Origin of the sequence: Streptomyces lincolnensis, assembly GCF_021173675.1 — a bacterium.
Classification (GTDB): domain Bacteria; phylum Actinomycetota; class Actinomycetes; order Streptomycetales; family Streptomycetaceae; genus Streptomyces; species Streptomyces lincolnensis_B.
This window is the reverse complement of record NZ_JAIHON010000008.1, coordinates 392,635-448,974: the sequence shown is the minus strand read 5'-3', so window position 1 is coordinate 448,974 and position 56,340 is coordinate 392,635. Positions and strand designations below refer to the sequence as shown.

At 71.1% G+C, this 56,340-nt stretch carries 52 protein-coding genes and 1 tRNA gene (1 of these 53 only partly in view); 25 read left to right on the top strand and 28 right to left on the bottom strand.

The genetic code is table 11. From position 1 onward, the window contains the following. Positions 1–439 precede the first annotated feature (439 nt). The 3 genes from K4B79_RS25845 to K4B79_RS25835 form a co-directional block, all read right to left on the bottom strand. A complete protein-coding gene (locus K4B79_RS25845) occupies positions 440–1,336 on the bottom strand; it encodes a cellulose-binding protein (protein WP_232029292.1) in 897 nt (298 codons plus the stop codon). A 227-nt stretch (positions 1,337–1,563) separates the two neighbouring features. Further along, positions 1,564–4,488 carry an SUKH-4 family immunity protein gene (locus K4B79_RS25840; protein ID WP_232029291.1) on the bottom strand — a complete coding sequence of 975 codons (2,925 nt, stop codon included), beginning with the start codon at positions 4,486–4,488 and terminating at the stop codon, positions 1,564–1,566. Positions 4,489–4,495: 7 nt separating this feature from the next. Next, on the bottom strand, positions 4,496–5,527 hold the full coding sequence (locus tag K4B79_RS25835) for an SMI1/KNR4 family protein (protein WP_232029290.1): 1,032 nt from the start codon (positions 5,525–5,527) through the stop codon (positions 4,496–4,498). A 297-nt stretch (positions 5,528–5,824) separates the two neighbouring features. On the opposite strand from K4B79_RS25835, the gene K4B79_RS25830 reads away from it, so the two are divergent. Then, positions 5,825–6,406: a YwqJ-related putative deaminase gene (locus K4B79_RS25830; protein WP_232029289.1), complete on the top strand. Its 582-nt coding sequence runs from the start codon at positions 5,825–5,827 to the stop codon at positions 6,404–6,406. A gap of 112 nt (positions 6,407–6,518) precedes the next feature. Further along, positions 6,519–7,013, top strand: a complete 495-nt coding sequence (locus tag K4B79_RS25825; RefSeq protein ID WP_232029426.1) for an SUKH-3 domain-containing protein — start codon at positions 6,519–6,521, stop codon at positions 7,011–7,013. A 363-nt stretch (positions 7,014–7,376) separates the two neighbouring features. On the opposite strand, the gene K4B79_RS25820 is transcribed toward K4B79_RS25825, so the two are convergent. Next, positions 7,377–8,690 carry a sensor histidine kinase gene (locus tag K4B79_RS25820; protein ID WP_232029288.1) on the bottom strand — a complete coding sequence of 438 codons (1,314 nt, stop codon included), beginning with the start codon at positions 8,688–8,690 and terminating at the stop codon, positions 7,377–7,379. Between the two features lie 167 nt (positions 8,691–8,857). Between K4B79_RS25820 and K4B79_RS25815 the strand changes: the two genes are divergently transcribed. From K4B79_RS25815 to K4B79_RS25780, 8 genes are all read left to right on the top strand, one after another. Beyond that, a complete protein-coding gene (locus tag K4B79_RS25815) occupies positions 8,858–9,730 on the top strand; it encodes a hypothetical protein (protein WP_232029287.1) in 873 nt (290 codons plus the stop codon). 11 nt (positions 9,731–9,741) lie between these two features. Beyond that, a tRNA-Gln gene (locus tag K4B79_RS25810) sits at positions 9,742–9,812 on the top strand. Between the two features lie 115 nt (positions 9,813–9,927). Then, positions 9,928–11,376 (top strand): bifunctional UDP-N-acetylglucosamine diphosphorylase/glucosamine-1-phosphate N-acetyltransferase GlmU, encoded by a 1,449-nt coding sequence (gene glmU / locus K4B79_RS25805; RefSeq protein ID WP_232029286.1) that lies wholly within the window; start codon positions 9,928–9,930, stop codon positions 11,374–11,376. Positions 11,377–11,509: 133 nt separating this feature from the next. Then, positions 11,510–12,490 carry a ribose-phosphate diphosphokinase gene (locus tag K4B79_RS25800; protein ID WP_232029285.1) on the top strand — a complete coding sequence of 327 codons (981 nt, stop codon included), beginning with the start codon at positions 11,510–11,512 and terminating at the stop codon, positions 12,488–12,490. Positions 12,491–12,667: 177 nt separating this feature from the next. After that, the gene (locus K4B79_RS25795; RefSeq protein WP_232029284.1) at positions 12,668–13,258 is read left to right on the top strand and encodes a 50S ribosomal protein L25/general stress protein Ctc; all 591 of its coding nucleotides are present in this window, start codon (positions 12,668–12,670) and stop codon (positions 13,256–13,258) included. Between the two features lie 114 nt (positions 13,259–13,372). Next, positions 13,373–13,969 carry an aminoacyl-tRNA hydrolase gene (pth, locus tag K4B79_RS25790; protein WP_232029283.1) on the top strand — a complete coding sequence of 199 codons (597 nt, stop codon included), beginning with the start codon at positions 13,373–13,375 and terminating at the stop codon, positions 13,967–13,969. A gap of 42 nt (positions 13,970–14,011) precedes the next feature. Next, positions 14,012–14,560 (top strand): hypothetical protein, encoded by a 549-nt coding sequence (locus K4B79_RS25785; protein WP_232029282.1) that lies wholly within the window; start codon positions 14,012–14,014, stop codon positions 14,558–14,560. A 138-nt stretch (positions 14,561–14,698) separates the two neighbouring features. Further along, positions 14,699–15,391 carry an LPXTG cell wall anchor domain-containing protein gene (locus K4B79_RS25780; RefSeq protein ID WP_232029281.1) on the top strand — a complete coding sequence of 231 codons (693 nt, stop codon included), beginning with the start codon at positions 14,699–14,701 and terminating at the stop codon, positions 15,389–15,391. A gap of 67 nt (positions 15,392–15,458) precedes the next feature. Here the strand turns inward: K4B79_RS25780 and ppc are convergent, their stop codons facing one another. Then, the gene (gene ppc / locus K4B79_RS25775; RefSeq protein WP_232029280.1) at positions 15,459–18,200 is read right to left on the bottom strand and encodes a phosphoenolpyruvate carboxylase; all 2,742 of its coding nucleotides are present in this window, start codon (positions 18,198–18,200) and stop codon (positions 15,459–15,461) included. A gap of 237 nt (positions 18,201–18,437) precedes the next feature. Here ppc and K4B79_RS25770 point away from each other — a divergent pair, with 237 nt between their 5' ends. From K4B79_RS25770 to K4B79_RS25760, 3 genes are all read left to right on the top strand, one after another. Next, complete coding sequence (locus K4B79_RS25770) at positions 18,438–19,451, top strand: acyl-CoA desaturase (protein ID WP_232029279.1); 1,014 nt, start codon at positions 18,438–18,440, stop codon at positions 19,449–19,451. Further along, entirely contained in the window at positions 19,448–20,125 is a 678-nt protein-coding gene (locus K4B79_RS25765; protein WP_232029278.1) for a TetR/AcrR family transcriptional regulator, read from the top strand. The genes K4B79_RS25770 and K4B79_RS25765 overlap by 4 nt, the downstream gene beginning before the upstream one ends. A gap of 85 nt (positions 20,126–20,210) precedes the next feature. Continuing rightward, entirely contained in the window at positions 20,211–20,813 is a 603-nt protein-coding gene (locus tag K4B79_RS25760; RefSeq protein ID WP_232029425.1) for a Uma2 family endonuclease, read from the top strand. On the opposite strand, the gene K4B79_RS25755 is transcribed toward K4B79_RS25760, so the two are convergent. Continuing rightward, the gene (locus tag K4B79_RS25755) at positions 20,800–21,168 is read right to left on the bottom strand and encodes a VOC family protein (RefSeq protein ID WP_232029277.1); all 369 of its coding nucleotides are present in this window, start codon (positions 21,166–21,168) and stop codon (positions 20,800–20,802) included. The two genes, K4B79_RS25760 and K4B79_RS25755, sit on opposite strands and share 14 nt — an antisense overlap. Further along, positions 21,168–21,980 carry a trans-aconitate 2-methyltransferase gene (locus tag K4B79_RS25750; protein ID WP_232029276.1) on the bottom strand — a complete coding sequence of 271 codons (813 nt, stop codon included), beginning with the start codon at positions 21,978–21,980 and terminating at the stop codon, positions 21,168–21,170. Before K4B79_RS25750 ends, K4B79_RS25755 begins: the two co-directional genes overlap by 1 nt. A 104-nt stretch (positions 21,981–22,084) precedes the next feature. On the opposite strand from K4B79_RS25750, the gene tamR reads away from it, so the two are divergent. Beyond that, entirely contained in the window at positions 22,085–22,582 is a 498-nt protein-coding gene (gene tamR / locus K4B79_RS25745) for a MarR family transcriptional regulator TamR (protein ID WP_067434126.1), read from the top strand. Here tamR and K4B79_RS25740 read toward each other — a convergent pair. Continuing rightward, complete coding sequence (locus K4B79_RS25740; protein WP_232029275.1) at positions 22,541–23,308, bottom strand: LuxR C-terminal-related transcriptional regulator; 768 nt, start codon at positions 23,306–23,308, stop codon at positions 22,541–22,543. The two genes, tamR and K4B79_RS25740, sit on opposite strands and share 42 nt — an antisense overlap. Positions 23,309–23,567: 259 nt before the next feature. On the opposite strand from K4B79_RS25740, the gene K4B79_RS25735 reads away from it, so the two are divergent. Beyond that, entirely contained in the window at positions 23,568–24,023 is a 456-nt protein-coding gene (locus K4B79_RS25735; protein WP_232029424.1) for a GNAT family N-acetyltransferase, read from the top strand. 37 nt (positions 24,024–24,060) lie between these two features. Here the strand turns inward: K4B79_RS25735 and K4B79_RS25730 are convergent, their stop codons facing one another. The 8 genes from K4B79_RS25730 to galT form a co-directional block, all read right to left on the bottom strand. Continuing rightward, positions 24,061–25,365 carry a cytochrome P450 gene (locus K4B79_RS25730; RefSeq protein ID WP_232029423.1) on the bottom strand — a complete coding sequence of 435 codons (1,305 nt, stop codon included), beginning with the start codon at positions 25,363–25,365 and terminating at the stop codon, positions 24,061–24,063. A gap of 130 nt (positions 25,366–25,495) precedes the next feature. Continuing rightward, positions 25,496–26,101 (bottom strand): GTP-binding protein, encoded by a 606-nt coding sequence (locus K4B79_RS25725; protein WP_067434134.1) that lies wholly within the window; start codon positions 26,099–26,101, stop codon positions 25,496–25,498. Next, positions 26,076–26,450, bottom strand: coding sequence for a DUF742 domain-containing protein (locus K4B79_RS25720; RefSeq protein ID WP_232029274.1), 375 nt, complete (start codon positions 26,448–26,450; stop codon positions 26,076–26,078). The genes K4B79_RS25725 and K4B79_RS25720 overlap by 26 nt, the downstream gene beginning before the upstream one ends. Then, the gene (locus tag K4B79_RS25715; protein ID WP_232029273.1) at positions 26,447–26,845 is read right to left on the bottom strand and encodes a roadblock/LC7 domain-containing protein; all 399 of its coding nucleotides are present in this window, start codon (positions 26,843–26,845) and stop codon (positions 26,447–26,449) included. Before K4B79_RS25715 ends, K4B79_RS25720 begins: the two co-directional genes overlap by 4 nt. Then, a complete protein-coding gene (locus tag K4B79_RS25710; RefSeq protein ID WP_232029272.1) occupies positions 26,842–28,053 on the bottom strand; it encodes an ATP-binding protein in 1,212 nt (403 codons plus the stop codon). Before K4B79_RS25710 ends, K4B79_RS25715 begins: the two co-directional genes overlap by 4 nt. Before the next feature lie 293 nt (positions 28,054–28,346). Then, complete coding sequence (galK, locus tag K4B79_RS25705; protein ID WP_232029271.1) at positions 28,347–29,504, bottom strand: galactokinase; 1,158 nt, start codon at positions 29,502–29,504, stop codon at positions 28,347–28,349. Further along, entirely contained in the window at positions 29,505–30,476 is a 972-nt protein-coding gene (gene galE, locus K4B79_RS25700) for a UDP-glucose 4-epimerase GalE (RefSeq protein ID WP_232029270.1), read from the bottom strand. It lies immediately after the preceding gene. Further along, positions 30,473–31,558 (bottom strand): galactose-1-phosphate uridylyltransferase, encoded by a 1,086-nt coding sequence (gene galT, locus K4B79_RS25695; protein ID WP_232029269.1) that lies wholly within the window; start codon positions 31,556–31,558, stop codon positions 30,473–30,475. The genes galE and galT overlap by 4 nt, the downstream gene beginning before the upstream one ends. A 181-nt stretch (positions 31,559–31,739) precedes the next feature. On the opposite strand from galT, the gene K4B79_RS25690 reads away from it, so the two are divergent. Next, positions 31,740–33,419, top strand: coding sequence for a sodium:solute symporter family protein (locus tag K4B79_RS25690; protein ID WP_232029268.1), 1,680 nt, complete (start codon positions 31,740–31,742; stop codon positions 33,417–33,419). A gap of 21 nt (positions 33,420–33,440) precedes the next feature. Beyond that, positions 33,441–33,761, top strand: coding sequence for a hypothetical protein (locus tag K4B79_RS25685; RefSeq protein ID WP_232029267.1), 321 nt, complete (start codon positions 33,441–33,443; stop codon positions 33,759–33,761). Positions 33,762–34,244: 483 nt separating this feature from the next. Here the strand turns inward: K4B79_RS25685 and K4B79_RS25680 are convergent, their stop codons facing one another. The 10 genes from K4B79_RS25680 to rsmI all read right to left on the bottom strand — a co-directional run bounded on the left by K4B79_RS25680 (position 34,245) and on the right by rsmI (position 46,831). Further along, positions 34,245–34,937 (bottom strand): helix-turn-helix transcriptional regulator, encoded by a 693-nt coding sequence (locus K4B79_RS25680; RefSeq protein ID WP_232029266.1) that lies wholly within the window; start codon positions 34,935–34,937, stop codon positions 34,245–34,247. 283 nt (positions 34,938–35,220) lie between these two features. Next, positions 35,221–37,092, bottom strand: a complete 1,872-nt coding sequence (locus tag K4B79_RS25675) for an outer membrane protein assembly factor BamB family protein (protein ID WP_232029265.1) — start codon at positions 37,090–37,092, stop codon at positions 35,221–35,223. A gap of 61 nt (positions 37,093–37,153) precedes the next feature. Beyond that, positions 37,154–39,001: an outer membrane protein assembly factor BamB family protein gene (locus tag K4B79_RS25670; protein ID WP_232029264.1), complete on the bottom strand. Its 1,848-nt coding sequence runs from the start codon at positions 38,999–39,001 to the stop codon at positions 37,154–37,156. Between the two features lie 193 nt (positions 39,002–39,194). Next, positions 39,195–40,997: an ABC-F family ATP-binding cassette domain-containing protein gene (locus tag K4B79_RS25665; protein WP_232029263.1), complete on the bottom strand. Its 1,803-nt coding sequence runs from the start codon at positions 40,995–40,997 to the stop codon at positions 39,195–39,197. A 93-nt stretch (positions 40,998–41,090) separates the two neighbouring features. Beyond that, positions 41,091–41,996: a 4-(cytidine 5'-diphospho)-2-C-methyl-D-erythritol kinase gene (locus K4B79_RS25660; protein WP_232029262.1), complete on the bottom strand. Its 906-nt coding sequence runs from the start codon at positions 41,994–41,996 to the stop codon at positions 41,091–41,093. Further along, complete coding sequence (gene rsmA / locus K4B79_RS25655) at positions 41,993–42,883, bottom strand: 16S rRNA (adenine(1518)-N(6)/adenine(1519)-N(6))-dimethyltransferase RsmA (protein WP_232029261.1); 891 nt, start codon at positions 42,881–42,883, stop codon at positions 41,993–41,995. The genes K4B79_RS25660 and rsmA overlap by 4 nt, the downstream gene beginning before the upstream one ends. A gap of 35 nt (positions 42,884–42,918) precedes the next feature. Continuing rightward, positions 42,919–44,313, bottom strand: a complete 1,395-nt coding sequence (locus K4B79_RS25650; RefSeq protein ID WP_232029260.1) for a resuscitation-promoting factor — start codon at positions 44,311–44,313, stop codon at positions 42,919–42,921. 99 nt (positions 44,314–44,412) lie between these two features. After that, a complete protein-coding gene (locus tag K4B79_RS25645) occupies positions 44,413–45,297 on the bottom strand; it encodes a TatD family hydrolase (protein WP_232029259.1) in 885 nt (294 codons plus the stop codon). A gap of 44 nt (positions 45,298–45,341) precedes the next feature. Continuing rightward, positions 45,342–45,725, bottom strand: a complete 384-nt coding sequence (locus K4B79_RS25640) for a hypothetical protein (protein WP_232029258.1) — start codon at positions 45,723–45,725, stop codon at positions 45,342–45,344. Positions 45,726–45,970: 245 nt separating this feature from the next. Further along, a complete protein-coding gene (gene rsmI / locus K4B79_RS25635; protein ID WP_374208510.1) occupies positions 45,971–46,831 on the bottom strand; it encodes a 16S rRNA (cytidine(1402)-2'-O)-methyltransferase in 861 nt (286 codons plus the stop codon). 97 nt (positions 46,832–46,928) lie between these two features. Between rsmI and K4B79_RS25630 the strand changes: the two genes are divergently transcribed. Next, the gene (locus K4B79_RS25630) at positions 46,929–48,671 is read left to right on the top strand and encodes a dolichyl-phosphate-mannose--protein mannosyltransferase (RefSeq protein WP_232029256.1); all 1,743 of its coding nucleotides are present in this window, start codon (positions 46,929–46,931) and stop codon (positions 48,669–48,671) included. On the opposite strand, the gene K4B79_RS25625 is transcribed toward K4B79_RS25630, so the two are convergent. After that, complete coding sequence (locus K4B79_RS25625; protein ID WP_232029255.1) at positions 48,668–48,973, bottom strand: SCO0607 family lipoprotein; 306 nt, start codon at positions 48,971–48,973, stop codon at positions 48,668–48,670. The genes K4B79_RS25630 and K4B79_RS25625 overlap by 4 nt on opposite strands. Positions 48,974–49,214: 241 nt before the next feature. On the opposite strand from K4B79_RS25625, the gene K4B79_RS25620 reads away from it, so the two are divergent. Together K4B79_RS25620 and K4B79_RS25615 are read left to right on the top strand one after the other, a co-directional pair. Further along, entirely contained in the window at positions 49,215–50,846 is a 1,632-nt protein-coding gene (locus K4B79_RS25620) for a penicillin-binding transpeptidase domain-containing protein (protein WP_232029254.1), read from the top strand. 96 nt (positions 50,847–50,942) lie between these two features. Further along, positions 50,943–52,625: a penicillin-binding transpeptidase domain-containing protein gene (locus K4B79_RS25615; RefSeq protein ID WP_232029253.1), complete on the top strand. Its 1,683-nt coding sequence runs from the start codon at positions 50,943–50,945 to the stop codon at positions 52,623–52,625. On the opposite strand, the gene K4B79_RS25610 is transcribed toward K4B79_RS25615, so the two are convergent. Continuing rightward, positions 52,602–52,973, bottom strand: coding sequence for an SsgA family sporulation/cell division regulator (locus tag K4B79_RS25610; RefSeq protein ID WP_232029252.1), 372 nt, complete (start codon positions 52,971–52,973; stop codon positions 52,602–52,604). The genes K4B79_RS25615 and K4B79_RS25610 overlap by 24 nt on opposite strands. Positions 52,974–53,173: 200 nt before the next feature. On the opposite strand from K4B79_RS25610, the gene K4B79_RS25605 reads away from it, so the two are divergent. The 5 genes from K4B79_RS25605 to K4B79_RS25585 form a co-directional block, all read left to right on the top strand. After that, positions 53,174–54,223: an energy-coupling factor ABC transporter permease gene (locus tag K4B79_RS25605; protein ID WP_232029251.1), complete on the top strand. Its 1,050-nt coding sequence runs from the start codon at positions 53,174–53,176 to the stop codon at positions 54,221–54,223. Between the two features lies 1 nt (position 54,224). Beyond that, the gene (cbiQ, locus tag K4B79_RS25600) at positions 54,225–54,986 is read left to right on the top strand and encodes a cobalt ECF transporter T component CbiQ (RefSeq protein WP_232029250.1); all 762 of its coding nucleotides are present in this window, start codon (positions 54,225–54,227) and stop codon (positions 54,984–54,986) included. Then, positions 54,974–55,732, top strand: a complete 759-nt coding sequence (locus K4B79_RS25595) for an energy-coupling factor ABC transporter ATP-binding protein (protein WP_232029249.1) — start codon at positions 54,974–54,976, stop codon at positions 55,730–55,732. Before cbiQ ends, K4B79_RS25595 begins: the two co-directional genes overlap by 13 nt. Continuing rightward, the gene (locus tag K4B79_RS25590; RefSeq protein ID WP_232029248.1) at positions 55,729–56,187 is read left to right on the top strand and encodes a MarR family winged helix-turn-helix transcriptional regulator; all 459 of its coding nucleotides are present in this window, start codon (positions 55,729–55,731) and stop codon (positions 56,185–56,187) included. Before K4B79_RS25595 ends, K4B79_RS25590 begins: the two co-directional genes overlap by 4 nt. Before the next feature lie 100 nt (positions 56,188–56,287). Continuing rightward, positions 56,288–56,340, top strand: partial view of an organic hydroperoxide resistance protein gene (locus tag K4B79_RS25585; RefSeq protein WP_232029247.1) — the 5' portion only. The gene runs 394 nt beyond the window's last position; 53 of the gene's 447 nt are visible here — the first part of the coding sequence; the start codon lies at positions 56,288–56,290; its stop codon lies beyond the right edge, outside the window.

The window sequence follows — 56,340 nt, the reverse complement described above, 5'->3', positions numbered from 1 at the left end:
CACCCCGCACCCGGTGGCCTCCCGCCGGGCGGTGCGGAGATCCGGACCGCGCCCGCCCGGACAACCCTCGGCCGACCGACACCGCTGAACACCCCCGGCCACCGCGCGAGGCTGGGGTCAGGCACGCATACGCCGCCCGGCACCCGGACCGGCCACGGCCGCGACCTGCGAGGCAACGCGGCCGGACCGGCTACAGGCTGTCCGCACGGTCGCGGGCCTGCATGCCGCCGGGCACCGGGCACCCCGCACCCGGTGGCCTCCCGCCGGGCGGTGCGGAGATCCGGACCGCGCCCGCCCGGACAACCCTCGGCCGACCGACACCGCTGAACACCCCCGGCCACCGCGCGAGGCTGGGGTCAGGCACGCCTACGCCGCCCGGCACCCGGGCCGGCCACGGCCCGCGAGGCAACGCAGTCGGAGACCCCGCACACGGCGGGCGTCACTCCGTCGCCGCTCGCCCCGTGAGCGCGGACAGGCTGTTGCGTACGTGTTCCATCTGCGCCTGCATGTCGTCCCACATGACGCCGTGCTCGCGCAGCACGCGCTCGGTCTCCCGGGCGATGCGCTCCTCGCGTGCCCGGGCCTCGGCGACGATCTCGGCGGCCCGCACCCGGGCCTCCTCCTGCCGCTGCTGCCCGGAGAGTTCCGCCTCGGCGAGTGACTGTTCGGCCTCCGACAGCGCGGCCTCGGCGTGAGCCACCCGCTCGGCGACGCGGGTGTCGGCCGCGGCGGCCCGCTCCTCCGCGGTGCGCTCCAGCTCGGCCAAGCGCTCGGTGTGTTCCCCGGCCTGTTCGGAGAGCATCGCGGTGGTGCGCTGCCGTACCTCGCGCAACGCGGCGAGCGCCTCCCCGCGCCCCTCCTTCACCGCACGCCGGGCGGAGATCCGGATCTCGTCGGCCTCGGCACGCGCCGCGAGCAGCCGCCGCTCGGCGCGTTCGTCGGCGTCGGCACGCAGGGCGTCGGCCTCCGCCCGGGCGGCCTCCCGCACGCCGTCCGCGTGCTCCCGCGCCTCCTCCACGACCCGCCGCGCCTCCTGCCGGGCGCGTTCCCGCACGGCCTCGGCCTCCTCCCGCCCGAGCGCGAAGAGCCGCCGCGCGCCTTCTCCGAGCGACTCGTACGTCTGCGGGGCGAGCGCGGCCACGGCCTCCCGCATCCGTACGGCCTCCGCCTCCATCTCCCTCGCGAGGACGGTCAGCCGGGCGGCGCGTTCCCAGGCGGCGTCGCGGTCCCGGGACAGCGCACGGGCGTACGTGTCGACCTGGTCGGGGCGGTAGCCACGCCCCCGTCCGGCCACGAACCCCACGAATCCATGGGCCGACGCCGCTGCGCTGCTCATCCTGGAACACCTCTCCGCCGAACGGACGCGACACGATGATGTGCGCCACATCTTGATATATCGGACGGAAGTGTTCATAACGCGACACTCCGCGCACAGGTTACGGCCACGCTCGCGCAGATCACGGTCACGCCCGCACGTGAAAGGGGCCGGACCCGGTCACACGACCAGGTCCGGCCCCCTTCTTACGCACGCGTACGAAGCAAGCGGTGTTCAGGCGCGGGGCGTCACAGCAGCCCGTCCCACATCTGCTCCAGCAGCACCGACCACCAGCTCTCCGGCGAACCGAGCGCCGCCGGGTCCAGCGCGGCCAGCTGGGCCTGGAAGTCGACGGTCCAACGGCCCGCCTGCTCCTGGTTCAAGCCGAAGCGCAGCCGCCACATCCGGCCCAGCAGCGCCAGGCACCGCTGGAGCTCCGGCAGCCCCGTGTTCACGAACTGCGGCGGCACGGACGCACCGCCCGGCCCCGCCTCCACCGGCACCGCCACGATGTTCGCCGTGCCGTACTGCACACAGATCGCCCGGCCGAAGTCGCTGCCCATGACGAGGTACGAGCCCGCGTCCGGGGCCGGCTGCACCCCTCGCTCGGCCGCCAGCTCCGCCAGCGTCGGCACCGGCCGCCCCGGCTGGGCCTGCGCCCAGAAGAACGGCCCCATGTCCATCGGCAGCCCCGCCGCCACCAGCGAGTGCGCCACCACCGGCGGCACACCCTGCCGGGACACCGCGGCCTGCTCGAACCGGAAGATCCCCGGCCCGAACGCACCCGCCAGCTCCTGCGCGATCGCCTCCGGCGGAACCGGCGGCACCGACTGCACCTGCGGCAGCGGCGCCCGCACCGGGGCCGGACGGGCGGGCCCGTCGGCGACCTGGTGCAACTCGCCCTGGTGGGCGAGCAGTTGCCGCATGCCCTGCTGCCGGCTCGCGTGATCCGTGCCGTAGGGCGCGATCGACGTGATCCGCGCCTGCGGCCACTGCTCCCGGATCATCCGCGCGCAGTACGCGCCCGGCAGCTCGCACGACTCCAACTCGGTGTGCAGCTCCAGCACCTGGTCCGGCGGCACGTTCATCGCGCGCAGCTCGTGGAAGATCTGCCACTCCGGGTGCGGCGTCCCCGGCGCGGAACGCCGGATCAGCTGCTGCTCCGACCCGTCCTGCGCGCGGTAGCGCAGCACGGCCTGATAGCCGGGGCCGACCGTCGGCTGCCCCTGCGGCGGATAGCCGTACGACGGCTGCTGCCCGGGTCCCGGCGGCGGAGGCGGCGGCATCGCCCCCGGCGGCACGGCACCCGGCGGGGGCATCGAGCCGAGCGGCGGCGGAGGCATCGCCCCGGGCGGCGCGGCGGGGACGCCGGGAGCCATACCGGGTGCGCCGGGTGCACCGGGAACCCCGGGAGCCTGCGGCGGCGGAGGCACACCGGGACCGCCCACCGGGGGCGCGGACAACATGGTCTCCGCGTGATGTACGGCCCCCCGCGGACCCCCGGCGGAGCCCTGCGCACCAGGGGTGCCGGGGGCACCCGGAGGCTGGGGAGCACCGGGCGTACCCGGAGCGCCGGGAGGGTGCGGGGCGCCGGGAGGGTGCGGGGCGCCGGGAGGCTGCTGAGCGCCCGGCGCGCCAGGGGCACCCGGAGCGCCGGGAGGTCCCGGCGGCTGCGGCGCACCCCCGCCCGGGCCCATCCGCCCGGGGTCGGCCAGCATCGTCGCGGCATGGTGAACCCCACCCGGCGGCGTACCACCGGGCACTCCCGGGGCACCGGGAGGATGCGGGGCACCAGGAGGCTGCGGGGCACCGGGCGGGTTGGGAGCACCGGGGGGCTGCTGCCCACCCGGAGCCGCGGGAGCCCCCGGCCCACCCGGCCCACCGGGGCCACCCGGCCCCGCGGGTCCGTCGGGACCGAGCGACGAGACGAGCTGGGTCGGCACGTACCCACCCGCCGGCGCACCCGGCACCCCGGGCCCGGGCGGTGCGGGCGTGCCCGTCTGCCCCGCGCCCGGCACCCCGGGGGCACCCGGCGGAGGCGGCGGGTTCGCGCCCGCACGACGCGGCGGAGGCGCCGCCTTGCTGGTCGCGGCATCGGCGATGTCCGCGGCGTTCGGGGCACCCCCCGGAACACCGGCACCGGCACCGGCACCGGCACCGGGGATCGGAGGCGGCGGCGCACCCGCGCCCCCACCGGGAGCCTGCGGATAGCCGTAGGAGGACCCACCCGGTCCGGACGGCGAAGGCGGAGGCGGCGTCCCCGCACCTGCCCCGGGGGCCTGCGGGAAGCCGTACGACGACGCGGGCGGCGCCGGCGGGGGCGGCGGTGTCCCCGGAGCAGCACCGGGACCCGCGCCCTGCGGATAGCCGTAGGAAGAGGCACTCGGCCCGGACGGCGGAGGCGGCGTCGCGCCCTGCGTGTTCGGCGCGTTCGGGTCGTCGACCGCCGGGGCCACCGCTGTCGGCGGGAGCTGGCTGCCGCCGGACATCAGGGCCGTCTGGGCGTCCGGCGTGGCCGCGGGCGGCCGGTCCTCGGCCTCGTCACCGCTCAACGGCGGCGAGAACACGGTCGCGGGCAGCGGCACGGAACGGTCGTCCTCGATACCGGCGTTGGTGTCCGTCCCGGCCCACGGAGTGGCCCCGGGCGGCACACCGGGCGAGGCGGGCGAAGCGGCGGCGGGACCCCCGACCCCAGCACCCGCACCCGCACCCGGCATGCCGCCCTGCGTCTCCGGCAGCGCGTTCCCCCCGGCCCCGCCGGAGGCACCCGCACCCGCACCGGAACTCCGCCGGTCCGGAATCCCCAGCTTGTCCGCCGCCTCCTGCAACCACTCCGGCGGACTCAACAGGAACGACGTCTGGTTGAGGTCGACCCGGGCCGCCGGAGCCGGTGCCGCGTCGGCGGCCTCGTCGTCGCGGCCGTACTCCTCCTCGTACCGGCGAATCACCTCGCCCACCGGCAGGGACGGCCACAGCGTGGCCTCGCCGCTGTCCCGGGCGATCACCAGCCGCTGCGCGCCACCGTCCGAGCGCGGCCCCTCGGCGCGGTCCTCGGCCCACACCACGAACCCGAGCCCGAACTCCCGCACCCGCACCTCACGGTGCTGGTACGCCGGCACATCCCCGTTGATCCACTCCTCGGCGCGCTCCTGCGCCTGCGCGAAGGTCACCATCGTCAGCTCACTCCCCCACCGAAGACGCCGAAGACGCCGAAGCTCCCGCGGACGCGGCGGACGCCCCCGCCGGCACCGACCGCGCGAACCCGCCGTCCACCATCAGGTTCGCCACCGTCTCCAGCTCCGGCGGATTGCCCGCCAGCCGGGACAGGAACCCGTCGAAGTCCTCACCGCACGGCAGCAGCAGCCGCTCCACGCGTTCCGCCGGGGCCATGGAAGGGTCCACGTCCCGCGCGTCGTCGTAGGCGCAGAACCACACCGAACCGACCCGGTCGCCCTTGACCTTCACGGCCAGCAGACCGCCCTGCACGAAACCGACCCCCAGGTAGTCCTTGGTCAGATGGTCGCGCAGGCACTTGTTGACGTACACCAGGTCGTTGACCGCGGCCTCGTCCCGCACCGTGAAGAACGGCTGGTCGACCAGCAGCCCCAACTCCGCGTCCAGGGCGGCCCCCACGGGCGCGCACCCGCCGGCCGCCTTCAGGAACGACCGGTAGGCGCCCGGCAGCCGGTACCCGAGGTCCTCCTCGACGCCCAGCACCTGCGACTCGGTCACCGCCACACCCGACTTCGGCAGCCCGAAATGCGCCGGACGCGTCTCCTGCAACGGCCGCGTGCCCCGCTTGTTCTGGTCCACCGCCGCCGTCGCGATCCCGCCGTGGTGCCGCAGCAGCGCCTTCACCTCGACCGGGACCAGTTCGAGGCGCCGCGAGCCCACCACGTGGTGCCACGTCCAGCCGTGCGGGGTCGCCACCGCGGGCACCGTGTCCCACAGCTCGTGCCCGGTCGCGGCCAGCGCCGCGTTCGCCGAGACGTAGTCCGTCAGCCTGAGCTCGTCGACGCCGAAACCCTCCGGCGGATCGGCGATCTCCACCGCCGCACGCGCGTACGCGGAGAAGTCGGGGTAGCCGCGCTCGTCCACCCGCACCCCTCTCGGGTGACGGGCCGCCCGGACCGGGTCCGGGAAATGCACGACCTGCCCGGCGTAGGCCGCGTTCGGCGGCGCGGCTTGCTGCCCGAGCCGACCTGTCGTCATGGCGGTTGCCCCCTGCGGCACTCTGGTACGACCCGCAGCGACCCTCATCGGCCACTACGCCCCGTATGGACTGACTCCTCCGGCTCCACACGTCAACCGCGTGGATCGCGGTGCCGACAGCCTATGCGGTACGACGACACCGGTCACCGGGCACCGGTCAGCGCCCCTCCGCTTCCGTGACCAGCCGTCACCCCCTCGTGACGGACCGCCCAAACCCGGGCGTGTCGCAGCGCCCCAGCTTCCGCACCAGCCACGCCATTTGGCAGTCTGTGGCATCCGGGGGATGCTCGGGAGGGGATGATGATCATGAATGCGACGCAGACGGGACCACACCCGGGACCGCGGCCCGGCACATCCGGCGACCCCAGGAACGCCGGCCGCGCGGCCCACCACCACGGCGCCTCGGGCGACCCCCGCGTCGGCTGGAGCAGCGCCGAGACGCCCCACGCGCCCACTCTCCGCCACCGCCGCGACGGCATACTCCCCACCATCGCCGCCGCCCTGTCCGTCCGCGGCGCCACCCTCACCGGCACCGCCGCCCGTGGCGACCAGCCCCCCGCCCTGCACCCGCTGGTCCAGGACTTCCTCGACACCCTCCCCAGCGACCGGCGCGACCGCTTCACCGGACGCTGCGCGGAGACCATGCTCATCTCCCGCCACATCGCCGCCGTCGACGCCACCCGCAGCAAACGCGCCGCCCGCAGACCGATGACCAACGGCGAGGCCCGCAAGGCCCTCAAGCAGGCCAAGCTCACCGCCCGACGCATCCGCGAGGACGGCGACCCCCTCCACGGCAGCTTCGCCGCGCCCTGCCGCGCCTGCACGGCCCTCAGCGACCACTTCGGCGTCTACATCGTCGACCCCACGACGGAGCGCTGACCCCACCCCCCGCACGACGACGCACAGCACCGCACGGGAACGCGGAGCGAGCCGCACGGCGGCCCCACCGGCGCCGCGCCGCGAACCCATGACCTCGACGAACGAAGGGCAGATGCACACCGACCGCACCTCGACCACCCGCTTCGCCGTACCCGTCGACGCCGCCCTGCGCGCCGCCGGCTGGCACCCCGGCCGCTGGGACATAAAACAGGCCGAGATCTGGGCCGACACCCTCCGCGACCACGCCTCGCCCGCCGGACACCGGCACGCCGTCTTCCCCGCCGCCGTCGAGGCGTGGGCCGAATTCGGCGGACTGCACGTCACCCCCGCGGGCCCCGGCCGCCAGGTCGCCCCCGTCGCCCTCCACTTCGACCCCCTGCACGGCCTCCACATGGCCCGCACCCTCGGCGACCTCGGCCGCGCCCTCGACACCGAGGTCTGTCCCCTCGGCACCGAGACCGACACCCAGGCCCTCCTCGCCATGGACACCGAAGGCCGGGTCTACGCCCTCGACCACACCGGCGACTGGTATCTCGGCCCCGACCTCGACCAGGCCCTCGCCTGTCTCGTCTCGGGCACCACCCCCGCCCGCCTCACCGCGGGCTGACGACGGGTCTCGGAAGGCGGCCGCACAAGGCCCGCACCCCCCGCCGAGAACCCGGGAACAACACGGCCTACGCCGCCGGAATCACCGCCGGAACGCGGAACCCGGAAGAACCCGGAACCGGGAAAGGCAGGCCGCACCGGGCACCCGGAGAAGACGGCCCGAGCCGGCGCGATCACCGCCCACTCCCGGAAGCCCCCGCCAACGCCGCCGCGATCACCGCCCGCTCCCGGAAGCCCCCACCTACACCGCCGGAATCACCGCCCGCTCCCGGAAGCCCCCACCTACACCGCCGGAATCACCGCCCGCTCCCGGAAGCCCCCACCTACACCGCCGGAATCACCGCCCGCTCCCGGAAGCCCCCGCCTACGCCGCCGGAATCACCGCCGACACCCGGAAGCCCCCCGCCTCCGTCGGCCCCGACACGAACACCCCGCCCAGGGCGACGACCCGCTCCTTCATCCCCACCAGGCCGTTGCCCCCCGACGGCAACCGCGCCGCCGACGGCGACACCTCGCCCGGCGGCTCGTTCTCCACCTGCATCGCGATCTCCGAGCCGCGGTGCGCCAGCCGCACCCGCGTCTTCGCCCCCGCCGCGTGCTTGTGGACGTTCGTCAACGCCTCCTGCACCACCCGGTACGCCGTCTGCTCGACCTCCGCCGCGTACGACCGCGTCTCCCCCTCCACCGACAGCTCCACGACCATCCCCGCAGCCGCCGACTGCCCCACCAGCACATCCAGGTCCGACAGACACGGCCCGTCCGCCGCGCCCTCGTCACCGACCGCCCGCGAGGCCGCCGCCGCGGCCGCCGCCCCCACCGCCGCCAAGGGCACGCTCCGGCCCCGCACCGGGCCGCTCTCGCTGCCGCTGCGCAGCACCCCGAGCATCTCCCGCAACTCGGTCAACGCCTGCCGGCCCATGTCACCCACCAGCGCCGCGTTCTTCACGGCCTTCTCGGGATCCTTCCGGGCGACCGCCTGGAGCGCCGCCGCGTGCACGACCATCAGGCTCACCCGGTGCGCCACCACGTCGTGCATCTCCCGCGCGATGCGCGTGCGCTCCTCGCCGCGCGCCCACTCGGCCCGCTCCTCGGCCCGCTCCGCCAGCAGCTGCAACTCCCGCTCAAGGCTGTCCGCCCGCTCCCGCAGGCTCTCCATCAACCGCCGCCGCGCCCCCACGTACATCCCGAGCAGCAACGGCGGCGCCGTCATCCCGATCGCCGTCGTGATCGAGATGAACGGAACGAACCAGTCCCCCAGGTCCAGATTCCCCTGGTCCGGACTGCGCCCCACCCGCACGAACATCACGATCAGCATCCCGACCAGCGACATCCCCGCCAGCGAGCCGATGATCCGGCGCGGCAGCTCCGACGCGGCGAGCGTGTAGAGGCCGACGATGCCCATCAGATAGCCCATCTGGGCCGGCGTGATCGCGATCGACACCAGCACGACGGCGATCGGCCACCGCCGGCGGATCAGCAGCACCCAGCCGGCCATCACACCGAACGTGATCCCCGCGACCATCGGGATCCCCGCGTCCTCCGCGAACCGGACCCCCTCCACACCGCACTCCAGCGCGGACACGAACGCCAGGCCCACATCCAGTACCGCGCTTCGCCACCGCGTCCACCACCACGGCCCTCCCCGGGCCGTCTCGGCGTCTTCCCCCGTCGTGGTCATGCCTCCAGCCTACGGTCGTCCGCCGTCCCTTTTCCGGCGAGTTTCCGCGACTGGCCTACACCACACTCCGTGACCCCTCGGACACGAAACCGCCCGATATCCCTCGAACTGCTGAACCAGCCCCTGTTCGACCACGGAAGAGGTGATTCCGCCCGGACGGTATGCCCATGGCACATTCAGAGGGCAAGTACGCGGACTTCGAGGGATTGCGGGAGCGTGCACTCGCACTGCGGCGGGCAGGCCTCAGCCGACGCCAGATCCGCGACCGACTCCACGTCGACAACAACGACATCCTCAACCGTCTCCTGGAGGGCGAGCCACCCCCGGAATGGACGAAGCGCCCGAACGCGAAGGACGACCTCCGGGACAGAGCGAGGGAACTCCGCCTCCAGGGCTGGACCTACGACCAGATCCAGGTGGAGCTGGGCTGCTCGAAGAGTTCGATCTCGTTGTGGGTGCGGGATCTACCGAAGCCCGAGCGACGCGACTCGGCGGAGCAGGCCAGGCTGGCGGGCCGGAAGAGGTGGGAGCATGAGTTGGCGGTGCGGGAGGAGCGGCGCCAGCAAACCAAGGCAGCCGCCACCGCAGAGATCGGCGAGCTGTCCGACCGGGATCTGTTCATGGTCGGCGTCGCCCTCTACTGGGCCGAGGGCGGCAAGGACAAGCCGTACGCCCGCCGAGAGAGCGTCACCTTCGTCAACAGTGACCCCGGGATGATCGAGATCTTCCTTGCCTGGCTGGACCTGCTTGGCGTTGAACGCGAGCGACTGCGGTACTCCGTCATGATCCACGAGAGTGCCGACACATCCGCCGCCGAAGCGTATTGGGCCGGACTCGTGGGCGCCGACCGCTCCGCGTTCTACAAGACAACCTTGAAGAAGCACAACCCGAAGACGGTGCGGAAGAACACCGGCGACTCCTACCGCGGCTGCCTGGCTGTCAGAGTCCTGAAGGGATCCGACTTGTACCGTCGCATCGAAGGCTGGTGGTACGGCATAGTAGGGGCTGCACGCCATGTCGATCTACAGAATCAGACATAGCGGACGAGCCATCCCGGGTCGTCTAAAGGCAGGACAAATGGTTTTGGTCCATTGAATGAGGGTTCGATTCCTTCCCCGGGAGCCCCACTGAACGTGGGCCCTGACAGCTCAGTCAGGGCCCACACTCATATCCCCCACGAAACCCCCCGGTATCCTGCGGATGTCCACCCCCTCCCCAGAAGCCGAAGGGCAACCCCGTGAGCGCCATTCGCCCGGCAGCCGTCGTCGTTCTCGCAGCGGGTGAGGGCACCCGTATGAAGTCGGCCACACCGAAGGTCCTGCATGAGATCTGTGGCCGTTCCCTCGTGGGCCATGTGCTGGCCGCCGCACGGGAGTTGGAGCCCGAGAACCTGGTCGTGGTCGTGGGTCACGCCCGGGAGAAGGTGACCACGCACCTCGCCGGGGCCGACACCGACGTCCGCACCGCCGTGCAGGCGCAGCAGAACGGCACCGGGCACGCCGTACGGATGGCGCTGGAGGAGCTGGGCGGGGCCGTCGACGGGACCGTGGTCGTCGTCTGCGGGGACACCCCTCTGCTCACCGGCGGGACGCTCCAGGCGCTCGCCGCGACCCACTCCGCCGACGGCAACGCCGTGACCGTGCTGACGGCCGAGGTGCCGGACGCGACCGGTTACGGGCGGATCGTGCGGGACGGGGTGTCGGGCGCGGTGACGGCCATCGTCGAGCACAAGGACGCGAGCGAGTCGCAGCGGGCGATCCGGGAGATCAACTCGGGGGTGTTCGCCTTCGACGGGCAGCTGCTCGCGGACGCGCTCGGCAAGGTGCGTACGGACAACAGCCAGGGCGAGGAGTACCTCACGGACGTGCTCGGGATCCTGCGGGAGGCCGGGCACCGGGTCGGGGCGTCCGTCGCCGGTGACCATCGTGAGATCGCCGGCATCAACAACCGTGTGCAGCTCTCCGAGGCCCGGCGGATCCTGAACGACCGGCTGCTGACGAGGGCGATGCTCGCCGGGGTCTCCGTCATCGACCCGGCGACCACCTGGGTCGACGTCGACGTCACCTTCGACCAGGACGCGATCGTCCACCCGGGGACCCAGCTGCACGGCTCCACGCACCTCGGCGAGGGCGCGGAGGTCGGCCCCAACTGCCGGCTGACGAACACCCGCGTGGGCGCGGGCGCCCGGGTCGACAACACCGTCGCCTACGACTCCGAGGTCGGGCCGCAGGCGAGCGTGGGGCCGTTCGCCTATCTGCGGCCGGGGACGCGGCTCGGGACGAAGGGCAAGATCGGGACGTACGTGGAGACGAAGAACGCCTCCATCGGGGAGGGGACGAAGGTGCCTCACCTCTCCTATGTGGGTGATGCGACCATTGGCGAGTACACCAACATCGGCGCCGCGAGCGTGTTCGTGAACTACGACGGCAAGGACAAGCACCACACGACGGTGGGGTCGCATTGCCGCACGGGTTCGGACAACATGTTTGTGGCTCCTGTCACGGTCGGGGACGGCGCGTACACCGCGGCGGGGTCCGTGATCACGAAGGATGTGCCGCCCGGTTCGCTGGCCGTGGCCCGTGGCCAGCAGCGGAATATCGAGGGTTGGGTGGCTCGGAAGCGTCCGGGAAGCGCTGCGGCGAAGGCGGCGGAGGCGGCTTCCCGGGAGGGCGAGCGCGGAGACTGACCGGAAACAGGTGCGCCGAAGTCGTCGTACCGTGATAAGTGCACACCCGCACCCGACCAGCTGTGACGGCCCGCCGCGCCCAGCGGCGCGATCTTCCGTCGGCCGGCTGAGACACCTCTGAGGAGACAGTGCTGTGACCGGGATCAAGACGACCGGCGAGAAGAAGTTGATGTTCTTCTCCGGCCGCGCCCACCCCGAGCTTGCCGAGGAGGTCGCCCAGCAGTTGGGAGTCGGGGTCGTCCCGACGAAGGCCTTCGACTTCGCCAACGGCGAGATCTACGTCCGCTACCAGGAGTCGGCGCGCGGTGCGGACTGCTTCGTGATCCAGAGCCACACGGCTCCGATCAACCAGTGGATCATGGAGCAGTTGATCATGATCGACGCCCTGAAGCGCGCCTCGGCCCGCTCCATCACCGTCATCGTGCCGTTCTACGGTTACGCGCGGCAGGACAAGAAGCACCGCGGGCGTGAACCGATCTCGGCGCGTCTGATCGCGGATCTGATGAAGACGGCGGGCGCGGACCGCCTGTTGACCGTCGATCTGCACACGGACCAGATCCAGGGCTTCTTCGACGGTCCGGTGGATCATCTGTTCGCGCTGCCGCTGCTGGCGGACTACGTGGGCGCGAAGGTCGACAAGGACAAGCTGACCGTGGTCTCGCCGGACGCGGGCCGGGTGCGGGTCGCGGACCGTTGGTGCGACCGGCTGGGCGCTCCGCTGGCGATCGTGCACAAGCGGCGTGACAAGGACGTCGCCAACCAGGTCACCGTGCACGAGGTCGTCGGTGAGGTGAAGGGGCGCGTGTGTGTCCTGGTCGACGACATGATCGACACGGGCGGCACGATCTGCGCGGCGGCCGACGCGCTGTTCGCGCACGGCGCCGAGGACGTCATCGTGACGGCGACGCACGGTGTGCTCTCCGGGCCGGCCGCGGACCGGCTGAAGAACTCGCGGGTGAGCGAGTTCGTGTTCACCAACACGCTGCCGACGCCGAGTGAGCTGGGCCGGGATCTGGACAAGCTGACGGTGCTGTCGATCGCGCCGACGGTCGCCAACGCGGTGCGCGAGGTGTTCGAGGACGGTTCGGTGACGAGCCTGTTCGACGAGCAGTAGAGATCGTTTTGGGTGCGGCCTCCGGCTCCGAGTAGACTGCTGAAGTTGCTCGGCGAGGGAGGCCGTTCTCCGTTTCTACGACGGTGGATCGGCTGTCCGTTATCGACGCGCTCTTCGTAGCAGGCCGTTCGTGGCCGGGTGACCACGTCCGCTCTACCTCTACGAGGAGTGATCACCATGTCCGAGGTGAAGATCGCCGCCGAGACCCGTACCGAGTTCGGCAAGGGTGCGGCCCGCCGCATCCGCCGTGACAGCAAGGTTCCCGGTGTTCTCTACGGTCACGGTTCCGACCCGATCCACCTGACCCTTCCGGGCCACGAGCTGCTGCTGGCGCTGCGTACGCCGAACGTTCTGATCGCGCTGGACATCGACGGCAAGTCGAACGAGCTGGCGATCCCGAAGTCCGTGCAGCGCGACCCGATCAAGGGCTTCCTGGAGCACGTCGACCTTCAGCTGGTCACGCGCGGCGAGAAGGTCAACGTCGAGATCTACGTGCACACCGAGGGTGACCTGGCCCCCGGCGCCTTCCTGCTGGAGCACGTCCTGAACGCGCTTCCGGTCGAGGCCGAGGCCACGCACATCCCCGAGTCCGTCACGGTCTCCATCGAGGGTCTGTCGGCCGGTGACTCCATCCTCGCCAAGGACATCCCGCTGCCGTCGGGCACCAAGCTGGGTGTCGACGGTGACACCGTCGTCCTCCAGGTCCTGGCCGCGCAGGCCGAGGAGGCCGCCGCGGACACCGAGGGCGAAGAGTCCGCCGAGGCCTGATCCTCGTCCCGGTAGTTCTCGTCAGCCGCTGTTCCCGTGGGGGACGGCGGCTGGCGCGTATCAAGATGACGTATCGAGAAGACGTACCAGGGAGACGTGTCAAGGAGACATGACGTGACGACCGATGCCAACGCCCCCTGGCTGATCGTGGGGCTGGGGAATCCGGGGCCGGAGTACGCGGCCAACCGGCACAACGTCGGCTTCATGGTGGCCGACCTGCTCGCGGAGCGGGTGGGGGGCCGGTTCAAGCGGGCCGGCAAGGCGCAGGCGCAGGTCGTGGAGGGGCGGATCGGGCCGCCCGGTCCGGCGAACCGGCGGGTGATCCTGGCGAAGCCGATGTCGTACATGAACCTGTCGGGCGGGCCGGTGAACGCGCTGAAGGACTTCTACAAGGTGCCGGTGGCGAACATCGTGGCGATCCATGACGAGTTGGACATCGACTACGGCGTGCTGCGGCTGAAGCTGGGCGGCGGGGACAACGGGCACAACGGGCTGAAGTCGATGACGAAGGCGTTCGGCGCCGACTACCACCGGGCGCGGTTCGGGATCGGGCGGCCGCCGGGTCGGATGCAGGTGGCGGACTTCGTGCTGAAGGACTTCTCGTCGGCGGAGCGCAAGGAGCTGGACTACTTCGTGGACCGGGCGGCGGACGCGGTGGAGTGTCTGGTGATCGAGGGCCTGGAGCGGGCGCAAAGCACGTACAACTCCTGACTTGTCCCCCCGCTTGTTTGACTGACCGCACGGGCATGGCCAATGATCCCCGCCATGCCTGCCACAGCCCTCTCCTCCCGTCAGGCCCGCCGGACTGTCAAGGCCCGTCCCTCCCTTCAGGCCCGTCGGGTCTCGTTCGCCGCGCTGCGGTTCGGGCGGCTGGCGGCGATGGGGACGGTGGCCGTGCTGATCCTGGTCGCCGGCGTGTGGGGGTCCTGGGGGTCGGCGCAGTACGTGATGCTGACCAAGGGGCGGGAGCGCGGCACGGTCGAGGTGACGCGGTGCGGAGCGGACACCTGCACGGGGCCGTACACCCCGCTGTCGTCGGGGTCGCGGGCCCGGGAGCGGGTGGTGATCGAGCACACGGCGGCCGTGAAGAAGGGGCAGACGTACACGGTCGTGGTGAAGCCCGGCACCGGTGAGGTGGTGCGGTCGGGTCCGGCCGGGGTGCTGTACTCCTGGGTGCCGATGGGCGGTGCGCTGCTGCTGGCGTCGGTGGTGGTGGCCGGGGGGCTGGGGCGGACGCGGCCGGCGTGGGTGCTGGCGGGGTCGGGAATCGCGCTGTTGACGGCGGCCTTCGTGACGATCTGAGGGGTTTCGGCGTTCTCGATTCCTGTGGGGGGATCGAGTGTTGCCTGTTCGTGATTGACCGGTGGTCAGTGCGGGCTGGAAGCTGAGCCGCCCCCTCCACATCTTCCCGTTCACATCTCGAAGATGGACTACTGCCCCATGCGAACCCTTTCCCGCGCCGGCGCGCTGTGCGCCGTCGCCACGGCGGCCTTCCTGGCCGTCCCCTCCGCGCACGCGACCCCGCCCGGGGACAACGGCACCGTGAAGATCCACGACGCCACCACCGGCGAGGAGTTGCGCAAGAACGAGCCGCACGTCTGCACCTTCTACCTCGACGCCTTCGGCTTCGACGCGGTCCAGGAGGTGGACTGGCACATCGAGGCCTGGGCGCCGTCGGCCGGCGTCAAGGGCGAGACCGTGAAGTCCGGCGCGATCACGCTGGACGGCGACGGTCACGGCCGTACGCAGGAGCTGTCGCTGCCCGACGGGCACTACAAGCTGTTCTGGAACTTCGACGGCGAGAAGGGGGCCGCCAAGCACAAGGTGTTCTGGACGGACTGCGAGAACGAGGAGGGCGGCGGCCCCGGTTCGACGCCGGGCACGTCCGCGTCCCCGTCGACGGGTCCGTCCGCCTCCGCGTCCGCGCCGGGCGAGGAGACGGGCGGCGGCACTCCGGAGCCGTCCTCGTCGTCCCCCGCCGGGGCGGCCGGATCGCCGTCCCCGCAGGGCGGTGCCTCCGGTGACCTCGCCGAGACCGGCAACGGCGCCCCGGTCGGCCTGTTGTCGGGGCTGGCGGCGACGCTGGTCGCGGCGGGCGGCTACCTGGTGTTCCGCCGTCGTCGTAACGCCTGATTCCGATGACGGCGATGCCCCGGGCCTTCTCGCGAAGGTCCGGGGCATCGCTGTGTCCGGAGCGGGTTCAGCCGGTGTTGCGCAGGCCCGCGGCGACGCCGTTGACCGTCAGGAGCAGGGCCCGGGACAGCAGCGGGTCGGGGGTCTCGCCGGCGGCCGCGGCGTCGCGCTGGCGCTTGAGAAGGGTGACCTGGAGGTAGGAGATCGGGTCCAGGTAGGCGTCGCGGATGGTGAACGTCTGCTTCAGGACCGGGGTGGCGTCGAGGAGTTCCTGTTCGCCGGTGACGCGCAGCACCTCGCGGACGGTGAGTTCGTGTTCGGCCCTGATGGTGTCGAACACGTGCTTGAGCTCGTCGGGGACGAGGGTGTCGACGTAGTGCTGGGCGATCCGCAGGTCGGTCTTGGCGAGGGTCATCTCGACGTTGGAGATGAAGTTGCGGAAGAAGTGCCACTGCTCGTGCATCTCGTCGAGCACGGTGTCCAGGCCCGCCTCGCGCAGCGCCTTCAGGCCGGAGCCGACGCCGAACCAGCCGGGGACGATCTGCCGGGACTGGGTCCAGCCGAACACCCAGGGGATGGCGCGCAGTCCGTCGAGCGAGACGCCCGAGCCGGGACGGCGGGAGGGCCGTGAGCCCAGGTGCAGGTCGGCGAGCTGGTCCACCGGCGTCGAGGCGAGGAAGTACGTCGGCAGGTCCGGGTCCTCGACCAGCCTGCGGTACGCGGCGTGGGCGGCGTCGCTGACCACGTCCATCGCCGCGTCCCAGCGGGCGAGGGCCTCGTCGGACTGGCGGGGCGCGGTGTGCAGGGCGGAGGCCTGGAGGGTGGCGGCGACGGTCAGTTCCAGGTTCTCCCGGGCCAGGGAGGGCACGAGGTACTTGTCGGAGATGACCTCGCCCTGCTCGGTGACCTTGATCTCGCCCTCCAGGGTGCCCCAGGGCTGGGCGAGGATCGCGTCGTGCGAGGGGCCGCCGCCGCGGCCGACGGTGCCGCCGCGGCCGTGGAAGAGGCGCAGCCGGACGCCGTAGCGGTGGGCCACGTCGCGCAGGCGGCGCTGGGCGCGGTGGATCTCCCACTGGCTGGTGGTGATGCCGCCGAACTTCGAGGAGTCGGAGTAGCCGAGCATGACCTCCTGGACGTCCCCGCGCAGGGCGACGAGCCTGCGGTACGACGGGTCGGAGAGCATGTCCTCCAGGATGGTGTCGGCGGCCTTGAGCTCGTCGGTGGTCTCCAGGAGCGGCACGATGCCGATCTTCGCCCAGCCGGCGTGCAGGTCGAGCAGTCCGGCCTCGCGGGCCAGGACGGCGGCGGCGAACACGTCGTCCGCGCCCTGGCACATCGAGATGATGTACGACTCGATGACCTCGGGTCCGAAAACCGCCAGGGCGCGCTTGACGGTCTGGAAGACACCGAGGGTCTTCTCGCCGGCCGCGTCGACGGGCGCCGGGGTCGGGGCCAGCGGCCTCCTGGAGCGCAGCTCCTTGGCGAGCAGCTTGGCGCGGTACTCGCGGGGCATGTCGACGTAGCGCCAGGACTCCTCGCCGAGGCGGTCGAAGAGCTGGCCGAGGGCGTGGTGGTGGGCGTCGGCGTGCTCGCGTACGTCCATGGTGGCGAGCTGGAGGCCGAAGGCGCCCAGGGTGCGGATGGTGCGGTCCAGGCGGCCGTCGGCGAAGAGTCCGCCGCGGTGCTCGCGCAGCGAGGTCTGGATCAGGGTGAGGTCGGCGATCAGTTCGCCGGTGCCGAGGTAGTCGCGGCCGGGCTCGTGCGGGATGCCCCTGGCCAGGCGCGTCTTGGTGTTCTCCAGCTTCTGCCGGATGCAGGTGGCCTTGAGCCGGTAGGGCTCCTCGGCGTTGAGGCGCTTGTAGCGGGGGCTGATCTCCGGCAGGCGTTCCAGGTCGGTGCCGAGCGAGTCCAGGAGCTCGTCGGTGGCGCCGGTGTAGCGGATGGAGTTCGACAGGAAGCCGCGCAGCTCGTCGATCATCTCCAGGGCGTCGTTGATGCCGTGCTCGTGCTGGAGGATCAGGACGTCCCAGGTGACCTGGGGGGTGACGTTCGGGTTGCCGTCGCGGTCGCCGCCGATCCAGGTGCCGAAGGTCAGGGGGCGGGTGTCGTCGGGGATCCGGACGCCGACACGCTCCAGTTCGGCGGTGAGGTCCTCCAGTACGTCCCCGACGGCGCCGGCGTGCAGCTCGTCCAGGTAGTAGATGGCGTTGCGGGCCTCGTCGGCGGGCTCGGGGCGGACCACGCGCAGTTCGTCGGTCTGCCAGACGAGGTCGATGTTCTCGGCCAGACGGGTGTCGTGGCGGCGCCGGTCCGACTCGATGACCGGGGTCTCGAGCAGCGCCGCGATGCGGCGGAGCTTGTTGAGGACCGAGCGGCGGGCGGCCTCGGTGGGGTGGGCGGTGAACACCGGGCGGACGTTGAGGTTGGCGACCGTCTGGCGCAGGTGCTCGGGGTCGGCGTCCTTGAGGCGGTCGGCGGTGCGGGCCAGCAGACCGCCCTCGGCTGCGCGCCGGGCGCGCAGTTCGCGGCCCCGGTGGACCTGCTCGGTGACGTTGGCCAGGTGGAAGTAGGTGGAGAAGGCGCGGACCAGCTTGGCCGCGGTCTGGAGTTCGGTGCCGCGCAGCAGCTCGGCGGCGGCCTCGCCGTCCTCGCGGGTGAGGCGGCGGACCTTCTCGACCAGTTCGAGCAGCTCCGGACCTTCCTGGCGGACAAGAGTCTCGCCCAGGAGGTCACCCAGTCGCCTGATGTCGGCTCGCAGTTCACTGCTGGTGGTCATCCGGGACACAGTCTGGTCGTCGGCACTGCTCACAGGTGCGGCTCCTTGCAGTGTTGAAGCTCGTCCGAGAGGGAAGAATTCAGAGCGGACCGCGCTGTCCGACCGACACAAGGATAGGTGTCCGCGCCGCGGCGCAGGTGGTCGGGCTCTTGCCGACGCGTATCTCGCTGCCATACTTACGATGCCGTAGGTTACGGACCCGTAGGAACGGTTACCCGGCCACTTTCACCACCCCCTTTCCCCACCCTCGAAACCCCACAGGGGACGCGCATGACCTCAAGCTCCGATGTGATCGAAGACCCCTCCAAGGCGGGGGCCCTCGGCCCCGACGCGCCCTCCGCCACCCTGGGTGGCGAGCAGAAGCGCTCGATCGAGCAGATCACGCTGCTGCTCTTCATCATCGTGCCGTTCCTCGCCGTGCTGGCGGCCGTGCCGCTGGCGTGGGGCTGGGGCGTGAGCTGGCTGGACGTCGGCCTGCTGGTCTTCTTCTACTTCCTGGGCTGCCACGGCATCACGATCGGCTTCCACCGCTACTTCACCCACGGATCCTTCAAGGCGAAGCGACCGCTCAGGATCGCGCTGGCGATCATGGGCTCGCTCGCGGTGGAGGGACCGCTGGTGCGCTGGGTGGCCGACCATCGCAAGCACCACAAGTTCTCCGACGCGGAGGGCGACCCGCATTCGCCGTGGCGGTTCGGCGAGACGGTTCCGGCGCTGATGAAGGGCCTGTGGTGGGCGCACATCGGCTGGATGTTCGACGAGGAGCAGACTCCGCAGGACAAGTACGCGCCGGACCTGATCAGGGACCGGGCGATCCGGATGATCTCCCGGCAGTTCATCTTCTGGGCGATGCTCTCCCTCGCCCTGCCGGCGCTGATCGGCGGCCTGGTGACGATGTCCTGGTGGGGCGCGTTCACCGGCTTCTTCTGGGGCTCCCTGGTCCGGGTGTGCCTGCTGCACCACGTGACCTGGTCGATCAACTCGATCTGTCACGCGGTGGGCAGGCGGCCGTTCAAGTCGCGGGACCGCTCGGGCAACGTGTGGTGGCTGGCGGTGCTGTCCTGCGGCGAGTCCTGGCACAACCTGCACCACGCCGACCCGACGTCCGCGCGGCACGGGGTGGAGCGGGGCCAGGTGGACTCCTCGGCGCGGTTCATCCGCTGGTTCGAGATGCTGGGCTGGGCGTACGACGTCCGCTGGCCGTCACGCTCGCGTATCGATTCACGCCGGATCACGGGTGAGGACGGTTCTCGACGCAAGAAGGAGACCGCCGAGGCGGCATGATTGACGCCGTGGCGACCGACTCCAGCAGCACCCCGAGCAATGAAAAGCCGCGGCGTGCGCGTCGCACCCGGATGACAGGTGCCGAGCGCCGCCAGCAGTTGCTGGAGATCGGCCGCACCCTCTTCGCGTCGAAGGGGTTCGAGGCCACGTCCGTGGAGGAGATCGCGGCGAAGGCCGGGGTGTCCAAACCGGTGGTGTACGAGCATTTCGGCGGCAAGGAGGGGCTGTACGCGGTGGTCGTGGACCGCGAGATGCGCCGCCTGCTGGACATGGTGACGAGTTCCCTCACCGCCGGTCACCCCCGCGAACTGTGCGAGCAGGCGGCCTTCGCGCTCCTGGACTACATCGAGGAGTACACGGACGGTTTCCGCATCCTGGTCCGCGACTCCCCCATCCCCCAGTCCACCGGTTCCTTCGCGTCCCTGATCTCCGACATCGCCACCCAGGTCGAGGACCTTCTGGGCCGCGAGTTCAAGAGCCGCGGCTTCGACCCCAAGCTGGCCCCCCTCTACGCCCAGGCCCTCGTCGGCATGGTCGCCCTCACCGGCCAGTGGTGGCTGGACGTCCGCCGCCCCAAGAAGGCCGAGGTCGCCGCCCATCTCGTCAACCTCGCCTGGCACGGCCTGGACGGCCTGGAGGCGAAGCCGCGGTTGATAGGGCGCCGCAAGAGCTGAGGCGTCACTCTTTGTGATGACGGCAGCGGATTCCGGCCGCTACCGTGATGTCGCAGGGCCGAGGATCCCGTCCATGGGAGGAACCATGACCCCCGAGCCGACCGCCGAGCACGGCTGCCGCTGGCCGGTGCCGCCGCAGGACGGGTACACCGTGGACGACCTGTTCACGCTGCCCGACCTCCCGCCGCACACCGAGCTGATCGACGGGAGCCTTGTCTTCGTGAGTCCGCAGCGGGATTTCCACAGCATCATGATCGACCTGCTGGTCGCTGGACTGCGGAGCGCGGTCCCGAAGCAGCTGAAAGTCCGCCGTGAGATGACGGTCGTCCTCGACCGGCGCAACGGCCCCGAGCCCGATGTGTCCGTCGTCCGCGCCGAGGCCGTTACCGGCATGAAGCAGACCCGGTTCGAGGCCGCCGACGTGCTCCTCGCCGTCGAGGTCGTCTCGCCGGACTCCGAGGCCCGCGACCGGGACACCAAGCCCCGCAAGTACGCCGCTGCGGGCATCCCCCACTTCTGGCTGGTCGAGATGACCGGAGAGAGCCAACACCCCGTGGTGCGGGTCTACGAGCTCGACCCGCTGTCGAAGACGTACGCGCTGACGGGCATCCACCACGACCGGCTCAAGCTCGGCGTCCCCTACGACCTCGACCTCGACATCACACTGGACGCCCTCAAGGAGCTGTGACCGGCTCCAGGAACTCCAGCCGGTTGCCCACCGGGTCCTCGGAGTAGAAGCGGCGGTGGCCCGGGAGGGTGTCGTCCCAGCTGACCGTGGCTCCTCGGGCCGTCAGATGGGCCGCGTACGTGTCGATGTCCCGTACGCGCAGGCCCGGGTGGGCCTTCCTCGCCGGGCGGAAGTCCGGCTCGATCCCCAGGTGCAGGTGCACCGCGCCCGCCCGGAACCAGCAGCCCCCTCGCGCCGCGAGCGCCGGCGGCTTGGGAGTCTCCGTCATGCCGAGGACGCCGGTGTAGTAGGCCCGCAGCCGGTCCTCGGAGCCGGGTGGGGCGGCGAGCTGGACGTGGTCGACGGCGACGAGCATCACGCCTCCTTGCGGGCCACCGCGAAGATCCGGCGGAAGGGGAAGGGCGTGCCGTGCGGCCCCGCCGGATAGGCCTCGCGCAGGGCGGCCCGGTAGTCGCTCACGAATTCCGACCGCGCCTGCGGGTCGTCGGCCAGCACGGTGAGGACCGGCCGCAGCCCCGTCCCCTTCACCCAGTCCAGCACCGGGTCCTCGCCCTCCAGGAGATGGATGTACGTCGTCTCCCACACGTCGGCCGCGCAGCCGAGGTCGGCCAGCCGCTCCGCGTACGCCTGAGGGGTGTGGACGGCGTCGGCGTGGCGGAGGGTGTCGGCGAGGCGGGTCTTCCAGCGGGCGGAGTGGGCGAGGTCGCGCATCAGGACATGGCTCGGGGAGTCGAAGTTCCCGGGCACCTGGAAGGCGAGGGCGCCGCCGGGGACGAGCCCGGCGATCCAGTCGGCGAAGCGGTCCGCGTGGCCGGGGACCCACTGGAGCGTGGCGTTGCTGAGGATGAGGTCGTACGACTCCGTGGGCGCCCAGGTGCGGACGTCGGCGTGGGCGAAGTCGAGGCGGCCGCCGCCGGGGGTGGGGCCGGCGTGGTCGACGTGGGCCTTGTCGAGCATCTCGGCGGAGTTGTCGTAGCCGGTGACGCGGGCGGTGGGCCAGCGGGCGGTGAGCAGGGCGGTGACGTTGCCGGGGCCGCAGCCGAGGTCGGCGATGCGGGGCGGGTCGCCCGGCAGGTCGGGGACCCGGGCGAGGAGGTCGGTGAAGGGGCGGGCGCGGTGGCCGGCGTGGCGGAGGTACTGGGCCGGATCCCAGGCGGGAGTGGTCATGGCATCCACCTTCCCCGGACATTTCTCTTGATGTCAAGAGACTTCGCGCCAAGAAGCTCTATCTCAAGAGACTTCACATCGACACAACCACTACACTGATCGTCATGGAGGACGAGGTCGATCGGCTGGTCGCAGCGTGGCGCCGGGAGCGCCCGGACCTCGACGTGGAGCCGCTGGAGGTACTCAGCCGGGTGAGCAGGCTGGCCCGGCACCTGGACCGCGCACGTCGGCTGGCCTTCGCCGAGCACGGGCTGGAGCCCTGGGAGTTCGACGTGCTCACCGCGCTCAGGCGCGCCGGGACGCCGTACCAGCTCTCCCCCGGACAGCTGCTGACGCAGACCCTGGTGACGTCGGGCACGATGACCAACCGCATCGACCGGCTCGCCAAGAAGGGCCTGGTGGAGCGGCTGCCCGATCCGAGCGACCGGCGCGGTGTGCTGGTGCGCCTCACGACCGAGGGCCAGGACCGGGCGGACCAGGCCCTGGCCGGTCTGCTGGACCAGGAGCGCGCCATCCTCGCGGAGCTCTCCCGCGCCCAGCGGGGCGAACTGGCGGGACTGCTACGCCAGCTGACCGCCCCGTTCGACAACATCCCCGGCTAGGTCCACGGGGCCGACGCCCGCGCGGCGGGCCAGGGCGACGGCGGCCAGGGTGGAGTGCACGCCCAGCTTGCCCAGGACGTTCTGCATGTGGGTGCGCACGGTGTGCGGGGAGAGGAACAGTCTCTCCGCGACGGCCTTGCGGCCCAGCCCGGCGACCATGCACCGCAGCACCTCCCGCTCGCGCGGGGTGAGCGACTCCACCAGCCGCTCGCTCTCGGTGCGGTGCTTGCGGGCTGCCGTCAGCTCGCGCAGCACCCCGGTGAGCAGGGCGGGCGGCAGATGCGTCTCCTCGCGCAGCACTCCCCGGATGACGGTGAGCAGCCGGGACAGCGAGCAGTCCTTGGCGACCCATCCGGAGGCACCGGCCTGGAGGGCGAGCGCGGCCCGGCGGGGATCGTCCTTCTCGGCGAGCACGACGATCCGTACGCCCGGCTGCGCGGTGCGCACCCCGGCGACCAGTGATATGCCGTCGACGAGACCGTCCTCGCCCACCTCCTGGACCGGCACGGCGGGCCGGACGCCCGGCACGTTGCCGCCGAGGTCGGAGTCGACCAGCAGGACGTCGTACCGGCGGCCCTCGGCGGCCGCGCGCTCCAGGCTGCGCAGCGCGGCGGGACCGCTGCCGGCGGCGGAGACGTCGACATCGGGCTCGGCCGCCAGTGCGGCTGCGAGCGACTCGGCGAAGATGCGATGGTCGTCGACGACCAGGACTCGGATGCGAACCACGAAACCCCCTTCCCCGATGCTCCTGACGGAGCAGGGGATACCCCAAGGTCGGGAAACGATGACCTGCGCGGGTACGACGCCCGGGGTCGGCATCGCCGCACGGCCGCCGCCGTGCAGAAACCGCTACCCCCACATCGGGCGTCGTACCCGACTGTCTCGCCCCCTGATCAGCACCGGCCCCCACCGGTGCTGTTCATCAGGGTACGGCCGGGGGGCAGGAGCGGAAGGTAATTTGCAGAACTGGCTGTCCAACGCGTTTATGGTGAGCCGCATGTTTCGCATCGAGACAGAAGTCGACAAGGAGCGGCGCGATCTTCTTCGAAGTCGGCTTCGGGAGACCAACACGGCCGCCTCTCCCGTCCTGCGGGCGCTGCGCGGCACCCCCGGTGCCCGCGAGGTCCCGCTGCACGTCTGGGTGCTGGACGACGCCGGCGCGCTGGCCGGCGGTCTGGTCGGCCACACCTGGGCGACCTGGATGCACGTGGCCTATCTGTGGGTCGACGCACGGCACCGGGGCGCCGGCCTGGGCTCCCGGCTGCTCGGCGAGGCGGAGCGGATCGCCCGGGACGAGCGGGGCTGCGCGGCCGTACGCCTGGAGACCTGGGACTTCCAGGCGCCGGCGTTCTACCGGCGGCAGGGGTACGAGGTGGTGTGCGTGATCCCCGACTATCCGCCGGGGATCACGGAGTACACCCTCACCAAACGGCTGCGGTGAGCTTCTGTGCGCCGGTGCCGTGCGCCGTCGCGCGGGCTCAGACGCGGAAGAGGTCGACCAGAGTGCTCCAGAAGCCCCTCTTCTGCGCCGGCTGCCCCTGACGTGCGGGCTCGGCACCGGTCTGCAGGCCCGGCTGCTCGGCCGTCGGCTGGGGCGCCGCGCTCTGGAGCGCCGCCACCATGCGGGTGGCCGGGGTCGGGGTGAACCGCACCGGCAGCCCGACCAGCGCGTGCTGGAAGGGCCCCGGCCGCCACTGCAGCTCGTCGTCCGACGCGCCCAGGGTGAGATCGGGCAGCGCGTTCAGGAGCCGCTCGATCGCGGTGACGGCGATGACCAGCGCCGGGTCCTTGGCCGGGCAGGCGTGCGGCCCCGCACCCCAGGCCAGGTGAGCGCCCTTGTTGCGGGACTCCCGGGCCTCCTTGAGGGCGGGGTCGCTGTTGGCGCCGCCGAAGCTGATGACGACCGGGGTGTTCGCCTCGACGATCAGCCCGCCGAGGTCCACGTCCTGCACGGGGAAGTGGGTGGCGTAGTTGGCGATGGGCGGGTTGTTCCACAGGATGTGGTCGATGGCCTCCTCGACCAGCATGCCGGAGCCGCCCGCCCCCTCCTCCGACAGCAGCAGGTGCAGGGCGTGGCCGATGAGGTTGCGCAGCGGCTCGAAGCCGGCGCCCATCAGGATGATCAGCTGGTCCTTGAGCTCCTCGTCGGTCAGACCGGCGGGGTGCTGGATGAGCCAGGAGGTGACATCGTCGGCGGGGCGGCGGCGCTTGATGGAGACCAGCTCCATCAGACTCGCGGTGAGCTCCTCGTTGGCGCGCTGCACGTCGACGCCGTCGAAGAAGGCGCCCAGCGCCACGGTCACGGTGTCGCCGATGTCGGCGGGGCAGCCGAAGAGCTTGTTGAACAGCAGCGCCGGCAGCATCTTGGCGTAGTCGTTGATCAGGTCGGCGCGGCCGCGTTCGCTGAACTGGTCGATGAGGAAGTCGGCGATCGGTTCGACGTCCCGGCGCAGCCGCCTGGTGTTGAGCCGGTCCAGGCTCGCGGTGACGGCCTGGCGCAGGCGCAGGTGCACGGCGCCGTCGGTGTACAGGCAGTTGGGCCGGTAGGCCATCATCGCCAGGACGGGGCTGTCGAGCGGGACCTTGCCCTCGTTCAGGCCCTTCCAGCGGCGGGAGTCGCGGGCGAACAGGGACGGGTTCTGCAGCACCCGGAGGGCCATCTCGTGCTCGACGACCAGCGTGGCGTCCACACCGGGGGCGAGTTCCACGGGTCCGGCGGGGCCGTGGGCCCGGACGAAGTCGTAGATCGCTTGCGGGTCGGCGGTGAAGGTGCCGTCGTGCATGGGGCATCTGGCGCCCGCGGCGGCGGGCGAGTGGTGAGTGTCCACGGGGGTGTCCTTTGGAGGTCCGGGCCTCGCGGCCCGGCCGGGGAGGAGGGAGGTGGAAGGGGAGCCGACGTGCGAACCGGGGCTCTCACGCCGCGCGATCGAGCAGATGGCGCACGAGCGCGATCAGCGCGGTCGCGGACGACCGCTGGTCGCGGGCGTCGCAGTAGACGACGGGGGTGTCGGGCAGCAGGTCGAGGGCTTCGCGGATCTCCTCCTCCTCGAACCGGGTGCCCGCCTGGAAGCTGTTGACGGCGATGGCGTACTCGAGCCCGTACTCGTCGATCAGGTCGATGACGGGGAACGTCTCCTCCAGCCGGGCGGGGTCCACCAGGAGCAGTGCGCCGAGCGCGCCCCGGGCCATGTCCTCCCACAGCTGCATGAAGCGCTGCTGTCCGGGGGTGCCGAAGAGGTAGAGGACCAGTTCGTCGGTGAGGGTCAGCCGGCCGAAGTCCAGGGCCACGGTGGTGGTCTGCTTGTCCGGCACGCCCCGCAGGTCGTCCACGTGCACGGACGCCTGCGTCATCTTCTCCTCGGTCCTGAGCGGCGTGATCTCCGACAGCGATCCGATGAAGGTCGTCTTGCCCACCGCGAAATGCCCGACGACGAGGATCTTCGCGGCCGTGGTCACCGCGTCGGACACATAGATCGTGCCGGTCGACGGCTTCTCAGACGATGAGGGTTTCGAGTCCATGCAGAACCTTCTCGAGGGTCGCTCGGTCAGCGAGTTGGGCACGGGGCGGCGCGGCGCGGCGCAGGAGGTGACCCTGCTCGAATAAATCGGTCAGCAGCAGTCGGGCCACGCCGACGGGCAGCGACAGGTGGCCCGCCACTTCCGCGACGGAGAGGTAGCCGCCCGCGCACAGCTCCCAGATGGCCCGGACCTCGGGTCCGGCCCCGAGCGGCATCTCCCTGTCGGGCGCCAGGGTGACCAGGGTGTGCAGGGCGAGATCGTCGGCGGACGGCAGTCGCCGGCCGCCGGTGATGACGTAGGAACGGACGAAGTCGCTGGTGACCGGAGCTTCCTCGCCGTGGCTGGTCATGCGTCCACACCGGCGTTCAGTCGGGGCGCCGCGCTCATCGCCTCGCGCAGTGCGCTGACCGTCTTCTGCATCCGGAAGGACATCGCCTCCATGTCGACGTCCAGGGCGGCCGACACCGCGAGATAGGCGCCGCTGCCCGCGGCGACGAGGAAGATCCAGCCGCCGTCGAACTCGACCAGCGTCTGCTTCCAGGTCCCCCCGCCGCCCACGAACCCGGCCACCGCCCGGCACAGGGACTGGATGGAACTCATCGCGGCGGCGTTCTTCTCCGCCTCGTCACGGCTGATGTCGTCGGAACGCTGCATCAGCAGACCGTCCGCGGAGACGAGGATCGCGTGGCGTGCCCCGCGCACCTCGAGCACACCGTTCAGTACCCACGTGAGGTCGGGATTCACTGGTTCTGGGATCCTTCCGTGTTGTTCGAGACCCGCCCGAGGTGCGTGCCGCGGGCGAACGCACCGATCCGCGAAGCGGTCACTTCGCTGTTCTCCGCATCGGCTCCGGAAGGCGCCGCCGTCTGCTGCTCCGGCTCCGGCACCACGGAGACGGCCCTGTTGCGCCGCCTGCGCCGGGGCAGTCCGCCGGTCGTCGTCCCGACGACGAGGGTCGGACCGGGCGCGGGTACGGCGGCACGCGGGCGCGCGGCCACGTCCTCCTCGTACTCGTGGTCGTCGTGCGAGGCGGCGGGCTGCGGGGCTTCGGTCGTCAAGAGGCCCTCCGGAACTCGGATGACGGCCCGCACCCCGCCGTAGGGGGAGACCGAGTCGACGGACACGGAGAATCCGTAGCGGGCGGCGAGCATTCCGCAGACGGCGAAGCCGAACTTGGGCGGGTCGCCGAGACCGGTGATGTCGACGACGCCCTCCGGCGACAGCAGGGCCGCCGCACGGGCCTTGGTCTCCTGGCTCATGCCCACACCGGCGTCGTCGACGACCAGACAGACTCCGGTGGGCACGGCCTGGATGTTGATCTCGACCGGGGACTGGGGCGCGCTGTACTTGGTGGCGTTGTCCAGGAGTTCGGCCAGCACCACGGCGACCGGCTCCACCGCCTTGCCGGTGATGGAGATGTTGACCTGGGCGTGGACGCGGACCCGGTTGAAGTCCTTGATCCGACCCTGGGCGCTGCGCGCCACGTCGTAGACGGAGGCGCTCTCCTCACGCCGGCCGAGCCAGCCTCCGCACAGCACGGAGATGCCCTTGGTGCGGCGGCTGAACTGGCTGCTGGTGTGGTCGATCAGCATCAGGTCGGCCAGCACGCCGGTGTTGTCGCCGTACCCCTTCTGGAGGTTGTCCAGCAGGACCTGCTGCTCCTCGGCGAGGGACTGGAGGGTGCCCATCGCGGACTTGAGGACCGACTTGGTCGCCGACTCCGCGTCCGCCCGGACCTCCGCGAGGTCCTCCACGTGCCGGGCGGTCAGGGACTCGTAGCCCGACTGCGTCTGGCGGAGCTGGCCTTGCACCGCCACCAGGTTGCTCTGCAAGTTGTCGTTGTTGCGGCGGAGAGCCATGTTGGTTCTCCGTGCGCGCATCACTGCGAAGGCCGCAGCGATGATCACGATGAGCAGGATCCAAACCAACGGATCCTTGATGAATGACGTCATGAGACTCTCTTCAAGTCGCCTCGCGCCGGGGGCAGAACAACAGCCACTCCTTCGCGATGGGGCCCTAGAGACTGTCCCCCCGTACGCGTCATGACGCGCCGTCAGCCTACTGAAAAGTGCAATGATCGTATCAGCAGGCACACCAGCAACAGGCGTACCAGACAGCCCATTTGAGGACCTTCACAAACACCACGCGCACTGGTCGATCCTCAGTTGTCCTCAGTCGACAAAGAGATGACCCCGCGCTCTTACCGAGCGCGGGGCCTTTCTTACCAAGTGATGGCCGAAGGACGTCAGTTCAGCCGGCGCGCACCCGCCGAGGGCACCGCCTCGAAGACGCGGGGCGCGGTGAATCCGGCCGCCGCGAAGGCCTCCTCGACGGCCTTGGTGACGGCCTCGACATCGCCGGCCTCGACGAGCACGATCGCCGAGCCGCCGAAGCCGCCGCCGGTCATCCGGGCACCGATCGCACCCGAGGCCAGCGCGGTGTCGACGACCAGGTCCAGCTCCGGGGCGGAGATGCGGAAGTCGTCGCGCAGCGAGGCGTGCCCGGCGATCAGGACCGGACCGATCGCCCGGGTGTCACCGGCCTCCAGCAGGGCCACGACCTGCTCCACCCGCGCGTTCTCGGTGACGATGTGACGCACCAGGCGGCGCACCTCCTCCTCGTCGCCGAGCCGCTCCAGCGCCGCGTCCAGGTCCGCGTAGGGAACGTCCCGCAGGGCGTCGACGCCCAGCAGGGCCGCGCCCTTCTCGCAGCCGGCCCGGCGCTTGCCGTACTCGCCGTCGCTGTGGGCGTGCTTGACCTGGGTGTCGACCACCAGCAGGCGCATGCCCTCGGCGGCCAGGTCGAAGGGGATCTGCTTCTGCGACAGGTCCCGGGTGTCGAGGAAGAGCGCGTGGCCCTCCTCGCAGCACGCGGACGCCGTCTGGTCCATGATCCCGGTCGGGGCACCGACGTAGACGTTCTCCGCGCGCTGGCACAGCCGCGCCAACTGCCAGCGCTTCAGGCCGAGTTCGTACAGATCGTTCAGAGCGAGCGCTACGACGACCTCCAGCGCCGCCGAGGAGGACAGCCCGGCTCCCGAGGGCACCGTGGAGGTCAGATGGACATCGGCGCCGGTGATCGGGTGACCCGCCTCGCGCAGCGCCCAGACCACACCCGCCGGGTACGCCGTCCAGTTCTTGTCCGACTCGGGGACGAGCTCGTCCAGGCGCAGTTCGGCGACACCGGCGTCGATGTCGGCCGAGTGCAGCCGCAGTACGCCGTCGTCCCGCCGGGACACCGCGGCCACCGCCATGTGCGGCAGCGCGAAGGGCATCACGAAACCGTCGTTGTAGTCGGTGTGCTCACCGATCAGGTTGACGCGGCCGGGCGCCGCCCAGACACCCTCGGGCGCGGCCCCGTACAACTCGACGAAGGCGTCCGCGACCTGCTGTTGTGCCCCCACTTACTGCTCCCTTGCAATGTTCTGAGCGAATTCCCACGCATCCGCGACGATCCCCGCGAGGTCCGCGCGGGACGGGTTCCAGCCCAGCTTCTCGCGAGCGGTCCCGGCGGAGGCCACCAGGATCGCCGGGTCGCCGCCGCGGCGGGGCGCCACGACCTCCGGGATCGGGTGGCCGGTGACCTGCCGGACCGTCTCGATGACCTCGCGGACGGAGAAGCCGTTGCCGTTGCCGAGGTTGCAGATGAGGTGCTCGCCGGCGGTGGCGGCCTCGACCGCGAGGAGGTGCGCCTCGGCCAGGTCGGCGACGTGGATGTAGTCGCGGACGCAGGTGCCGTCCGGCGTCGGGTAGTCCTCCCCGAACACCGAGATCGCCTCCCGCCTGCCCTGCGCGACCTGGAGGACCAGCGGGATCAGGTGCGACTCGGGGTCGTGCCGCTCGCCCTGCTTGCCGTAGGCACCCGCCACGTTGAAGTAGCGCAGCGACACCGCGCCCAGCCCGTGGGCGTTCGCCTCGCTGGTGATCATGAAGTCGACGGCGAGCTTGGAGGCGCCGTACGGATTGGTCGGCCGGGTGGGCGCCGACTCCACGATCGGCACCTCCTCGGGCTCCCCGTAGGTGGCGGCCGTGGAGGAGAAGACGAGCTTGCGGACCCCGGCCTCCCGCATGGCGCCGAGGAGCGCCATGGTCCCGCCGACGTTGTTGTCCCAGTACTTCTCGGGCTTCACGACCGACTCGCCGACCTGCGAGAAGGCGGCGAAGTGCAGCACACCGTCAAAGGACGAGTCCAGCCACTTGGCGGCATCCCGGATGTCGCCCTCGACGAACACGGCCCCCGCCGGCACGCCCTCCCGGAACCCGGTGGAGAGGTTGTCGAGCACGACGACCTCGTGACCGGCCTCAAGCAGATGCTGGGCGACGACACTGCCGACGTACCCCGCGCCACCTGTGACCAGGTACTTCCCGCTGCTCATGAACTCGCTACCTCTCGCAGTCGCTGGGCCGCGCGCTCCGGCGGCACGTCGTTGATGAAGACGTTCATGCCGGACTCGGAGCCCGCGAGGAACTTCAGCTTGCCGGACGTGCGACGGATGGTGAAAAGCTCCAGGTGCAGCGCGAAGTCGTCACGGTTGACGCCCTCGAACTCCTCCAGCTGCCCGAACGGCGCCTGGTGCCAGGCGGCGATGTAGGGCGTAGGAGGCTCACCCGCACCTTCTTCCCCTCCACCCGGCCCATCGAAGATCCGGTCGAAGCGCCTCAACAGTTCCAGATAGACCTTGGGGAACTCTGTGCGCGCCCCCTCGTCGAGCCCCAGCAGATCGGGCACCCGGCGCTTCGGATACAGGTGGACCTCGTAAGGCCAGTGCGCCGAGTACGGCACGAAGGCCACCCAGTGCTCACCCTCCAGGACGACCCGCTCCCCGGCGAGCTCCCGCTCCAGGACGGCGTCGAAGAGGTTCTCCCCTCCCGTCGCCTCCTTATGAGCTGCGACGGAACGCAGCATGAGCGCGGTGCGCGGAGTGGTGAAGGGGTAGGCGTAGATCTGCCCGTGGGGGTGGCCCAGCGTCACACCGATCTCGGCGCCCCGGTTCTCGAAACAGAACACCTGCTCCACGGAGGGCAGATGCGAAAGCTCCGACGTCCGATCGGTCCACGCCTCCAGCACCAGCCCCGCCTGCTCCTCCGTCAGATCGGCGAACGAGGCGTCGTGGTCGGACGTAAAACAGACGACCTCACACCGCCCGGAGTCACCGGCCAGTGAGGGAAACCGATTCTCGAAGACCACGACGTCGTATTGGGACTCGGGAATCTCACTCAGCCGCTCACCCTGCGTCGGGCACAACGGGCACTGATCCACCGGCGGGTGATAGATCCGCCCCTGCCGATGCGAGGCGATGGCCACGGAGTCTCCGAGGAGCGGGTCCTGCCGGACCTCGGACGTGGTGACGGTCGGCTCCAGCGGCCGCCGGTCGACGGCATCACGGACGGTGTCGTCGCGCTGGTCGTAATAGATCAGCTCGCGACCGTCGGCCAGCCGGGTCGAGGTCTTCTTCACGCCGCACTCCTCAGTGCCCAAACCCAGTCAATCACTCAACACAATCAAACATAACACACCACAACCCACCAGAGGTCCGACGATCACAATCAAACAAAGAACACCACCGCGCATGTTCAATTACTGAACGCGGAGGCGTAGGTTCCGCGCTGGATCAGTTCGCGCAACGAAGCGAGTACTCATGCAGACCCCCACATATCTCTCAGCCGAGCTACGGCTCCCCACGAACTGGCTCGACTACACGATCCTCGGCATCTACTTCGTCGTCGTCCTCGGCATCGGCTTCGCGGCCCGCCGCTCGGTCAAGACGAGCCTCGACTTCTTCCTCTCCGGCCGCTCCCTGCCCGCCTGGGTGACCGGCCTCGCCTTCATCGCCGCCAACCTCGGCGCCACCGAGATCCTCGGCATGGCCGCCAACAGCGCGCAGTACGGCGTCTACACCACCCACTGGTACTGGATCGGCGCCATCCCGGCGATGGTCTTCCTGGGCCTGGTGATGATGCCGTTCTACTACGGCAGCAAGGTCCGCTCGGTCCCCGAGTTCCTCCTCCTGCGCTTCGACAAAGCGGCCCACCTGCTCAGCTCGGTCCTCTTCGCCTTCGCGGCCATCCTCATCGCCGGCGTGAACCTCTACGCCCTCGCGATCGTCGTAGAGGCCCTGCTCGGCTGGCCGGAATGGGTGGCGATCGTCGTCGCCGGCGCCTTCGTCCTCGCGTACATCACCCTCGGCGGCCTCTCCTCCGCGATCTACAACGAGGTCCTGCAGTTCTTCGTGATCCTGGCCGCGCTCATCCCCCTCTCCATCCTCGGCCTGAAGAAGGTCGGCGGCTGGGACGGCCTGTCCGACTCCCTCACCAAGAGCCACGGCGGCGACTTCATGACCGCCTGGGGAGGCACCGGCATCGGCAGCGCGAACCCCCTCGGGGCGAACTGGCTGACGATCGTCCTCGGCCTCGGCTTCGTGCTCTCCTTCGGCTACTGGACGACGAACTTCGCGGAGGTCCAGCGGGCCCTGTCCGCCAAGAACCTCTCGGCCGCCCAGCGCACCCCCCTCATCGCCGCGTTCCCCAAGATCTTCATCGTCTTCCTCGTGATGATCCCGGGCCTGGTGGCGGCGGTCCTGGTCCCCCAGATCGGCACCCCCGCGTCGGACCTCCAGTACAACGACGCGATCCCCTACCTCATGGAGTCTCTCCTCCCCAACGGCGTCCTCGGCATCGCCGTCACCGGCCTCCTGGCGGCCTTCATGGCGGGCATGGCGGCCAACATCTCCTCCTTCAACACGGTCTTCACCACGGACATCTGGCAGAAGTACGTGACCAAGGACCGCGAGGACGAGTACTACGTACGCTTCGGCCGCCTGATCACAGCGATCGGCGTCCTGGCCTCCATCGGCACGGCGTTCCTGGCCTCATCCTTCTCGAACATCATGAGCTACCTCCAAACCCTCTTCTCCTTCTTCAACGTCCCGATGTTCGTCGTCTTCATCATCGGCATGTTCTGGAAGCGCGCGTCCATGAAGTCGGGCTTCTGGGGCCTCCTCGCCGGCACCACCGCCGCGATGATCAACTACTTCTGGATCTACAAGGAGGGCATCATCGACATCCCCTCCGACCAGGGCGCCAACTTCGTCTCCGCGATCGCGGGCTTCGTCGCCGGCGCGGTCGTCATGGTCGCCGTCTCCCTCTTCACGGCCCCCAAGCCCACGGCCGAGCTCCAGGGCCTGGTCTACGGCACCCGCTCCCCCGGCATGTCCGAGCCGGCCGCCGTGGGCGACGACGCCTGGTACCGCAGGCCGGCCCTCCTCGGCTGGGGCGCGGTCATCCTCGCGGCCGCCTGCTACATCCCGTTCTCGTTCTGACGCGGGAGGATTGGAAGCACCATGTCTGACCCCTCCGGATACTCCGAGAAGGACCTCCACCGCGAGGTCTCCGACCTCCAGACCAAGTCCGCGACGGCGGCCCGTCTCTTCGACATCCGCCGCATCATCGGTGGCCTCTTCGTCGTCTACGGCGTCATCGTCACGATCGCCGGGCTCACCGACGACGACGCCGCCATCGACAAGGCCCAGGGCATCAACATCAACCTCTGGACCGGGCTCGGGATGCTTCTCCTCGGCATCTTCTTCCTCGCCTGGCTGAAGCTCCGCCCCACGGCTCCGCCGACCCCGGCCGACACCCCCGACGACCAGCCCTCCCCGTAACACCCCCGCGGGCCCCTCCGGGGGGTTCCGTAGCGTTCCTCGCCCCCGCCGCCCCTACCCGTCCCATCCCCAGGGGCGCCGCCCCTTCGACCGCGACGGCTCAGGATCTGCCGCGGACGGTTGTGTGCCGGGTGGGGGCTGGTCGCGCAGTTCCCCGCGCCCCTCAGGTGGGTGCCAGGGAAGGTCGTAGGGCGGCTGCGGGTGCGATGTGGCTGGTCGCGCAGTTCCCCGCGCCCCTAGGGAAGCTGCAGTCGCCCTGGGACGTAAAGCACCGTCGGCCGTTGGCGTCGTAGCCGCCCACGGCGGTGAGGGGACGGGGCGGGGGGTGTCCGCCCGCAGCGGCCGGCGTCCGACACGCAGTACCTCTTGCCGGAACAGTTCCGCCGGACCGAGGACGGAGACCCCCGACCCGGCCCCGACCCACCCACCGGACCCAAGGCGCTACGCACGCCCCCACCGGACCCGCACAGCGCGCCGCAGGCATTACGGCTCGGCCCCCGGGGGCCCCGCCAGGGGGCCGGCGCGGTCCAGGAGGCCTGTGCGTGCGGCCAGAGCGGCGGCCTCCAGGCGCGAGCCCACGCCCAGTTTCATCAGGACGCGCTGGACGTGGGTACGGGCGGTGGACGGTGCGATGCCCATGCCCGCCGCGATCAGCCGGGTGTCCTCGCCGTCGGCGACCCGCACCAGCACCTCGACCTCGCGAGGCGTCAGCATCTGGAGGAGCCGCTGGCCCTCGTCGTCCGGCTGGGCCGCCGGGTTGAGGAGTTCGCTGAACGCTCCTTGCAGCAGCTGCGGCGCCACCGCCGCCTCCCCAGCCCTCGCCTTCATGATCGCCCGCTCGACACCCTCGATCCGCTCGTCATGACGGACGTACCCCGACGCCCCGGCCGCGAAGGCCGCCGCGATCCCACGAGGGCTCGGCACCGGCCCCAGCACCAGCACAGCCACCTGCGGCCGCTCCCGCTTGATCTTCACCACGGGATCGAACATCCCCGGCTCGGCAGGAGTCGCCGTCCCCAGCAGACACACCTCCGGCGCCCGACTGATCACCAGCTCCGCCGCACCCGCGGCAGGCGCGGCCGCGGCAAGCACCCGGTGCCCCCGCAGCTTCAACGCCGAGGCCAACGCCTCGGCAAGCAATCGGTGGTCGTCGACCACCATGAGCCGCACTCCCATCGACCTACCCCCCAGTCCCCCCAGTCCCCCCAATGGATCCCCCGGTGGCTGCCCCACCATGGACGCCCACTGGTCCACACGGACAGGAGCCCCCTCCCGGCTCCCCCCGCCTTTCATGCCCCCGGAAGCTACACGCTTGTTCGACGTTGCGCTTCCCCTACCGGTGAGAAGTGCCCCGGATCGCCGAAATTCCTCGCATTCGAGGGTGATGAGCGGTACGCGCACGGCCCCGCCCCTGAGCAGGGACGGGGCCGTGATCAAAAACCCGTACGGACCGAATCGATCAGTTCGTGCCGAACGCGAGCGCCAGATACTCCTCCTCGTCCGACGAACTCCCCAGATCACTGGCGAAGATCGCGGACATGTACAGGTGCCCCTGCGAGTACAGCAACTCGGAGTAGTCCGGCGAGAACCCGGTCTCCGCGTCCCGCACGGACTCCGTCGCCGGATTCTCCAGCAGCTTCGTCTCCTTGAACGTGGAGCCGTCGATGCTGACGATCTGCCCGCCCTTGTCGTACGGCGGACGCTTGTACGCGATGATGTTCGTGCCGTCCATCCGCAGCGGCATGATCGTGTAGTCCTCGCCCGCGTCGGCCCGCTGCCCGGTCTGCTTCCCGGTCGCGAGGTCGAGGGCGACGATCTCGTTGGTCTGGCTGAACTTCCCGCTGCCGTCGTGCTCTTCCGTCGAGATGTAGAGCCGGTCGTTGCCGACGGCGACCTGGTGGCACTCCTCGACCTTGGTGATGCCGTCGCAGCTGGCCGCGTACTGGTCACTGGGCGCGGAGATCCGGGTGCGCAGCTTGCCGGTCTTGTTGTCGATGGAGAAGAAGTCCGAGATGCCGCTGCCGTCCTTGGCGGACTCACCGACGTCGGCGGCCACGACCAGCGGATCGCTGGACACCACGCTGGCGTAGGCGATGCCCGAGCCCATCTGGTAGTCGGAGATCACCTTGCCGGACTTGGGGTCGATGGTCTGGATGTGCAGCTCGGGCTGGTCGTAGGACCCGCACCGCCGCACCGCGACCAGCTTCGCGCCGCCGCCGTAGCCGGCGTCGTAGCAGGTGTCGGTGGGCTTGGGGGCCCACAGCTGCTTGCCGGTGCCGAGGTCGAAGGCGGCGCCGCCGCTGGTGCTGCCCACGGCGGCCGTGCCCCCGCTGACGGTGATGTTGTTGAAGCTGATGGGCTCGTCACCGGAGTTGGCGGTCTTGGTCCACAGCTTCTTGCCCGTGTTCAGATCGAGCGCGGCGATCTGGCTGCACCCGTGCGAGGGCTTGTCCTTGGTCGGCATGGCGGGCTGGTAGATGATCGCCGTGCGGCCCTCGGTGGTGGCGTGGTTGCTGCCCTGGCAGACCGGGCCGGGGAGCTTGATGTTCCACAGCTTGGTGCCCTTGTCCGGGTCGTAGCCGGTGATCTCGGCGACGCCGCTCTTGGCGTACACCTTGTCGGTGAGCCAGGAACCGGCGGTCGAGATGGTGGTGTCCTTGGAGACCTTGGGCGCCGGGACCTGGAAGAGGATCTTGGAGGCGGGGTTGGCGGGCACCTTCTCCAGCGGCTTGGTGGAGGTGCCGGTGGTACCGCCGCCGGTGTCGGTGCCACCGGTCCCGCCGCTGCCACCGTCCTTGCCGTCGTCCTTGCCGCCGGTGCCGCCGCTGGAGTTCGCGGTGTCGTCCTTCTTGTCGCTGTCACCGGAGGAGGTGGCGTACCAGACACCGCCGCCGACGATCAGCGCGATCGCCACGACGGCCGAGACGATGATGGCGAGCTGCGCGTTGAACTTCTTCCCGCCGGGCTGCGCCTGGGGCTGAAGCGGCATGGTCGGCTGCGCATAGCCGTACGGAGGCTGCTGCCCGTACGGCGGGGTCGGCTGCCCGTACGGGTTCGGAGCCTGCCCCGGATAGCCGTACCCGGGAGGAGCCTGCGGGGGCGCCTGCGGAGGCGGAGCCGCCTGCGGATAGCCGTACCCGGGCGGAGCCTGCGGAGGCGCCTGCGGCGGCTGCTGCTGCGGATACCCGTACCCAGGCTGCTGCACCGGCGCGGGCGGGGCGGCAGGCGGCGGGGTCTGCGGAGCCTGAGGCGGCTGCGGCGGGCCGAACCCGGGCTGCTGCCCAGGCTGCTGCGGGGGCTGATGGGGCGGCGGAGGGGGCGGCTGGGTCATGACGTGAGTACCTCGGTGACAGGGGACGACAACAGCGGAAGGGGATGCGGAAGGGGAAGGGTCACTTGCCGTAGGCGAGCATCAACTTCTCCTTCGTGTCGTCGTTGCCGGACAGCCGGGAGGTCGAGAGGTAGAAGCGTCCGCCCACCCAGGCGACCTCCTTGGAGTAGAAGCCGCTCTCGATCTCCGCGACGCCCTGCGGGTTCTGCAGGAGCGTGGTCGGCGTGTGCTTGCTGCCGGTCGTGGGGATCGACACGACCCGTCCGCCCGCGTCGTAGGACGCCTCCACGTACGCGATGAGCTTGCCGCCCTCGACCTTCATGGGCTGCATGGACTCGGCGACCGGGGACTTCACCCGCCACTTCTCCTTGCCGTCGGAGAGGTTGATCGCGACGATCTCGTTCGCGCCGCTGGTCGCCTCGGTCGGCAGGTACAGGGTGTTGGCGTCCGCGGCCAGGCCCCGGCAGCCCTCCAGGTCACCCGTGAGGGCGATGCCGCCACCGCAGTCGGGGGCGAATTCCTCGTCGAAGGCGACCTGGGAGCGGAACTTGCCGGCGGCGGTGAAGGTGGCGATGTTCCAGGAGTTCTTGTCGTCGTTGGTGCTGTAGATCACCAGCGGGTCGACGGAGTAGGTCTTCTCGATCCGCCAGCCCTTGTCGAACTTCTGGGTCCACTTGACCTTGCCGGTCGTGGGGTCGAGTTCCTGCACCTCGTCGTGCTCGGTGTCCTGGGCGGCGTCGCAGGAGGCCACCGAGATCAGCCGGGGGCCGCCCGCGAAGGAACTGGGGAAGCAGGCCTCGCCGTAGCGCTTCTTGTCGAACAGCTTCTTGCCGGTGCGGACGTCGTACGCCGTGCCGGACTGCGAGCGGCCCACCATCAGCGTGTTGCCGCTGAGGGTCAGGGAGACCTGGATCGCGCTGTCGAAGGCGGCGCCGTCGGCGACCTCGCCGCTCCAGCCCTTCGCGCCGGTGTTGAGGTCGACCTGCTGGAGCTGGCTGCACTTGGCGCGGTCGGTGGTGCCGTTCTTGTAGGCCACGACGATCTTGTCGTCGGACGTCTTCTGCGGGGTGACCGCGCAGATCTCGGCGGGGAAGGTGATGGGGGCCCAGGTCGGCCTGCCGTCACCGACGTTGTACGCGACGAGCTGCTTGTACGCCGACTTCACCGCGGTCTTGTCGGTGATCCACATGCCGTTGGCGTCGGCGCCGTTGCCGGGGGCGTCGGGCGCCTCCTTGTACCAGAGGACCTTGGACTCGCCGGCCTGGCGGCCCTCGTTGAGGTTCTCCGGGTCCTGGGCGCCGTCGCCGCTGCCGTCACCGGGGTTGACCGGGGCGCCGGAGGCGGAGGCGGAGGGCTTGGCGTCGTCGGTCGGCTTGGCGACGGGCTCCTTGTCGTCCCCGCCGGAGACCGCGAAGACGGTCCCGCCGATGACGAGGAGCGCGGCGACCGCGGCGCCGATGACGAGGGCGGGCCTGCCCCGGAAGGGGTTGCGCGACCCGGAGCCGGGCGGCGGGGTCCCGGGGCCGCCCGGGTACTGCGGCTGGGGCGGATAGCCGTATCCGGGCTGCTGCCCGTAGGGCCCGGGCGGCTGCGGCTGACCGTACGGACCGGGCTGGGCGGCGCCGGGAGCACCGTAGGGACCGGGCTGGGCGTACGGCCCCGCGGGCTGGCCGTACGGACCCGGCTGGGCGTAGGGGCCGGAGGGCTGCGGCGGCTGGCCGTAAGGACCGGGCTGCGGAACCCCCGGCTGCTGAACCCCCGGCTGCTGCGGCGCTCCCTGCTGCGGGGCGGCCGGCGGCTGCTCGGGATAGCCGTACCCGGGCTGCGGCGGCTGGTCCTGTGGCGCTCCGAAATCGCCTTGTGGCGCTCCGAAGCCGTCCTGCGGCGGCTGGTTGGGCGGCTGAGTCATCAGCGGTTCCCCCGTTCGATCACTGATTTTTAGCCACGCCCTGAGGTACGTAACGGACCCAGAGTCGTACTCAGAAAGTTCTCAGACGGCTCTTTCTATCACTCTGCACCGACAGCGCACCGGGCCGTGTCCTCCCCTGTTCCCAAGGGCGGACCGGCCCGTGATGCCCCCGTTATCGGCCTTCACGCACCCTTCACGCGTCCTCGGCGAGTTCCAGCCACCGAAGCTCCAGTTCCTCTCGCTCGCCGGTCAAGTCGCGAAGCTGGGTGTCGAGTTCGGCCACTTTCGCGAAGTCCGTGGCGTTCTCGGCGATCTGTGCGTGCAGCCTGGTCTCCTTCTCGGAGAGCTTGTCCAGCTGCCGTTCGATCTTCTGGAGCTCCTTCTTGGCGGCGCGCTGGTCGGCCGCGCTCTTCTCGGCGACGGGCTTGTCGGCGACCGGTGCCGACGCGGCGGCCGCCTCCTCGATCCGCCGGCGCCGCTCCAGGTACTCGTCGATGCCGCGCGGGAGCATCCGCAGGGTGGCGTCGCCGAGGAGGGCGTAGACGCGGTCGGTGGTGCGCTCGACGAAGAACCGGTCGTGGGAGATGACGATCATCGAGCCGGGCCAGCCGTCGAGGACGTCCTCCAGCTGGGTCAGGGTCTCGATGTCGAGGTCGTTGGTGGGCTCGTCGAGGAAGAGGACGTTGGGTTCGTCCATCAGCAGCCGCAGCAGCTGCAGGCGGCGGCGCTCACCGCCGGACAGGTCGCCGACCGGCGTCCACTGCTTCTCCTTGTTGAAGCCGAAGGTCTCGCACAGCTGCCCGGCGGTCATCTCGCGCCCCTTGCCCAGGTCGACGCGCTCGCGGACCCGCTGGACGGCCTCCAGCACGCGCAGGTTCGGGTCGAGTTCGCCGACCTCCTGGGAGAGGTAGGCCAGCTTGACCGTCCGGCCCACGGCGACCCTGCCGGCGGCGGGCTGGGCCTCGCCCTCGGTGCGGGCGGCCTCGGCCATGGCCCGCAGCAGGGAGGTCTTGCCCGCGCCGTTGACGCCGACGAGACCGATGCGGTCGCCGGGCCCGAGCTGCCAGGTGACGTGCTTGAGCAGCACCTTGGGGCCGGCCTGGACGGTCACGTCCTCCAGGTCGAAGACGGTCTTGCCGAGCCGCGAGGAGGCGAACTTCATCAGCTCGCTGCTGTCGCGGGGCGGCGGCACGTCCGCGATGAGCTCGTTGGCGGCCTCGACGCGGAAGCGCGGCTTGGAGGTCCGGGCGGGGGCGCCGCGCCGGAGCCAGGCCAGCTCCTTGCGGACCAGGTTCTGCCGCTTGGTCTCCTCGGTGGCGGCGATGCGCTCGCGCTCGGCCCGCGCGAAGACGTAGTCGGAGTAGCCGCCCTCGTACTCGTGGACGACGCCCTTCTGCACGTCCCACATGCGGGTGCAGACCTGGTCGAGGAACCAGCGGTCGTGGGTGACGCAGACGAGCGCGGACCGGCGCTCGCGCAGGTGCTGGGCGAGCCAGGCGATGCCCTCGACGTCGAGGTGGTTGGTGGGCTCGTCCAGGACGATCAGGTCCTGCTCGTCGATGAGCAGCTTGGCCAGCGCGATACGGCGGCGCTCGCCGCCGGAGAGCGGGCCGATGACGGTGTCGAGTCCCTGCGGGAAGCCGGGCAGGTCGAGCCCGCCGAACAGCCCGGTCAGCACGTCCCTGATCTTCGAGTTGCCGGCCCACTCGTGGTCGGCGAGGTCCCGGATGACCTCGTGCCGGACGGTGGCGGCGGGGTCGAGGGAGTCGTGCTGGGTCAGGACGCCCAGGCGCAGTCCGCCGGAGTGCGTGACGCGTCCGGTGTCGGTCTCCTCCAGCTTGGCCAGCATCCGGATCAGGGTGGTCTTGCCGTCGCCGTTGCGGCCCACGACGCCGATGCGATCGCCCTCGGAGACGCCGAGCGAGACGCCGTCCAGCAGGGCACGGGTGCCGTACACCTTGCTGACGTTCTCGACATTGACCAGGTTGACGGCCATTTCTCTCCTGACAGGGGGGACGATCGACCCTCCAGGGTAGTCGGGCGGGCCCGCGCCCCTTCAAACGGAGGCCGAGCGCCTCGGGCCCGGGGTTCAGGCCCCCGAGGCCACCACGGTGGCCCCCGGCACCGGCCCCGACGCCGTGCGCACCGTGCGGCAGGTGCCGGACGTCCGCAGCGCCTGGGCGACCTTCTCCGCCGACTCGGCGTCCCGCGCGAGGAAGGCCGTGGTCGGGCCCGAGCCCGAGACCAGCGCGGCGAGGGCGCCGGCGGCGCGGCCCGCGGCGAGGGTGTCGGCCAGCTCCGGGAAGAGGGAGAGCGCGGCGGGCTGGAGGTCGTTGGAGACGGCGGCGGCGAGCGCGTCCGGGTCGCCCTTGGCGAGGGCGTCGAGCAGTTCCCGGGAGGCGACGGGCTCGGGGACGTCGAGCCCCTCGGCGAGCCGGTCGAACTCCCGGAAGACGGCCGGGGTCGACAGTCCCCGCTCCGCCATCGCGAACACCCAGTGGAAGGTCCCGCCGACCTCCAGGCCCGTCAGCCGCTCACCCCGCCCGATCCCGAGCGCGGCTCCGCCCACCAGGCTGAACGGCACGTCGCTGCCCAACGCGGCGCAGATGTCGAGGAGTTCCGCACGGGAGGCGTTCGTCCCCCACAGCACGTCACAGGCCAGCAGCGCCCCCGCCCCGTCCGCGCTGCCGCCCGCCATGCCCCCGGCGACGGGGATGTCCTTGGCGATGTGCACATGAACGGCGGGTTCCAGTCCGTACCGCTCCGCGAGGGCGATCGCCGCGCGCGCCGCCAGGTTCGTACGGTCCAGGGGCACCTGGCCGGCGTCCGGGCCGGAGCAGGTGACGCGCAGTTCGTCGGCCGGGGTGACCGTGACCTCGTCGTGGAGGCCGACCGCGAGGAAGACGTTGGCCAGGTCGTGGAAGCCGTCGGGCCGGGCGGCGCCGACCGCGAGCTGGACGTTGACCTTGGCGGGGACGCGGACGGTGACGCTCACGGGCGGGTCTGCTCCTCGGTGTCGTGGCCGACGCGGTGCTCCGCGATGCGGGCGAACTCCTCGACCGTGATGGCCTCTCCGCGCGCCTGCGGTGAGACCCCGGCGGCGACGAGGGCGGCCTCGGCGGCGGCGGCCGATCCGGCCCAGCCGGCGAGCGCGGCCCGCAGGGTCTTGCGGCGCTGGGCGAACGCGGCGTCCACGACGGCGAAGACCTCGCGCCGGGACGCGGTGGTCTTCAGCGGCTCGGTCCGCCGCACCAGCGAGACCAGCCCGCTGTCGACGTTCGGGGCCGGCCAGAAGACGGTGCGTCCGATGGACCCGGCCCGCTTGACCTCGGCGTACCAGTTGGCCTTGACCGAGGGGACGCCGTAGACCTTCGAACCGGGCCCGGCGGCGAGGCGGTCGGCGACCTCCGCCTGGACCATCACCAGGGTGCGTTCGATGGTGGGGAAGGTCTCCAGCATGTGCAGCAGGACCGGCACGGCCACGTTGTACGGCAGGTTCGCGACCAGCGCGGTCGGGGCGGGCCCGGGCAGCTCGGTGACCTGCATCGCGTCGCTGTTCACCAGCGCGAACCGCTCCGCCCGCTCCGGCATCCGCGCCGCGATCGTGGCGGGCAGCGCGCCCGCGAGGACGTCGTCGATCTCCACCGCGGTGACCCGGTCGGCCACTTCGAGCAGTGCCAGGGTGAGCGAGCCGAGTCCGGGTCCCACCTCGACCACCACGTCGTCGGGCCGGACGTCCGCGGTGCGGACGATCCGGCGGACGGTGTTGGCGTCGATGACGAAGTTCTGGCCGCGCTGCTTGGTCGGGCGCACGCCGAGGGCCGCCGCGAGTTCGCGGACGTCGGCGGGCCCGAGGAGGGCGTCGGGGGTGGGGCTGCTCACGGCGACAAGGGTACGGGGCGGCACGGGGCCGCCGCTCACCCGTGCAGTCGCCGCCCGCAGTGCGGCCAGGGACTCGCCCCGCGCTGGACGTACAGCTTCTTCGCGCGGAAGGTCTGCTCGGCGGCGGGCGCGTCCTGCGGGCGGCCCGAGCCGCCGAGGCTCTGCCACGTCTGGGTGTCGAACTGGTAGAGCCCGCCGTACGTCCCCGAGGGGTCGACCGCGCCCGGCCGGCCCCCGGACTCGCAGGCGGCCAGTCCCTGCCAGTTGAGGCCGTCCGCGCCCCGCACGGAGGTCGGCATGGGCTTGGTGCCGACCTTGACCAGCCGGGTGCGCGGCTCCCGCACCACCTCGGTGCGCACCCGCCGCGGCTTCTGCTTGACGCCGTTGACGGTCCGCAGCGAGTAGGTGACCCGCCTGAGCCCCTCCTGCCCGGCCCGCTCGACGACCTCGGTGCCCCGGAACAGCGAGGGGTCCTCGGTCCGCTCCACGTCGAAGGGGATCAGCTCCTCGCGGACCTCCTTGGTGCCGGTGATCCTGAGCACCGTGATGGTCTGGCCGTCGCGCGGGAAGCTGTCGGGGGCGACGGAGGTGGTGTCCTGGCCGCGCAGGGTGATCCCGGCCTGTTGGACGGCCTCGCGCACGGTCGCCGCGTTGGTGCGGATGGTGCGGGCCCGGCCGTCGGCCATGATCGTCACGGAGCGCTCGGTGCGCACGTCCAGCGCGAGCCCCTCGCGGCCGATGGGCAGGGAGCGCGAGACCGACAGATACGCGCCCTCGGCCCGCACCCCCAGCTGTTCGAGCGCCCCCTCGACCGTGCGCGCCGTCGTCCACACCTCGCGCCGCTGCCCGTCGAGCGTGAGCCGTACGGGCCGTCCGAAGCGGACCGCGACCTCGTCGCCGCTGTCGAGGTCCTCGCCGGGGGCGGGGGCGACCACGTCGTGCGCGCCCACCCGCACGCCCTCCTCGGCGAGCAGTTCGGTCACGTCGTCCGCGAAGGTGTGCAGGGTGCGCGGTTTGCCGTCGACGCTCAGCTCGATCGCCTTGTCCTTGGCGACGAACGCCGAGGTGCCGCCCGCGAGGAACGCCACGACCAGCGCCTGCGGGACCAGCCGGCGCATCGTGCTCTCCGAGCGCTCCGCCGAGCGCGCCCGGCGCCGCCGCGCGGACCGCCCGTCCGGGACCTCTGCACGGCCGACGGAGGCATCGGCGCGCGGGGCCGGGGCGGGCGCGGGGACCTGTGGCGTCTCGTAGGCAGGCCGGTAGGTGTCCTCGTACGTCCCCGGTGCCACATGCACCCCGTACGCGAGGGTCTCGGCGGCGTGCAGATCGGTCGGCGGCGCGTCATGACCGCCGCGGGGCGGTGGCGCGTACGGCGCGGTCGGGCCGTACGCCTCGTACGTCTCGTACGTCTCGTACTGCGAAGGGCTCACGCGGACACGCTCCAGGGTCCGGATCGGGCCCACAGAACCTAGCGGAGCGGCCGTCACTCTCCAAAGCGACGCGGCTACTCGCAGTCACGTTCGAGTCGTTCAGTAGCCGAACGCGCGTGCGGTGTTGGCGGCGAGTGCCGACGCCAGGGCGTCCTCGTCGATGCCGCGTACGGCGGCCATGGCACGCACCGTGACCGGGACGAGGTAGGGGGCGTTGGGCCGTCCGCGGTACGGCACGGGTGTCAGGAAGGGCGCGTCGGTCTCCACCAGCACCAGGTCCAGGGGCGCCACGGCGAGGGCGTCGCGCAGGTTCTGGGCGTTCTTGAAGGTGACGTTGCCGGCGAAGGACATGAAGTAGCCCGCGCCCGCGCAGATCTCCGCCATCTCGGCGTCGCCGGAGTAGCAGTGGAAGACGGTGCGCTCGGGGGCGCCCTCCTCCTTCAGCACGCGCAGGACGTCGGCGTGGGCGTCGCGGTCGTGGATGACCAGGGCCTTGCCGTGCCGCTTGGCGATCTCGATGTGGGCGCGGAAGGACCGCTCCTGCGCCTCCTTGCCCTCGGGCCCGGTGCGGAAGTAGTCGAGGCCGGTCTCGCCGACACCCTTGACCTGGGGGAGCGCGGCCAGGCGGTCGATCTCGGCGAGCGCCTCGTCGAGCGCCTGCGCGCCCCCCGGCTGCCGTGCGCCCTGCCGGGACCAGCCATCGGGGTCGCCGTGGACGATGCGGGGTGCCTCGTTCGGGTGCAGGGCGACGGTCGCGTGGACGGCGTCGTACCGCGCGGCCGTCTCGGCGGCCCACCGCGAGCCCTTGAGGTCGCAGCCGACCTGCACGACCGTGGTCACGCCCACCGACGCGGCCTTCGCGAGCCCCTCCGCCACCGTGCCGGACTGCATGTCGAGGTGGGTGTGGGAGTCGGCGACGGGCACCCGGAGGGGTTCCGGGAGCGGCGGCGCCGCGTTCTTCTCGCTCGGGCTGTTCGAAGGCATGCCCCGATCCTACGAAAGGGGCATGCCCACGAGGGGCCGAGGCGTCAGCTCGCCCTGCGCTGGAACGGGTGCAGCAGGTCGGAGAGGTGCCAGTGGTGATCCCCACCCTCACCGTGTTCCCCGGCCTCGCCCGCCGCGGCGGGCGCCCGCACCGGTCCGGCCGGCGGCGTGCGGTGGGACTGGTGCGCGGCCTCCCGCGCGGACGCGACCCGGCCCGGCCGCATGATCCGCACCAGGTGGTTGTCGCAGTTGGCGCAGGTGGGCCGGGAGAGCGGAGAGGGCACGACCTGACCGTTCACCACGTACTGCACGAACTCGTGGCCCTGGGCGTCCACATGGTGCTCTATCTCGTACGACTGCTCCCACCCGTGCCCGCAGCGCATGCAGGCGAAGGAATACGACTCGTGGACGACGGCGGTCTCACTCATGCCAGCTCCTCCAGTCCGCTGGTTCGGAGGACGAGTACGTCCCCTGCTCCAGTGGACTGCTCCGCCGTGGCGGGCGCAGCACCCCTGTCGAGTGTTGGAGTCGTTTTGGGTGTTCCTTGCCCTACCGGCCCGTTGACAGCCCCGTGGGCTTTGCTTTGCAGGCCGGCTCTTTGCGCCACCATGGGGCGCACGCTCAGAGGAGATACGCCCTGCTCAGAGCCCCGTGCGCCCCTTTGTGCGCGGGGTCACACCGTCCCGGCGTTCTTCGCCGCCACCACCGCGTCGAACACCTCCCGCTTGGGCAGCCCCGCCTCGGCGGCCACCGCGGCGATCGCCTCCTTGCGGCGCTCCCCCGCCTCCTCGCGCACCCGCACCCGCCGGACGAGCTCCGCCGCGTCGAGCTCCTCGGGCCCCTTCTCCGGCGCCCCCTCGACCACGACGGTGATCTCCCCGCGTACGCCCTCGGCCGCCCACGCGGCCAGCTCGCCCAGCGGACCCCGCTTGACCTCCTCGTACGTCTTGGTCAGCTCCCGGCAGACGGCGGCCCGCCGGCCGGTGCCGAAGACCTCGGCCATCGCGGCGAGGGTGTCGTCGAGCCGGTGCGGGGCCTCGAAGTAGACGAGCGTGCGGCGTTCGTCCGCGTTCTCCCGCAGCCGGGACAGCCGCTCGCCGGCCTTCCTCGGCAGGAACCCCTCGAAGCAGAACCGGTCGACGGGCAGCCCGGACAGCGCGAGCGCGGTGAGCACCGCGGACGGACCCGGCACGGCGGTGACCCGGATGTCCTTCTCCACGGCGGCGGCGACGAGCCGGTAGCCGGGGTCGGAGACGGACGGCATCCCCGCGTCGGTGACGAGCAGCACCCGGGCGCCCCCGGCCAGCTCCTCGATCAGCTCGGGCGTCCGGGCGGCCTCGTTGCCCTCGAAGTAGGAGACGACCCTCCCCTTCGGCGTCACCCCCAGCGCCTGCGTCAGGCGGCGCAGCCGGCGGGTGTCCTCGGCCGCGACGACGTCGGCCCCCGCCAGCTCCTCGGCGAGCCGGGGCGGGGCGTCGGAGATGTCACCGATGGGGGTACCGGCAAGGACCAGGGTTCCGGGTGCGACTGTCACGCCTCCCATCCTCCCAGGGACCCCGGGATCGGGACGCATACCCGCCTCTCCCTCGCAAGCACGGGACTCACACAGCACCGTTCCCTACGATGGCGCGGTGACCAGTACCGCGTCCTCCACGGACACCCGGCAGCACCAGGCCCTCCCGGACCAGCGGCCGTCGTGGCACCAGCGGCTGCGCCGTTTCGGATACACGGCGGAGCCCAGAAGCGACGTGCGCGAGCGCCTGGTGCCGCCGTACGTGACCCCCAGCCCCCGGCTGTGGGCGCTGTTCGGGGTGTCCGGGCGGCCCGCCGAGCGGCTGGCCCGCTGGTCCGGCTGGGGCGGCCCGCTGCTGGTGACGCTGTTCGCGGGCATCCTGCGCTTCTACCACCTGGGCAGCCCCAAGGCGGTGATATTCGACGAGACGTACTACGCCAAGGACGCGTGGGCGATCGTCCACCGCGGGTTCGAGGTCAGCTGGGACAAGAACGTCAACGACCTGATCCTCCAGAACAACGGCAATGTCCCGATCCCGACCGAGGCGGCCTACGTCGTCCATCCGCCGGTCGGCAAGTACGTCATCGGGCTCGGCGAGCTGATGTTCGGGTTCAACCCCTTCGGCTGGCGGTTCATGACCGCCCTGCTGGGCACGCTGTCGATCCTGATGCTGTGCCGGATCGGCCGCCGGATCTTCCGCTCCACGTTCCTCGGCTGTCTGGCCGGCGCGCTGATGGCGGTGGACGGGCTGGCGTTCGTGATGGCGCGCACCTCGCTGCTCGACGGGGTGCTGATGTTCTTCGTGCTGGGCGCGTTCGGCTGCCTGGTGATCGACCGGGACAGGGCGCGCGAGAAATTCGCCGCCGCGCTGCCCGCGGACGCGCACGGCCGGGTGCGCCCCGACGCCCACGTCGCCGGGACGCTGCGCCTCGGGTGGCGTCCCTGGCGCTGGGGGGCGGGCCTGATGCTGGGCCTGGCCGCCGGCACCAAGTGGAACGGCCTGTACGTGCTGGTCTTCTTCTGCGTCCTGGCGGTGCTGTGGGACGTCGGCACCCGCAGGGTCGCGGGCGCGCACCGCCCGTACGCGGCCGTGCTCCGCCGGGACCTGGGGCTGGCCTTCGTGGCCACCGTCCCGGTCGCGATCGTCACCTACCTGCTGTCCTGGCTGGGCTGGATCCTCTCCCCCTCCGACGGCACCGGCGGCTACTACCGCAACTGGGCCGCCGTCAACGACCAGGGCAACAGCTGGTCGTGGCTGTTCCCCGACTGGCTGCGCAGCCTGTGGCACTACGAGCAGCAGGTCTACAACTTCAACATCAACCTGCACTCGCCGCACACCTACCAGTCCAACCCCTGGAGCTGGATCGTCGACGGCCGCCCGGTGTCGTACTTCTACGAGACCGTCGCGCCCGGCACACAAGGGTGCCCGGCCGACGCGGTGGAGAAGTGCCCGCGCGAGGTGCTGGCGCTCGGGACGCCGATGCTGTGGTGGACGGCCGGCTTCGCGCTCCTGTACGTGCTGTGGCGCTGGTTCTTCCGCCGCGACTGGCGGGCGGGCGCGATCGCCTGCGGAGTCGCGGCCGGCTATCTGCCATGGTTCCTCTACCAGGACCGCACGATCTTCTTCTTCTACACGATCGTCTTCGTCCCGTTCCTCTGCCTGGCCGTCGCCATGCTCGTCGGCGCCCTCGTCGGCCCACCCGGCTCCACCGACACCCGCCGCGTGGCCGGCGCGACCGGCGCCGGCGTCCTGGTCCTGCTGATCGCCTGGAACTTCATCTACTTCTGGCCCATCTACACCGGCACGGCCGTCCCGATGGACAGCTGGCGGGCACGGATGTGGCTGGACAGCTGGGTCTAGGAGGTCTCGGAGACCCCGGGGACCTCGATGATCCGGCCCTTGCTGTCGAGGGTGTGGGTCTCCCAGTAGACGTCCCACTTGTCGCCGACGTGCTCGGGCGCCTTGCCCTCCGGGTAGCGGGCGTAGCCCTTGGGCGGGTTCTCGTCGTCGGACACGCAGGCGCTGCCGGTGCTGCCGACGGCGAGGACGGGGTATTCGCCGTCGCTGCAACTGGCGTCCTGGAACGACAGCGACGAGCAGCCGGTGAGTGTCACGGCGGCGGTGGCGGTGGCCAGGGCGAGGCCCAGGAAGGTCTTGCGCATGATCGGTTCCCCCTTGTTCGGCTTGTGGCACCAGCCTGGACGAGAGGGGCGGGGCGGACCTGAGTAGCCGTACTCAGGCGCCGCCCGCGCACATACTCGAACATGAATTCGCGCAGGTTCACTCAACAAAAGGGAAACTCCCGTTACGGAGGCCCCTGCTTGCGCATAGGCTGCCTCGCACAGCCACGTTTCTGAACATGTTCAGAAATAGGGAGCGGTCTCAACGGGGAGGGGACGTCTTATGGCCAGGGGGGTCAAGGCCGCCGTCATCGGCGGTGTGTTCGCGGTGATGGTCGGCGGGGCCGGGTACGGCGCCTACAACATCGTGTCCGCGCTGAACGGCGACTCGGGCACCGGCGCGGCCGGTCCCGCGCCCGTGAAGAGCGGGCCGCCGAGCGCCGACGAGGTCGAGGAGACGACCGCCAAGTTCTTCGCGGCCTGGGAGAAGGGTCAGGCGGCGACCGCCGCCGCGCTCACCAACAACGACACGGCGGCCGAGCCGCTGCTGACCGCGTACGGCACGACCGCGCACATCACCGGCGTGACGATCACGCCCGGCAAGGCGTCCGGCGCCACCGTGCCGTACACGGTGAAGGCGAAGGTGGACTACGACGGCACGTCGAAGCCGCTGGCCTACAAGAGCAGGCTGACCGTGGTGCGCGGGGTCACCACCGGACGGGCGCTGGTCGACTGGCAGCCCTCCGTGGTCCACCCCCAGTTGCGGCGCGACGACACCCTGGTCACCGAGGAGTCCAAGAACCCGCCGATCGAGGCCGTGGACCGCGACGGCACCGTGCTGACGAAGGAGAAGTACCCCTCCCTCGGCCCGGTCCTGGACGCCCTGCGCGACCGCTACGGCGACAAGGCCGGCGGCACCCCCGGCGTCGAGCTGGTGATCAGACACGCCGACCAGGCCGTCGCCGACACCCCGCTGCTGACCCTGGCCAAGGGCGAGCCCGGCAAGCTGGAGACCACGATCAGCGAGAGCGCGCAGGCGGCGGCCGAGACGGCGGTGAAGAAGTACGCCCAGTCCTCCGTGGTCGCGGTCAAGCCCAGCACCGGCGAGGTGCTCGCGGTGGCGAACCACCGCACCGACGCCTTCAACGCGGCCTTCGAGGGCACCGCCGCCCCCGGCTCCACCATGAAGATCATCACCGCGGCCATGCTGATCGACAACGGCGTGACCTCGATGAACGGTCCCGCGCCCTGCCCGGACGACGCCATCTGGCAGGGGCAGACCTTCAAGAACCTCAAGGGCATGGAGCCCAACCCGAACGCGACCCTCGCCAACAGCTTCCTGCGGTCCTGCAACACGGCCTTCATCAAGCTGATCGACGAGGAGCCCCTCACCGACGAGTCGCTGACCACGGAGGCCGAGACCCGCTTCGGGATCGGCAAGGACTGGAAGACCGGCATCGTCTCCGTCGACGGCAAGGTCCCCGCGGTCAGCGGCCCGGACCGCGCGGCGGGCGCCATCGGCCAGGGCCAGGTCCAGATGAACCCGCTGAACATGGCCTCGGTCACGGCCACCGCGATCACCGGCACCTTCCGCCAGCCCTACCTGGTCTCCCCCGAGCTCGACGACCGGCAGCTGGCGACCGCCAAGGGGCTGCCGGCGAACACCGCCGACCAGCTCAGGCAGATGATGCGGCTGACCGCCACCCAGGGCACCGCCGTCCGGGCGATGCGGGGGCTCGGCGGGGACATCGGCGCCAAGACCGGTTCCGCCGAGGTCGACGGACAGGCCGTGTCCAACAGCTGGTTCACGGGATTCCGCAACGACATCGCCGCGGCGGCCATGACCGAGGAGGGCGGCCACGGCGGCGACGCGGCCGGTCCGATTGTCGCAGCTGTGCTACGAACCGGAGGCTGAACTCACCCCCGCGCGACGGGACTCTAGGGTGGTTGTCGTCGTTGGGACTGAAGAGGGCAACGGGGACCCTGGGGAATGCGCGGAGGAACGAAAGCTGTGGGCAACAGAAGGCGCGTCGCCGCCGAGCGACGGAAGACGAAGCCGGCCGTGATCGGCGGGGCCATCGCGGTGGTCGCCGCCGGCGCCGGTTTCGGCGTCTACGCGCTGTACGGCGGCCAGGCTGCCGAGGACCGGACGCAGTCGACGTCCGCGAGCGCCGACCAGAAGGCGAAGGCCGTCAAGACCGGCCCGCTGTCGGCGACCGAGGTCACCACCACCGCACGGACCTTCCTGACGTCCTGGCAGCAGGGCAAGGTGAGCGCGGCGGCGGCCGCGACGAGCGACGCCGAGGCCGCGACGAAACTGCTGACCGGCTACACCAAGGACGCCCACATCAAGGACGTCACGCTCACCCCGGGCACTCCCACCGGCGCCAAAGTCCCCTTCACCGTGAAGGGCACGGTGGCGTACAAGGACACGACCAAGCCGCTGACGTACGCCGGCGCGCTGACCGTCGTCCGGGACACCGACACCGGCAAGCCGCGCGTCGACTGGCACTCATCGGTCGTGCACCCCGACCTGAAGGACGGTGACACCCTGGTCACCGGCGAGTCCGGGACCCCGCCGATCAAGGCGGTCGACCGGGACGGCGGCGAGGTCACCGAGGCCAAGTACCCGTCGCTGGGCTCGGCCCTGGACAGCCTGCGCGAGAAGTACGGCAAGACGGCCGGCGGCAGGGCGGGCATCGAGCTCCGGGTGATCCGCGGCAAGGCGGCCGAGGCGGACGAGCTGTCCGACAAGACGCTGCTGACGCTCAGCAAGGGCACGCCGGGCACGGTGAAGACGACCCTGAACCCGACGCTCCAGGCGGCCGCCGAGGCCCAGGTCGCCAAGAAGGCCAAGTCGTCGGTGGTCGTCCTGCGTCCGTCGACCGGGGAGATCCTGGCCTTCGCAAACGCCTCCCACGGGTTCAACGTCGCCCTCCAGGGCTCCCTCGCCCCCGGCTCCACGATGAAGGTCATCACCTCCACGCTGCTGATCGAGAAGGGCCTGGCGTCGGCGGACAAGACGCATCCGTGCCCGAAGTACTTCACCTACGGCGGCTGGAAGTTCCAGAACGACGACAAGTTCGAGATCAAGAACGGCACCTTCAAGGCCAGCTTCGCCCGCTCATGCAACACCGCCTTCATCAGCCAGGCGCCCAAGCTGGACAACGACAGCCTGACCAAGCAGGCCCAGCAGGTCTTCGGCCTGTCCATGAACAACTGGTCCGTCGGCGTCTCCACCTTCGACGGCTCGGTGCCGGTGCAGTCGCAGGCGCAGATGGCGGCGTCGCTGATCGGCCAGGGCGGGGTCCGGATGAACCCGCTGAACATGGCGTCGGTCTCCGCGACCATCCAGTCGGGCACCTTCAAGCAGCCCTACCTGGTCTCCCCCACGGTCGACGACCGCAAGCTCGCCACCGCCTCCCGCACGCTGTCCGCGGGCACGCTGGGGCAGCTGCGGGAGCTGATGGCGTACACCGCGGGCTACGGCACGGCGGCCGAGGCGATGTCCGGGGTCACCGGCGATGTCGGCGCGAAGACGGGTTCGGCGGAGGTCGACGGCCAGAAGAAGCCGAACGGCTGGTTCACCGCCTACCGCGGTGATCTCGCGGCCGCGGGTGTCGTCCAGGCGGGCGGCCACGGCGGCGACACCGCGGGGCCGATCGTGGCGTCACTGCTGAAGCTGGGCGGCTGATCCGCCGCGTCCCACCGGGGTCGCCGTATAGGTCCGGCGCAGAAACCTGAGCAGGGCCTTCGTGTCGAACTGGACGACCGAGACGCCCTGCGCGGAGTGGAACTCGACCACGGCCTGCACCCGCCCGCACGGCCAGACGCGGACCTCTCCGCTGCCGGCCGGGGCCCGCAGGCCCTGTTCGAGGAGGGCGCGGGAGAAGGTCCACTCGTCGGTGCCGGGGAGACCGACCCGTACCGAGCGGGGGTCGGTCTCGGGGTCGTAGCGCAGCATCACCGGCACCGCCTCGTCCTCCGCGATGTCCGCGTCCGAAACGATGTGGGCTCGCGCGTACTGTTCGACTACAGACATCGTGACGGGCCTCTCACGCTGCGTAACCTGTGTGGAAGCTATGCATCCACTCGCCTTCCAGCCTCGCACATTTCCCGGATCGCGCCTCCGTGAGCGGACATGCTGTTCCTCACGCCGTTTTTACGTTTGTCGGGAATCGTTCGCTGTTCGTTGCTTGGGCCTCTTGCAAGGGGTTCGCAACAAGCCACATCATCGGTGTCGTGCATGTGCCTGACGGATTCATCGACGCCCCCGTGTCCGCCGCGACCGGAGTGGTCGCCGCGGCCGCCGTAGCCGTGAGCCTGCGCGGCGCCCGCCGTGAGCTGGACGAGCGCACCGCGCCGCTGGCCGGACTGGTGGCGGCGTTCATCTTCGCCGTGCAGATGCTGAACTTCCCCGTCGCGGCCGGGACCAGCGGCCATCTGCTGGGCGGAGCGCTCGCGGCGATCCTCGTCGGGCCCTACACGGGCGTGCTGTGCATCGCGGTGGTCCTGCTCATGCAGGGCATCCTCTTCGCGGACGGCGGCCTGACCGCGCTCGGCGTGAACATCACGGTGATGGGTGTCGTCACGGCGGTCGTCGCCTACGCGCTCTTCCGCGCGCTGGTGAAGATCCTGCCGCGGGGCAGGCGCGCGATCACCGTCGCCTCCTTCGTCGCCGCGCTGCTGTCCGTGCCGGCCGCCGCCCTCGCGTTCACGTTCCTGTACTGGATCGGCGGCACCACCGACGTCTCCATCGGCAAGGTCGCCACCGCCATGGTCGGTGTGCACATCCTGATCGGCATCGGCGAGGCGGTGATCACCGCGCTGACCGTGGGCGCCGTCGTCGCCGTCCGCCCCGACCTCGTGTACGGCGCCCGTGACCTGCGGCAGAAGCTGAAGCTGCGGGTGAACGGCGAGCTGGTGGACGTGCCCGAGGCGGAACCGGTGCCGGTGGCCGCGCGCTCCCACCGCAAGCTGTGGATCACGGGCCTGGCCGCCTCCCTCGTGCTGGCCGGCTTCGTCAGCTTCTACGCCTCCGCCAACCCCGACGGCCTGGAGAAGGTCGCCGCCGACAAGGGCATCGACGCCAAGGCCGAGGAGCACGCGAGCGCCGACTCCCCGCTCGCCGACTACGGCGTCGAGGGCCTGGAGGACGCCCGGCTGTCCGGCGGTCTCGCGGGCGTGATCGGCGTGGGCGTCACGGTCGTCGCGGGCAGCGCGGTGTTCTGGTCGGTGCGCCGGCGCCGTGGCGCCGAGGACGTCTCGCCGGTGAGCACGAGCGGCGTCTGACGTGGGGGCGGGACACGCGCACAGGCTCTACCGGCACGGGCACTCGCCGGTGCACGCGCTGCCGCCGCACACCAAGCTCGCGGCGGTCTTCGCGTTCGTGGTGGTCGTGGTGTCGACCCCGCGCGAGGCGATGTGGGCGTTCGGCCTGTACGCCGTCCTGCTGGCCGGTGTCGCCTACGCCGCCCGGGTGCCCGCGGGTTTCCTGCTGCGGCGGCTGCTGATCGAGGTGCCGTTCGTCGCGTTCGCCGTGCTCATGCCGTTCGTGGCGGAGGGCGAGCGGGTCGAGGTACTGGGGCTGTCCCTGAGCGTGAACGGCCTGTGGGGCGCCTGGAACGTGCTCGCCAAGGGCACCCTCGGCGTCGCCGCCTCCGTCCTGCTGGCCTCCACCACCGAACTGCGCGAACTCCTCCTCGGCCTGCAACGGCTCAAACTCCCGCCGCTGCTCGTCCAGATCGCGTCCTTCATGATCCGCTACGGCGATGTCATCGCCGACGAGATGCGGCGGATGCGGATCGCGCGGGAGTCCCGGGGCTTCGAGGCGCGGGGCATGCGGCACTGGGGCGTGCTGGCCAAGTCGGCCGGGGCGCTGTTCATCCGCTCCTACGAGCGCGGGGAGCGGGTGCACCTGGCCATGATCAGCCGCGGCTACGCCGGGTCGATGCCGGTGATCGACGAGGTGACCGCGTCCCGGGCGCAGTGGTCGTACGCCTTCGCCCTCCCGTTCGCCGCCCTCGTCGTCTGCGTGCTGGGATGGACCCTGTGACAGCTTCCCTGGAGGTCTCGGGCCTCGCCTTCGCCTACCCCGACGGGCATCAGGCCCTGTTCGGCGTGGACTTCTCCATCGCGCGCGGCGAGCGGGTCGCGCTGCTCGGGCCGAACGGCGCCGGCAAGACGACCCTCGTGCTCCACCTGAACGGCATCCTGAGCGGCGGCACGGGCACGGTGACGGTCGCCGGACTGCCCGTCGGCAAGCGGCACATGGCCGAGATCCGGCGCAAGGTCGGCATCGTCTTCCAGGACCCGGACGACCAGCTGTTCATGCCGACGGTCCGCGAGGACGTGGCCTTCGGACCCGCGGCGGCCGGAATGAAGGGGCCCGAGCTGGAGGAGCGGGTCGACCGGGCGCTGAAGCAGGTCGGCATGGCGGAGTTCAAGGACCGGCCCCCGCACCACCTCTCCTTCGGGCAGCGGCGCCGGGTGGCGGTGGCGACCGTACTGGCCATGGAGCCGGAGATCCTCGTCCTGGACGAGCCGTCCTCCAACCTCGACCCCGCCTCCCGGCGCGAACTCGCCGACATCCTGCGCTCGCTGGACGTGACCGTGCTGATGGTCACCCACGACCTGCCCTACGCCCTGGAGCTGTGCCCCCGCGCGCTGATCCTCAGCGAGGGCACGATCGCGGCCGACGGCCCGACGGGCGAACTGCTCTCCGACGACGCCCTGATGCGGGCCCACCGGCTGGAGCTGCCCTTCGGCTTCGATCCGCGGTCCGTGACAATGGGCGCGTGACCGAGGAAACCGAGGGGACACCGCTGCTGGACGAGCAGCTGTGCTTCGCCCTGTACGCCGCTCAGCGCGCGGTGACGGCCGCGTACCGCCCGCTCCTCGACGAACTCGGGCTCACCTACCCCCAGTACCTCGTGCTGCTGGTGCTGTGGGAGCGCGGCGAGACGACCGTGAAGGAGCTGGCGGGCGCGCTGCGGCTGGACTACGGCACGATGTCGCCGTTGCTCAAGCGGCTGGAGGGCGCGGGGCTGGTCCGCCGGGAGCGCGCGGTGGACGACGAGCGCTCGGTGCTGGTCGCGGGGACCGAGCGCGCGGAGAAGCTCAGGGAGCGCGCGGCGCTCGTGCCCGAGACGCTGCTCTCGGCGACGGAACTCGGCGGCCCGGAGGTCGCGCGGTTGCGCGAGGAGCTGTGGCGTCTGGCCGAGCGCGCCGACGCGGTGGCCGAGCGCGCACGCTGACCTCGGGTTACCCCCGGTTGCCACCCCCGGGTGGCGGCAACCGTATTACCAGCCAGTACCTTGTGCACGATGTATTTGTGCACACCGGGGGGAGCCGGTCATGACTGACGACACCGCTGTCGACACCCGTCCGACAAAGATCATGTACGTCGC

What these genes read in the sequence shown, in the direction of transcription:
- K4B79_RS25845 (WP_232029292.1), bottom strand. Translation starts at nt 1,336, where the DNA reads ATGAGCAGCGCAGCGGCGTCGGCCCATGGATTCGTGGGGTTCGTGGCC.
- K4B79_RS25840 (WP_232029291.1), bottom strand. Translation starts at nt 4,488, where the DNA reads ATGGTGACCTTCGCGCAGGCGCAGGAGCGCGCCGAGGAGTGGATCAAC.
- K4B79_RS25835 (WP_232029290.1), bottom strand. Translation starts at nt 5,527, where the DNA reads ATGACGACAGGTCGGCTCGGGCAGCAAGCCGCGCCGCCGAACGCGGCC.
- K4B79_RS25830 (WP_232029289.1), top strand. Translation starts at nt 5,825, where the DNA reads ATGATGATCATGAATGCGACGCAGACGGGACCACACCCGGGACCGCGG.
- K4B79_RS25825 (WP_232029426.1), top strand. Translation starts at nt 6,519, where the DNA reads ATGCACACCGACCGCACCTCGACCACCCGCTTCGCCGTACCCGTCGAC.
- K4B79_RS25820 (WP_232029288.1), bottom strand. Translation starts at nt 8,690, where the DNA reads ATGACCACGACGGGGGAAGACGCCGAGACGGCCCGGGGAGGGCCGTGG.
- K4B79_RS25815 (WP_232029287.1), top strand. Translation starts at nt 8,858, where the DNA reads ATGGCACATTCAGAGGGCAAGTACGCGGACTTCGAGGGATTGCGGGAG.
- K4B79_RS25795 (WP_232029284.1), top strand. Translation starts at nt 12,668, where the DNA reads ATGTCCGAGGTGAAGATCGCCGCCGAGACCCGTACCGAGTTCGGCAAG.
- K4B79_RS25785 (WP_232029282.1), top strand. Translation starts at nt 14,012, where the DNA reads ATGATCCCCGCCATGCCTGCCACAGCCCTCTCCTCCCGTCAGGCCCGC.
- K4B79_RS25780 (WP_232029281.1), top strand. Translation starts at nt 14,699, where the DNA reads ATGCGAACCCTTTCCCGCGCCGGCGCGCTGTGCGCCGTCGCCACGGCG.
- K4B79_RS25770 (WP_232029279.1), top strand. Translation starts at nt 18,438, where the DNA reads ATGACCTCAAGCTCCGATGTGATCGAAGACCCCTCCAAGGCGGGGGCC.
- K4B79_RS25765 (WP_232029278.1), top strand. Translation starts at nt 19,448, where the DNA reads ATGATTGACGCCGTGGCGACCGACTCCAGCAGCACCCCGAGCAATGAA.
- K4B79_RS25760 (WP_232029425.1), top strand. Translation starts at nt 20,211, where the DNA reads ATGACCCCCGAGCCGACCGCCGAGCACGGCTGCCGCTGGCCGGTGCCG.
- K4B79_RS25755 (WP_232029277.1), bottom strand. Translation starts at nt 21,168, where the DNA reads ATGCTCGTCGCCGTCGACCACGTCCAGCTCGCCGCCCCACCCGGCTCC.
- K4B79_RS25750 (WP_232029276.1), bottom strand. Translation starts at nt 21,980, where the DNA reads ATGACCACTCCCGCCTGGGATCCGGCCCAGTACCTCCGCCACGCCGGC.
- tamR (WP_067434126.1), top strand. Translation starts at nt 22,085, where the DNA reads ATGGAGGACGAGGTCGATCGGCTGGTCGCAGCGTGGCGCCGGGAGCGC.
- K4B79_RS25735 (WP_232029424.1), top strand. Translation starts at nt 23,568, where the DNA reads ATGGTGAGCCGCATGTTTCGCATCGAGACAGAAGTCGACAAGGAGCGG.
- K4B79_RS25730 (WP_232029423.1), bottom strand. Translation starts at nt 25,365, where the DNA reads ATGCACGACGGCACCTTCACCGCCGACCCGCAAGCGATCTACGACTTC.
- K4B79_RS25725 (WP_067434134.1), bottom strand. Translation starts at nt 26,101, where the DNA reads ATGGACTCGAAACCCTCATCGTCTGAGAAGCCGTCGACCGGCACGATC.
- K4B79_RS25720 (WP_232029274.1), bottom strand. Translation starts at nt 26,450, where the DNA reads ATGACCAGCCACGGCGAGGAAGCTCCGGTCACCAGCGACTTCGTCCGT.
- K4B79_RS25710 (WP_232029272.1), bottom strand. Translation starts at nt 28,053, where the DNA reads ATGACGTCATTCATCAAGGATCCGTTGGTTTGGATCCTGCTCATCGTG.
- galE (WP_232029270.1), bottom strand. Translation starts at nt 30,476, where the DNA reads ATGAGCAGCGGGAAGTACCTGGTCACAGGTGGCGCGGGGTACGTCGGC.
- K4B79_RS25690 (WP_232029268.1), top strand. Translation starts at nt 31,740, where the DNA reads ATGCAGACCCCCACATATCTCTCAGCCGAGCTACGGCTCCCCACGAAC.
- K4B79_RS25685 (WP_232029267.1), top strand. Translation starts at nt 33,441, where the DNA reads ATGTCTGACCCCTCCGGATACTCCGAGAAGGACCTCCACCGCGAGGTC.
- K4B79_RS25680 (WP_232029266.1), bottom strand. Translation starts at nt 34,937, where the DNA reads ATGGGAGTGCGGCTCATGGTGGTCGACGACCACCGATTGCTTGCCGAG.
- K4B79_RS25675 (WP_232029265.1), bottom strand. Translation starts at nt 37,092, where the DNA reads ATGACCCAGCCGCCCCCTCCGCCGCCCCATCAGCCCCCGCAGCAGCCT.
- K4B79_RS25670 (WP_232029264.1), bottom strand. Translation starts at nt 39,001, where the DNA reads ATGACTCAGCCGCCCAACCAGCCGCCGCAGGACGGCTTCGGAGCGCCA.
- K4B79_RS25665 (WP_232029263.1), bottom strand. Translation starts at nt 40,997, where the DNA reads ATGGCCGTCAACCTGGTCAATGTCGAGAACGTCAGCAAGGTGTACGGC.
- K4B79_RS25645 (WP_232029259.1), bottom strand. Translation starts at nt 45,297, where the DNA reads ATGCCTTCGAACAGCCCGAGCGAGAAGAACGCGGCGCCGCCGCTCCCG.
- K4B79_RS25640 (WP_232029258.1), bottom strand. Translation starts at nt 45,725, where the DNA reads ATGAGTGAGACCGCCGTCGTCCACGAGTCGTATTCCTTCGCCTGCATG.
- K4B79_RS25625 (WP_232029255.1), bottom strand. Translation starts at nt 48,973, where the DNA reads ATGCGCAAGACCTTCCTGGGCCTCGCCCTGGCCACCGCCACCGCCGCC.
- K4B79_RS25620 (WP_232029254.1), top strand. Translation starts at nt 49,215, where the DNA reads ATGGCCAGGGGGGTCAAGGCCGCCGTCATCGGCGGTGTGTTCGCGGTG.
- K4B79_RS25610 (WP_232029252.1), bottom strand. Translation starts at nt 52,973, where the DNA reads ATGTCTGTAGTCGAACAGTACGCGCGAGCCCACATCGTTTCGGACGCG.
- K4B79_RS25595 (WP_232029249.1), top strand. Translation starts at nt 54,974, where the DNA reads ATGGACCCTGTGACAGCTTCCCTGGAGGTCTCGGGCCTCGCCTTCGCC.